49 protein-coding genes (1 of these 49 cut by a window edge) are annotated in these 57,671 nt (G+C 36.4%); 13 read left to right on the top strand and 36 right to left on the bottom strand.

Features of this window, described 5'->3' with window-relative positions; all coding sequences use genetic code 11:
* From ACYT6F_RS16215 to ACYT6F_RS16235, 5 genes are all read right to left on the bottom strand, one after another.
* Positions 1-1,943, bottom strand: partial view of a RagB/SusD family nutrient uptake outer membrane protein gene (locus ACYT6F_RS16215; protein WP_472598665.1) — the 5' portion only. It extends 16 nt beyond the left edge of the window; the window shows 1,943 of its 1,959 coding nt (coding positions 1-1,943); its start codon is at positions 1,941-1,943; its stop codon lies beyond the left edge, outside the window.
* 11 nt (positions 1,944-1,954) lie between these two features.
* Entirely contained in the window at positions 1,955-4,822 is a 2,868-nt protein-coding gene (locus ACYT6F_RS16220) for a SusC/RagA family TonB-linked outer membrane protein (protein WP_472598666.1), read from the bottom strand.
* Between the two features lie 100 nt (positions 4,823-4,922).
* Positions 4,923-6,251: a xylose isomerase gene (gene xylA / locus ACYT6F_RS16225; protein WP_472598667.1), complete on the bottom strand. Its 1,329-nt coding sequence runs from the start codon at positions 6,249-6,251 to the stop codon at positions 4,923-4,925.
* A 96-nt stretch (positions 6,252-6,347) separates the two neighbouring features.
* Entirely contained in the window at positions 6,348-7,832 is a 1,485-nt protein-coding gene (locus ACYT6F_RS16230; protein ID WP_472598668.1) for a xylulokinase, read from the bottom strand.
* 17 nt (positions 7,833-7,849) lie between these two features.
* Positions 7,850-8,575 (bottom strand): NUDIX hydrolase, encoded by a 726-nt coding sequence (locus ACYT6F_RS16235; RefSeq protein WP_472598669.1) that lies wholly within the window; start codon positions 8,573-8,575, stop codon positions 7,850-7,852.
* Positions 8,576-9,201: 626 nt separating this feature from the next.
* Here ACYT6F_RS16235 and ACYT6F_RS16240 point away from each other — a divergent pair.
* Positions 9,202-9,630, top strand: coding sequence for a hypothetical protein (locus ACYT6F_RS16240; protein ID WP_472598670.1), 429 nt, complete (start codon positions 9,202-9,204; stop codon positions 9,628-9,630).
* Positions 9,631-9,787: 157 nt separating this feature from the next.
* On the opposite strand, the gene ACYT6F_RS16245 is transcribed toward ACYT6F_RS16240, so the two are convergent.
* From ACYT6F_RS16245 to ACYT6F_RS16320, 16 genes are all read right to left on the bottom strand, one after another.
* Positions 9,788-10,951 (bottom strand): DegT/DnrJ/EryC1/StrS family aminotransferase, encoded by a 1,164-nt coding sequence (locus ACYT6F_RS16245; protein ID WP_472598671.1) that lies wholly within the window; start codon positions 10,949-10,951, stop codon positions 9,788-9,790.
* 280 nt (positions 10,952-11,231) lie between these two features.
* Positions 11,232-11,837 (bottom strand): sugar transferase, encoded by a 606-nt coding sequence (locus tag ACYT6F_RS16250; protein ID WP_472598672.1) that lies wholly within the window; start codon positions 11,835-11,837, stop codon positions 11,232-11,234.
* On the bottom strand, positions 11,830-12,999 hold the full coding sequence (locus ACYT6F_RS16255; protein WP_472598673.1) for a glycosyltransferase family 4 protein: 1,170 nt from the start codon (positions 12,997-12,999) through the stop codon (positions 11,830-11,832). The genes ACYT6F_RS16250 and ACYT6F_RS16255 overlap by 8 nt, the downstream gene beginning before the upstream one ends.
* Before the next feature lies 1 nt (position 13,000).
* Complete coding sequence (locus ACYT6F_RS16260) at positions 13,001-14,323, bottom strand: polysaccharide pyruvyl transferase family protein (RefSeq protein ID WP_472598674.1); 1,323 nt, start codon at positions 14,321-14,323, stop codon at positions 13,001-13,003.
* On the bottom strand, positions 14,323-15,486 hold the full coding sequence (locus tag ACYT6F_RS16265; protein WP_472598675.1) for a glycosyltransferase: 1,164 nt from the start codon (positions 15,484-15,486) through the stop codon (positions 14,323-14,325). Before ACYT6F_RS16265 ends, ACYT6F_RS16260 begins: the two co-directional genes overlap by 1 nt.
* Before the next feature lie 15 nt (positions 15,487-15,501).
* A complete protein-coding gene (locus ACYT6F_RS16270; RefSeq protein ID WP_472598676.1) occupies positions 15,502-16,596 on the bottom strand; it encodes a glycosyltransferase in 1,095 nt (364 codons plus the stop codon).
* 1 nt (position 16,597) lies between these two features.
* A complete protein-coding gene (locus ACYT6F_RS16275) occupies positions 16,598-17,743 on the bottom strand; it encodes a hypothetical protein (protein ID WP_472598677.1) in 1,146 nt (381 codons plus the stop codon).
* Positions 17,727-18,956 (bottom strand): EpsG family protein, encoded by a 1,230-nt coding sequence (locus ACYT6F_RS16280; protein ID WP_472598678.1) that lies wholly within the window; start codon positions 18,954-18,956, stop codon positions 17,727-17,729. The genes ACYT6F_RS16275 and ACYT6F_RS16280 overlap by 17 nt, the downstream gene beginning before the upstream one ends.
* A gap of 148 nt (positions 18,957-19,104) precedes the next feature.
* Positions 19,105-19,620, bottom strand: a complete 516-nt coding sequence (locus ACYT6F_RS16285) for an acyltransferase (RefSeq protein WP_472598679.1) — start codon at positions 19,618-19,620, stop codon at positions 19,105-19,107.
* A complete protein-coding gene (locus ACYT6F_RS16290; RefSeq protein WP_472598680.1) occupies positions 19,617-20,507 on the bottom strand; it encodes a glycosyltransferase family 2 protein in 891 nt (296 codons plus the stop codon). The genes ACYT6F_RS16285 and ACYT6F_RS16290 overlap by 4 nt, the downstream gene beginning before the upstream one ends.
* Before the next feature lie 2 nt (positions 20,508-20,509).
* Positions 20,510-21,628 (bottom strand): polysaccharide pyruvyl transferase family protein, encoded by a 1,119-nt coding sequence (locus ACYT6F_RS16295; RefSeq protein WP_472598681.1) that lies wholly within the window; start codon positions 21,626-21,628, stop codon positions 20,510-20,512.
* Positions 21,625-23,058 carry a lipopolysaccharide biosynthesis protein gene (locus tag ACYT6F_RS16300; protein ID WP_472598682.1) on the bottom strand — a complete coding sequence of 478 codons (1,434 nt, stop codon included), beginning with the start codon at positions 23,056-23,058 and terminating at the stop codon, positions 21,625-21,627. The genes ACYT6F_RS16295 and ACYT6F_RS16300 overlap by 4 nt, the downstream gene beginning before the upstream one ends.
* 49 nt (positions 23,059-23,107) lie before the next feature.
* Entirely contained in the window at positions 23,108-24,400 is a 1,293-nt protein-coding gene (locus ACYT6F_RS16305; RefSeq protein ID WP_472598683.1) for a nucleotide sugar dehydrogenase, read from the bottom strand.
* Positions 24,401-24,419: 19 nt separating this feature from the next.
* Positions 24,420-25,388: an SDR family oxidoreductase gene (locus tag ACYT6F_RS16310; RefSeq protein ID WP_472598684.1), complete on the bottom strand. Its 969-nt coding sequence runs from the start codon at positions 25,386-25,388 to the stop codon at positions 24,420-24,422.
* Positions 25,389-25,390: 2 nt separating this feature from the next.
* Positions 25,391-27,730 (bottom strand): GumC family protein, encoded by a 2,340-nt coding sequence (locus tag ACYT6F_RS16315; RefSeq protein ID WP_472598685.1) that lies wholly within the window; start codon positions 27,728-27,730, stop codon positions 25,391-25,393.
* A 9-nt stretch (positions 27,731-27,739) separates the two neighbouring features.
* Entirely contained in the window at positions 27,740-28,447 is a 708-nt protein-coding gene (locus ACYT6F_RS16320; RefSeq protein WP_472598686.1) for a polysaccharide biosynthesis/export family protein, read from the bottom strand.
* Positions 28,448-29,659: 1,212 nt separating this feature from the next.
* Here ACYT6F_RS16320 and ACYT6F_RS16325 point away from each other — a divergent pair.
* From ACYT6F_RS16325 to ACYT6F_RS16365, 9 genes are all read left to right on the top strand, one after another.
* The gene (locus tag ACYT6F_RS16325) at positions 29,660-30,490 is read left to right on the top strand and encodes a helix-turn-helix domain-containing protein (RefSeq protein WP_472598687.1); all 831 of its coding nucleotides are present in this window, start codon (positions 29,660-29,662) and stop codon (positions 30,488-30,490) included.
* A 53-nt stretch (positions 30,491-30,543) separates the two neighbouring features.
* Positions 30,544-30,963, top strand: a complete 420-nt coding sequence (locus ACYT6F_RS16330; protein WP_472598688.1) for a hypothetical protein — start codon at positions 30,544-30,546, stop codon at positions 30,961-30,963.
* Between the two features lie 292 nt (positions 30,964-31,255).
* A complete protein-coding gene (locus ACYT6F_RS16335) occupies positions 31,256-31,777 on the top strand; it encodes a hypothetical protein (protein WP_472598689.1) in 522 nt (173 codons plus the stop codon).
* 83 nt (positions 31,778-31,860) lie between these two features.
* A complete protein-coding gene (locus tag ACYT6F_RS16340) occupies positions 31,861-32,673 on the top strand; it encodes a fimbrial biogenesis chaperone (RefSeq protein ID WP_472598690.1) in 813 nt (270 codons plus the stop codon).
* Positions 32,666-33,691 (top strand): hypothetical protein, encoded by a 1,026-nt coding sequence (locus ACYT6F_RS16345; RefSeq protein ID WP_472598691.1) that lies wholly within the window; start codon positions 32,666-32,668, stop codon positions 33,689-33,691. The genes ACYT6F_RS16340 and ACYT6F_RS16345 overlap by 8 nt, the downstream gene beginning before the upstream one ends.
* Before the next feature lie 6 nt (positions 33,692-33,697).
* Positions 33,698-36,496 (top strand): COG1470 family protein, encoded by a 2,799-nt coding sequence (locus ACYT6F_RS16350; protein ID WP_472598692.1) that lies wholly within the window; start codon positions 33,698-33,700, stop codon positions 36,494-36,496.
* Positions 36,497-36,615: 119 nt separating this feature from the next.
* The gene (locus ACYT6F_RS16355; RefSeq protein ID WP_169230273.1) at positions 36,616-36,975 is read left to right on the top strand and encodes a prevent-host-death protein; all 360 of its coding nucleotides are present in this window, start codon (positions 36,616-36,618) and stop codon (positions 36,973-36,975) included.
* Positions 36,976-37,486: 511 nt separating this feature from the next.
* Positions 37,487-38,638, top strand: a complete 1,152-nt coding sequence (locus tag ACYT6F_RS16360; RefSeq protein WP_472598693.1) for a porin — start codon at positions 37,487-37,489, stop codon at positions 38,636-38,638.
* A gap of 19 nt (positions 38,639-38,657) precedes the next feature.
* Positions 38,658-40,088: an anion permease gene (locus ACYT6F_RS16365; protein WP_169230271.1), complete on the top strand. Its 1,431-nt coding sequence runs from the start codon at positions 38,658-38,660 to the stop codon at positions 40,086-40,088.
* 190 nt (positions 40,089-40,278) lie between these two features.
* Here ACYT6F_RS16365 and ACYT6F_RS16370 read toward each other — a convergent pair whose 3' ends face one another.
* The 10 genes from ACYT6F_RS16370 to gndA all read right to left on the bottom strand — a co-directional run bounded on the left by ACYT6F_RS16370 (position 40,279) and on the right by gndA (position 51,285).
* Positions 40,279-41,433 carry an ABC transporter permease gene (locus tag ACYT6F_RS16370; RefSeq protein WP_472598694.1) on the bottom strand — a complete coding sequence of 385 codons (1,155 nt, stop codon included), beginning with the start codon at positions 41,431-41,433 and terminating at the stop codon, positions 40,279-40,281.
* Entirely contained in the window at positions 41,430-42,596 is a 1,167-nt protein-coding gene (locus ACYT6F_RS16375) for an ABC transporter permease (protein WP_472598695.1), read from the bottom strand. Before ACYT6F_RS16375 ends, ACYT6F_RS16370 begins: the two co-directional genes overlap by 4 nt.
* A gap of 16 nt (positions 42,597-42,612) precedes the next feature.
* On the bottom strand, positions 42,613-43,608 hold the full coding sequence (locus ACYT6F_RS16380) for an HlyD family secretion protein (protein WP_472598696.1): 996 nt from the start codon (positions 43,606-43,608) through the stop codon (positions 42,613-42,615).
* A gap of 74 nt (positions 43,609-43,682) precedes the next feature.
* Positions 43,683-45,113 carry a TolC family protein gene (locus ACYT6F_RS16385; RefSeq protein WP_472598697.1) on the bottom strand — a complete coding sequence of 477 codons (1,431 nt, stop codon included), beginning with the start codon at positions 45,111-45,113 and terminating at the stop codon, positions 43,683-43,685.
* A gap of 873 nt (positions 45,114-45,986) precedes the next feature.
* On the bottom strand, positions 45,987-46,505 hold the full coding sequence (locus ACYT6F_RS16390) for an ankyrin repeat domain-containing protein (protein WP_472598698.1): 519 nt from the start codon (positions 46,503-46,505) through the stop codon (positions 45,987-45,989).
* Positions 46,506-46,515: 10 nt separating this feature from the next.
* Positions 46,516-46,968 (bottom strand): DUF2947 family protein, encoded by a 453-nt coding sequence (locus ACYT6F_RS16395; RefSeq protein WP_472598699.1) that lies wholly within the window; start codon positions 46,966-46,968, stop codon positions 46,516-46,518.
* Between the two features lie 49 nt (positions 46,969-47,017).
* Positions 47,018-47,230 (bottom strand): hypothetical protein, encoded by a 213-nt coding sequence (locus ACYT6F_RS16400; RefSeq protein ID WP_472598700.1) that lies wholly within the window; start codon positions 47,228-47,230, stop codon positions 47,018-47,020.
* A gap of 417 nt (positions 47,231-47,647) precedes the next feature.
* Positions 47,648-48,358 carry a 6-phosphogluconolactonase gene (gene pgl / locus ACYT6F_RS16405; protein ID WP_472598701.1) on the bottom strand — a complete coding sequence of 237 codons (711 nt, stop codon included), beginning with the start codon at positions 48,356-48,358 and terminating at the stop codon, positions 47,648-47,650.
* A gap of 15 nt (positions 48,359-48,373) precedes the next feature.
* A complete protein-coding gene (gene zwf, locus ACYT6F_RS16410) occupies positions 48,374-49,855 on the bottom strand; it encodes a glucose-6-phosphate dehydrogenase (RefSeq protein ID WP_472598702.1) in 1,482 nt (493 codons plus the stop codon).
* 11 nt (positions 49,856-49,866) lie between these two features.
* Positions 49,867-51,285: an NADP-dependent phosphogluconate dehydrogenase gene (gene gndA, locus ACYT6F_RS16415; protein ID WP_472598703.1), complete on the bottom strand. Its 1,419-nt coding sequence runs from the start codon at positions 51,283-51,285 to the stop codon at positions 49,867-49,869.
* 421 nt (positions 51,286-51,706) lie between these two features.
* Here gndA and ACYT6F_RS16420 point away from each other — a divergent pair, with 421 nt between their 5' ends.
* Both ACYT6F_RS16420 and ACYT6F_RS16425 read left to right on the top strand, forming a co-directional pair.
* Positions 51,707-54,046, top strand: a complete 2,340-nt coding sequence (locus ACYT6F_RS16420; protein ID WP_472598704.1) for a TonB-dependent receptor — start codon at positions 51,707-51,709, stop codon at positions 54,044-54,046.
* Between the two features lie 2 nt (positions 54,047-54,048).
* A complete protein-coding gene (locus ACYT6F_RS16425; RefSeq protein ID WP_472598705.1) occupies positions 54,049-54,855 on the top strand; it encodes a DUF4249 domain-containing protein in 807 nt (268 codons plus the stop codon).
* Between the two features lie 56 nt (positions 54,856-54,911).
* Here the strand turns inward: ACYT6F_RS16425 and ACYT6F_RS16430 are convergent, their stop codons facing one another.
* Positions 54,912-55,286: a DUF6876 family protein gene (locus tag ACYT6F_RS16430; RefSeq protein WP_472598706.1), complete on the bottom strand. Its 375-nt coding sequence runs from the start codon at positions 55,284-55,286 to the stop codon at positions 54,912-54,914.
* Between the two features lie 31 nt (positions 55,287-55,317).
* Positions 55,318-55,752 (bottom strand): DUF6876 family protein, encoded by a 435-nt coding sequence (locus tag ACYT6F_RS16435; RefSeq protein ID WP_472598707.1) that lies wholly within the window; start codon positions 55,750-55,752, stop codon positions 55,318-55,320.
* Between the two features lie 72 nt (positions 55,753-55,824).
* On the opposite strand from ACYT6F_RS16435, the gene ACYT6F_RS16440 reads away from it, so the two are divergent.
* Positions 55,825-56,289 (top strand): hypothetical protein, encoded by a 465-nt coding sequence (locus ACYT6F_RS16440; RefSeq protein ID WP_472598708.1) that lies wholly within the window; start codon positions 55,825-55,827, stop codon positions 56,287-56,289.
* Between the two features lie 2 nt (positions 56,290-56,291).
* On the opposite strand, the gene ACYT6F_RS16445 is transcribed toward ACYT6F_RS16440, so the two are convergent.
* Genes ACYT6F_RS16445 through ACYT6F_RS16455 form a run of 3 tightly spaced genes read right to left on the bottom strand, consistent with a single transcriptional unit; the run spans position 56,292 to position 57,292 of the window.
* Positions 56,292-56,549: a hypothetical protein gene (locus ACYT6F_RS16445; RefSeq protein ID WP_472598709.1), complete on the bottom strand. Its 258-nt coding sequence runs from the start codon at positions 56,547-56,549 to the stop codon at positions 56,292-56,294.
* The gene (locus ACYT6F_RS16450) at positions 56,542-56,949 is read right to left on the bottom strand and encodes a hypothetical protein (RefSeq protein WP_472598710.1); all 408 of its coding nucleotides are present in this window, start codon (positions 56,947-56,949) and stop codon (positions 56,542-56,544) included. Before ACYT6F_RS16450 ends, ACYT6F_RS16445 begins: the two co-directional genes overlap by 8 nt.
* Positions 56,950-57,007: 58 nt before the next feature.
* A complete protein-coding gene (locus tag ACYT6F_RS16455; RefSeq protein WP_472598711.1) occupies positions 57,008-57,292 on the bottom strand; it encodes a hypothetical protein in 285 nt (94 codons plus the stop codon).
* Positions 57,293-57,671: the final 379 nt, after the last annotated feature.

A 57,671-nucleotide genomic window follows, 5' to 3' on the forward strand; every position in this document is an offset into this window, starting at 1 on the left:
TGGTATTTTGCTTTTACATCTGCAGGAACTTCCATTGCATCCAGCTGTCCCTGTGGGATGGGTCTAAGATAATGGAAAGGCTGAATATTTCTTGTAACGGTCTGCGGGGTATGGTTTCCGTAGTTAGCGCCGCCTATTGAGTAGGTAGCTGATTTTTGTGCCCAAGTCTGGGTTCTTACTAAATCAAACCATCTGTAGCCTTCACCAAAATATTCTCTTGATCTTTCTGCCAGAATATAGTCAATGGTTATTGCAGCCGGTGTTGCTGCAGTCATCGCCGCGCTGTTATCCTGTACCTTCGGAGCATTACCGCTTACACTCCAAACCCATTTTCCGGCTCTTGCACGCAGAACATTTACAAGATCCCGTGCGGACATTGCTCCGGAAGCTCCTTTAACAGCTGCTTCCGCTGCAAGTAAATAAAATTCTGAAAATTTTGCTGCTACGAAAGGACGTGTTAAACTTGGATTCGGAAATCCCAGACCGTTTCCGTTATCAGTACGGTATGTGCCTATTTTCCAGATTCCCGGATAAACGATCCTGCTAATTCCGTTTGGCGCAACTACCCAGTCTGCTCTACCCGGTAATGTCCCGGCTCCTATACCATTTTGTCCGGCATTTGTAGGATAAGCAGGCACCTGCGAATCATCATTTAAAAATGAAAATACAGCATCTCCTGGTTGTATCGGAAGATTGTTTGCGTTATAAAGGGTCTGAACATTGGTAAGCCCTGTTCCTTCCTTGTTCCAGTTTCCTCGATAAGTAGTTACGAAAGTTCCGTCATAGCGGGAATCATTAGCTTTATCGGCGAATGTATTTTTGATTACTTCAATAGTTGGAGCCATACGTGTCCATGGTCTACCTAAAGATTGGGTGGCAGCTCTCTGAACTGAACTCGCATTAGTCCATGATGCACTTGTGGTGCTGCTCTTAAGATTGGTATAGTTGAAGGTCAGCATCCAAGCAGCAAAATTATTTGGAGACCATCCGTCTCCGTAACTGGCCTGAATTACCCCTTCGTTGAAATATGCACTCGTTTCCGTATGATCTGCATAAAGCATGCATTCTTTATTTCGGTCGTTGTCTCCCCTGTTCACGTCATAATATGTAGGCATTAATGCATATGGACCAGGATTATTTATTCCTTCCAGTGCTATATCATAAGCTTTTTGGAAATACCATTGCGGATTGTGTCCATCAGGATCTGTTCTGGAAGTTTCAGGATAGGTAGGAATATTATTGGGATTTTGTAACAACCATCCATACGTTAAATAAGCTTTGGAAAGATAAAGTCTGGCAACATTTTTTGTAACTCCTCCTGTAACACGGGGGTTAGCAGGAAGACTTTCGATGGCTTTAACCAAACCTGGAAATATTGCTTTTGTATAAACTTCTGATACCGTATTTCTTGTGGAAGTTGTTTTAGGATTAATATTGAAAGCGAGCTCACCTGATCCTAAATCCAATGGTACTCCACCATAAGTCTGTACCAGCAGGAAGTAATAGAATGACCTGAAAAATCTTGCTTCTGAAATTAATGATTCTGCTATGCCTGCCTTAGATCCGTTTTCAATGATTCCGTTTGCGGTATTAATTGATGGAAAAACAGATCCCCAAACCATACTTGTAGGAAAAGTATTAGAATTAATACTCCCTGCACCGCCGGACATATCAAGATCCTTAAAGTTTCCGTCTGCACTTTGTGCCCACGTAGCCTCGTCAGTACCCGTCATATTTGCATTAAGCCAATATCCGTTTCCATAAAGCATACGCAACTGTCTGTACAAAGAAGTTACCCCTTGTGAAATACCTCTTTCTGTAGTGAAATCTTCCGGGGTATAAATACCTCTCGGCTGTTCATCCAATATCTCATTACAGCCTGTGCTGAACGTTAGTGATGCTAGAAATAGAGCAGCAATGAATTTTTTATTAAAGTTGATCATGATTTCTGATTTTAAAAGGTTAGATTTAGTCCCATCATATAATTTCTGGTTGACGGATTATTGGTACCAATGATAAGCTGATTTGCTTTATATGAGTTTACGGCCTGATTCTCGTTTCCTCTTGAGTTCGGTTCCGGGTCCATTCCAGATTCTCTGTGGTATGGCGAACCAAAAACAAATGGATTTTGTACGGTAATATATAATCTCAAATTGCTTACCCCTAAATTATCAAGAAGGCTTTTATCAAAGTTATATCCTAATGTTATGGTTCTTATTTTAACAAATGAACCGTCAAATAAAGCCAGTGTAGAGGCATATTTAGGATTATCACCACTAAGTAGTCCACCTGGTTTCGGATATCTGGCATCTGTATTTTCCGGTGTCCAGTAATCTACATCTACGTTGTTTCCTCTACCCGTAAGTCTGTTGAGATATCCTGCGGAACCATAAATAGAACTGATGAGCACGCCTCCTTTCTGGAAAGCTCCTACAACGCTTAAGTCTAAATTTTTATAAGCCAGTCTTGTATTAAAACCTCCGATAAAATCCGGATTTGTATTGATAATCTGTCTGTCTGCTTCATTAATAGCCCTTTTCGGGGTTCCGTCATCATTATAACCGCCTGTATATAATACTTTTATCATTCCGGGTGCAGCGCCTACCTGAGGTTCAAGAATATTGAGATAAGGATCTCCCTGCTGCCATAAACCGACATACTGATAATCGTATATTGCGTTAATATTATAGCCAACAAACCATAAGTTATTTACATTTCTGTCTGTTCCTGAGGCCAGTGAGGTAATTTTATTTCTGTTTGCCGATAAATTACCACCGACTTCCCAGCTGAATCCGTCAGGATTATTGAAGATGATTGCGTTTAAAGATACTTCCACACCTTTATTCTGGGATGAGCCTACGTTTTCAGTTACAGAGCTCAAACCACTGGATTGTGGTAAGGATTTAGCTAACAGCAATTTTTCTGTATTGGTCACATAATATTCTACAGTACCGCTGATTCTTCTGTTAAGAATCGTAAAGTCTAAACCATAATTCCATGTTTTTGAAAATTCCCATCCCAAAGACGCATTGGGAGCAGTGTTAACATAATTTCCTACGGCATTACTGCTTCCGAAATTATAAGGAGTTGTACTCAGGCTCCCAAAAGTTGTGTAAGGAGCTACGGCCTGGTTTGATGTCTGCCCGAAACCAGCTCTTAATTTAAGAGCATTAATGTTTTTTGAATCTCTGAGAAAACTTTCATTTGCTACATTCCATCCAACAGAAACAGCCGGATAAGTATGCCACTGGTGGCCTTTAGCCAAAACCGAAGCACCATCGGAACGAACTGTAGCAGTTAACATATAACGGTTATCGTATTGATACATTGCTCTTCCCATAAAAGACATTAATCCTCTCCTCCAATATCCCTGGTTATTCGGGTCAATAGTAATTTCGCCCTGAGCCTGTCCTAAATTGAAATATTGAAACGCATTAATAGGTACATCTCTCGCAGCTATAGAAGAGCTGTTAAATCTGGTTTGTTCAGCAGAATATAAAGCTGTTGCATTAATTTTATGCTTGCCGAATGTTCGGTCATAAGTAACAAGATTTTCTAAAACCCACTGGGTGGTCAAAGAGTTACCGATATTTGCTGATGATGCATTGGTGGTCTGATAATTTAAGGCTCCGGCTCCTAAATAATAACCGCTGTTGGAATTTCTGTAGGTAAGCCCTACATTTAATCTGTACTTAAGACCTTCAACACCCGGTATCTTAACTTCGCCATATAGATTATTATAAGAACTGAAGGCATTGGTGCGATCTGCATAAGCATCGCCTAAATTTTCCAGAATGGACCTTGTCTGTAAAGCAGTCTGATCCTGATTGGCAAATGTTGTTCTCAATCTTGGAGATCCATCTGCAAGATAAGGGCTGGCTAATGGTGAATATCCTAAAGTAGGTGCGCCGCTAACACTATTAAAATCATTTATAGAAAAGTTGGAATTTGTTGAAAACCCGACCTTCAGCCATGAATTTATTTCCTGGTCCAAAGCTCCTCTTATGGACAACCTTTTATAACTTTGCAATGGAACTATTCCATTTTGCTGGAAATAGGCAACTCCAAAGTTATATCCTCCTTTTTCTGTTCCGCCTGTTACACTTACATCGTGGTTCATCATAAGACCGACACCGTAATATTGATCCTGCCAGTCGGTATTTATATTATTGAATTCATCCGGACCGTTTGTAAAAAGATTGGCATCCGCCCTAAGTTTAGCAAATTTCGGCCCGTCCATCATCGGATATTTGGAAAACAGGGTTTGGAATCCGGTATATCCGTTGTATGCAAATCTTGCTCTTTGCCCTTTTCCGCCTCTGTTTGTAGTAATAAGTATTACACCGTTCGCACCCCGGGAACCGTAGATGGCAGTAGCCGAAGCATCCTTAAGAACATCTAAAGTTTTAATATCCGAGGGACTAATATCACCCAGGGATCCGACAAACGGTATCCCGTCCAATACGATCAGAGGGTCGTTTGATCCCGTTAAAGACCGCTCACCTCTGATACGGATCTGCTGAACAGCTCCGGGCTTTGTTGACGTTCTTCCGATATCAACTCCGGGAAGCCGTCCCTGGATAGCATCTGTAATATTTGCTGAAGGCACTTCTTTGATAGCGTTACCACTCAATGATGCTACAGATCCTGTTACAGCTTCTTTTTTCTGTGTACCGTACCCGATCATGACTACCTCCTCAATTTTCTTCTCTTTAGGTACCGTGTCTTTCTTAACCTGGGAATACACCAAGCCGGAAGGTAATAAGGCCATGGCAAAAAACAGGGCCGCCTTATTGGTTTTAGCTAAATAAAATCGGTTCATAATTATTATTTTTAAATATTAGGGTTGAATAAAAAGGCCATTAATAATTATCGTTCTGAGAAATCCTTAGTGTTAGCAGCCTTTTCACTTTTTTAAAGGGTTAGATGTACATGTTTACGATAGCTTCAAACAATTCCTGTTTTCCGCTTTTTGGCTGAGGTTCCCCGATTTCATGTGCTATTCTCTGAAGGTCTTCCAGTTTAAGGTTTCCTTCTTCAAAAGCCTTTCCGTTTCCGTTGTCAAAAGAAGCGTAGCGATCTGTTCTTAATTTTTTATAGTCTGAATTTTCAAGAATATCTGCTGCTGCCAGAAGGCCTTTTGCAAATACGTCCATTCCTGAAATATGAGAGATAAATAAGTCTTCCGGATCAATGGAGTTTCTTCTGATCTTTGCGTCGAAATTAACCCCGCCTGTTCCCAGACCTCCTGCAGGAAGAAGCACCAGCCATGCCTGCACCATTTCCAGATAATCTACCGGGAACTGGTCTGTATCCCACCCATTCTGATAATCTCCTCTGTTGGCATCTATACTTCCTAATAGTCCGGCATCTACAGCCACCTGAAGTTCGTGTTCAAAGGTGTGTCCTGCAAGGGTTGCGTGGTTTACTTCAATATTTAATTTAAAATCTTTATCGAGTCCGTAATGTCTCAGGAATCCGATTACGGTTTCAGAATCATAATCGTACTGGTGTTTTGTAGGTTCCATAGGTTTTGGCTCGATCAGGAAAGTTCCTTTAAAGCCCTGCTGGCGCGCATAATCTCTGGACATTGAAAGGAAACGTGCCAGGTGATCTTTTTCACGCTTCATGTCTGTATTTAAAAGACTCATATATCCTTCCCGTCCGCCCCAGAATACATAGTTTTCTCCACCTAACGCAATCGTTGCATCGATAGAATTTTTCACCTGTGTTCCTGCACATGCTACGACATCGAAATTCGGGTTGGTAGAAGCTCCGTTCATGTATCTTTCGTGGGTGAAAACGTTGGCCGTTCCCCATAAAAGCTTAATTCCCGTTTCTGCCTGCTTTTGCTTGGCATATTCAACCACAGCCTGAAGGTTTTTCTCATAATCTTTCCAGTTATCTGCCGGATCTACCAGATCAATGTCATGGAAACAGTAGTATCCGAAGCCCATTTTAGACATGAATTCAAAGCCGGCATCCATTTTATGCATTGCTCTTGTAACGGCATCATTTCCGATATCCCATGGATGGTGGATGGTTGCTCCTCCGAACGGATCGCTTCCGTTTGCACATAAGGTATGCCACCACGCCATTGCAAAACGGGTCCAGTCTTTCATCGGTTTTCCCATCACTATTTTTTCTGCATCATAGTAGCGGAATGCCATTGGATTTCTGCTTTCTTTCCCTTCAAATTTAATCTTGTCGATCCCCGAAAAAAACTCTTTCGTACCTGTTAAAGTGTTCATATTTTTTTATTTATTTTAATTTTTTTGCGTAGAAATTCCCTGCTCACCGGCTTTAAAAGGTCAGTAAGAGCAATGGAAAATCTTCCGTGGTTTGTTTTAGATTATTTCTTTAAGATGATGCTTCCATCGTGTATAGGCTTCTTGATATTGTTCCTGTTTCTCGTGTTCAGGCTCTATCACTGCTATTTTTTCGAGTGATGAAAATGCTTCTTTGGAATCTGCATAAAACCCTATTCCCATTCCAGCAGCCCTTGCAGCTCCTACAGCTCCGTCGGTATCATAAAGTTCAATCACCGCATTGCTGACACTGGAAAGTGACTGACGAAATATTGAACTTAAAAACATATTGGCGTTTCCTGCACGGATCACCTGAATATCCATCCCTATATTTCTCATGATATTCATTCCGTATTCGTAGGAAAATACAATTCCTTCCTGCGCCGCACGCAGGATGTCTCCTTTTGTATGGATGTTAAAATTAATTCCGTGAATGGAACAGTTGGTTTCTTTATTTTCCAATACTCTTTCGGCACCATTTCCGAAAGGCACAATGCTTAGGCCTTTGGAACCTACCGGTGAAAGTGAGGCCAGCTCATTCATATCTCCGTATGAGGATAATGAAGTTGCAAAATTATGCTTCAGCCATGAATTGAGGATCCCGGTTCCGTTGATGCATAGCAATACACCTAATCTTATCTGCTCCGGCGTGTAATTAACGTGAGCAAAGGTATTGACTCTTGATAATTTATCATATTCCAATTGATCGAGTACTCCATACACAACTCCTGAAGTTCCGGCAGTGGAAGCAATTTCTCCCGGATTAAAGACGTTCAGCGAAAGTGCGTTGTTCGGCTGATCTCCGGCTCTATAGGAAATCGGGGTTCCTTCTTTAAGGCCTAATTCCTGGGCGGCAGATGCGGAAACGGCAGCCTGAATCCCGAAAGTAGGGACAATTTCCGGAAAGAAGCTCTTCGGAATTCCGTAATGGCCAATTACGTCTTCTGAAATACAGTTGTTTTTAAAGTCCCAGAAAATACCTTCCGAAAGTCCTTCAATAGTCATTCCTATTTGTCCGGAAAGTCTCATGGCAATATAATCTCCGGGAAGCATTATTTTATCAATTTTTTCAAAAATTTCCGGTTCGTTTTCTTTTACCCAAGCCAATTTAGATGCGGTAAAATTTCCCGGTGAGTTCAGCAGATGTGAAAGGCATTTTTCTTCGCCAATTTCTTTAAACGCTTTTTCGCCATAGGGTACTGCGCGGCTGTCGCACCAGATAATCGACGGTCTCAATATATTCTGATCTTTGTCTACGAGAATAAGACCATGCATCTGCCAGGTGATCCCTATTCCTTTGATATCTTCAGCATGGACTCCGGATTCATGCATTACTGCTTCATGCGCAAGTTTCAGATTCGTCCACCAGTCAACAGGGTTCTGTTCTGCCCATCCGGGATTCACAGCAGTGATTTTCATTTCCTTTTTCGGGGAAAATTCTGAAGCAATCACTTTTCCGCTGGATGCCTCGATGAGACAAACTTTTACAGAAGAACTGCCGATGTCATAGCCTACTAAGTACATAATTTATTGAGAAGCTTTTATTTAATGAGTTTAGTATTGTTTTTCTTATAGATCTTCGCATCGAACTTATAATATCTTGCAGCGCGGTGTGAAACATTTTTTTCAATTTCATCCAACGGTACGATATAGTTGAATGATGAGATCTTTTTATGAAAATTTTTAATATCTATATATTTTTCACTTAATGCGCTGTAAAGCTGATACAGCTGTCTGATCGTAAATCTCTTCGGCAGCAGCTCGAAAATGATAGAAAAGTCAGATTCTATCCATTTTCTGATTTCGACGAGCGATTCGCTGATGATCTTATTGTGATCAAAGGGCAGCTCGGGCACTTCATCGATCGGGAACCAGTCTACATTGTCATATTTCGTACTGTTGATCTTATGATCGATCTTACAGAGGGAAAGATAAGCTACAGTAATAATCCGGTCGATATGGTGTTTGTATTCTTTTCCCATCCATTTGATGTCGTGCTCATTATTGGCCCGTCCCGGATCTGCAAAGCATTTAAACTGCTTAAGCACCATTTTCTTTATTCCCGTAAGTTCGTGGAGCACTCTTTCGGCAGCGTCGTCTACATCTTCATTGCTAAAAATCAGGCTTCCGGGTAGTTTTCTTCTCCTTTCCTGAGGGATCTCATCTACATGCCGCTGAACCAATAAAATGTTCAGGCGGTTTTCGTGATCAAATCCGAATACTACACAATCTACAGATACGTATGTATGAATAAAGTCAGGGCTCATTTAATCGTTAACATTTATGTAACATCACAAATATAAAAATTCAATTGAATAAAAAAAATAAATTTAATGCTATAGCCTACATATCAGTAATTTACATATCGATTTTTTATGATAACAATTGTATATATTTTATGATAAGGTTATCATTAAAAGTACACTTATTACAATCTTAAAACATGAATTTACAATACCTTGTAAAAAAATAACCACAAAATGTAAGTGAAATTTTTTATATAAAATACTATGATAAGAAACGGTAAAAAAAAGATTATTTTTTTTATTAAAAAGTGTAAAAAAAACACTTTTCAACTTAAAAATTCCTTAAAATTTTAATTTTTTCTTTACCATTTTTATATGCAAGACTAATAATTTATACCAATAAAGAAATATTGGGGAAATTTTTAAGATTAATTCTATAATAACCAAAATTTAAATAAAACAGCAATTGTTATTGATATTGTATCCGGAAATTCCGGAAGGGCATTCAGCAGGATATTATTATGAACAAATTAATATTGCTAACCAGCAAGTGTTATTTGTACTGTATATTAATTTTTGTATAAGATTTACGGATATGGCACAACTTCTGATATAGCAAAGACATCAATCACTTAAATCTTAATAATATGTCGATAAAAATACAAGTTGCCACGTGTACTGACTGCAATGGTTACTACTCTTCCGCTCCTTTAGAAAAGAAAGATATTTTCAACCCTGAAATTACAGATCATTATTTTTATCACGGTGAGCCCTGGTTTACTCTTGATCTGAATGATTTTGAAAAATTCAGAAAGTATGACCGTACTGAAATTAAGATTATGGAGCTTGATGAACACAGGAAACAGGATCATATACATTGCCACTGCCTGAAAAAGAAAACCGCTTCCAAAAAGAAATATAGTTACGGGGCATCCAAAAAGCAGAAAAACGCCACTGTGATTGAAAAGAATGACGCCGATATGGACATTTACTTTAAGGACCTTTATTATACCTACAATAACTTCCACGGAATAAGCGCCAATACATATGGAAGCGCCAGCAGAAAGTTCAGGTAAACATCCCGGATGTTACGTTATAAATAAAGCAGAGATAAGTTATTATCTCTGCTTTTTATATTGTGTTGTTAGTATTCTGTTTTAAATCATTTATCTAAATGATAAACAGTATTTAGGTGTGTATGATTTTGAATAATCTGATAACTATTCCGGTATTTTAAAGTAATGTAGCGTCTGACAGTTTTTTATTTGAAAAAACGCTTACCATCACTTTTTCTATTCTGTTTCTGTCGGCATCCGTAAGATTGGATCCGGACGGTAAACATAAGCTGTTTTCGAAAAGTTTCTCGGCAAAGTTTCCTCCGTAATACGGAGCATCCTTAAATACAGGCTGCATATGCATAGGTTTCCATATCGGACGGGACTCAATTTTATCTTCCAGAAACGCCAGTCGAAGATCTTCGCGGTTTCTTGATGCTGTATTTTCATCTATCGTAATCACCGACAGCCAGTGGTTGCTGAAGAAATCGCTGCTAGCTTCGCAGAATAATTCTACTCCATCTATATCTTTCGTAATTTCAGCATAGAAATCATGCATTTTTCTGCGGCCTTCCACTCTGCTGTTCAGAACTTCCATCTGACCTCTTCCGATCCCGGCAGAAACGTTACTCATCCTATAGTTATATCCTATTTCCGAATGCTGGTAATGAGGCGCATTATCTCTTGCCTGAGTAGATAAGAAGACCGCTCTGTCTTTATCTTCTTTAGAATGGCACACCAGTGCGCCCCCACCCGAAGTCGTAATGATTTTGTTTCCATTAAAAGATAAAATCCCAAACCTTCCAAAAGTACCACAAGATCTTCCTTTGTAAGTAGATCCTAGTGATTCGGCGGCATCTTCAATTAAAGGAATATCAAATTCTGTGGCTACGGCTAAAATCTCATCCATTTTTGCAGGCATTCCGTAAAGATTAACAGCAATAATGGCTTTTGGCTTTTTATTCTTAGAAATTCGGTCTACTACCGCTTCTCTTAATGCTACTGGACACATATTCCATGTATCTTTTTCTGAGTCTATGAAAACCGGTGTCGCTCCCTGGTAAACGATAGGATTCGCAGAGGCTGAAAAAGTAAGAGACTGGCAAATCACTTCATCACCATAGCCTACGTTGCATTCGATCAATGCAAGGTGCAGGGCTGCTGTTCCTGATGAAAGCGCAGCAACTTTTACTTCCTGATTCAGAAATTTTTCCAGATCAGTTTCAAAGCCATTTACGTTAGGTCCTAAAGGAGCAATCCAATTGGTATCAAATGCTTCGTTGACATATTTTCTCTCTGTACCGCCCATGTGAGGAGAAGAGAGCCATATTTCAATGCTCATAATTATTTTTTTATTAATTTATTACTATTTAAATCTTAACATTCTGTATTCGGATTAATTAAGATCAATAATTGAACATACCTGTCAATTGTTTCTTATTGATGCTTCTCCATTTAAATGACAATATTCACATTTATGATGGTGAGAGAGGAACAAAACAGTCCTTGTTTCTTTAACATCTATGCTTATATAAGGTTGAATTTAAGACCCGAATTCTTCTGCATTTTCTGCAACTACCTTGCCATGGAGACGTACCACATATTAATTCATTCTTCTTTTTTTAATTATTTCCGTTAAATGCTTCTGTTGTTGCCTGTCCCTCTTTATTGATTCCTTCTTTTTTAAAAACTTTCTTGATAGTAAGAAGTACAATTTTACAATCCAGCGCAAATGAAACATGATCAATATACCACACATCCAGTTCGAATTTCTTTGCCCACGAGATAGCATTTCTCCCATTTACCTGAGCCCAACCGGTGATTCCGGGACGAACTTCATGCCTACGCTTCTGAGATTCATTGTAAAGAGGAAGATACTGTGGCAATAAAGGCCGCGGCCCGATAATCGCCATATCTCCTTTCAGTACATTAATGAGCTGTGGGATTTCATCCAGGGAGGTTTGACGTATAAAACTTCCCATTGGGGTAAGTCTCTCGGCATCCGGCAGGTAATTTCCATGGCTGTCTTTTTTATCCGTCATTGTTTTAAACTTAACGATTTTAAACATTTTTTCATTAAGCCCTGGTCTGGTCTGAAAGAAAAACGGCTTCCCGTCATTCTGAAAATACAGCACCACAAGTACGATAAGAAAAACAGGTGACAATAAAATTAAACATGAAAAAGCAATCAGAAAATCGATCACTCTTTTCAATAAATTCTTATACATCTATATTATTTTCTTTAAGCAGGGTTTTATATTCATTTAATAATTCATTCCAGATCACAGATTGTTCGTACCGAGACTGGATCATAGGCCTGGAATTTATTTTCAGCTTTTGATACAAATCTGTATCCGAAAGTATTTTTTCCATGGCTGTTTTCAGCTTTTCACTGTTTTTAACCGGAATAATCATTCCGTTTTCGCCTTCAACGATAATCTCGTTACAGCCATTAATGTCAGAAACGATACTTGGAAGTTCCATTGCTCCCGCCTGCATAACAACATTAGGAAAACCTTCGCGATAACTTGGGAAAACCAATGCGTCCGAAATCGCAAAATAAGGCCGTACGTCTTTCTGAAATCCTAAATCTAAAATGTCAGGATTGTTTTTTATCTCTTTTATGGTTTCCGGCTGCAAAGGATCAAGATGTTCTTCCAAAGGCCCGATTAACATTAGCTTCACCGGTTTTGAAGAATCTGTATTTTTACTGATCTGCGAAAAAGCATGTACCAGTTCATTAATTCCCTTGTCACCCACCAGACGTCCTATAAATACAAAAACAAAATCTGAGGCAGCGATATCGAGTTCTTTTTTTAAAGTATCTTTTTGCGTTTCGGAAATTTTATCGGATGAGAAATAATCCAGATCAATGCCGTTAACATTTCCGTTGGCGATAACTTTTAAAGGCTTTGATGTGATTTTATAATTCACCAAATCTTTTTTAACACCCTGCCCTTCCGGGTATATATTGGTAGCCGCGCTGCATAAAAGGCGGTCCATATTAATAAGAACTTTTTGTATAAATCCTTTTTTTGTAGGAAAAATAAGGCCTGTAAAAGTATGAATCCGGATGGGTACTCCTGCCATTTTACCGGCAAGCATTGTCAGAAGGCCTGCTTTAGGTGTAATAGAGTGTACAATCGCCGGCTTCTCTGACTTTAAAATTTGATATAACCTGAAAAGAGAAATAAGATCTTTTAGCGGACTGATTCCTCTTTCCATATTTACTGCTATGGTTTTTATGCCTTCGCGCTGACTTACCTCATCAAGCAGATCATCTTCAGAAGATATGCCTACAACCTCAAAAAAACTGTTGAGAAACTTCAACTGACCTTTGAGCAAAACATGTAAAGATATTGATATGGTTGATGTACGGACTATTTTCATTTTAATATAATGATTTAACATCATGTATTAATCTGTTTCTGCTCGCGCTAACCAATTCCATAGATTGATTCAGCTGATTTTTTATATTGTCGTAATCCGCAATGGCTTTATCAAACATATTGATAAGCAAATCAGATTCTACATCCTGTATCTGTACTACATAATCATCAAGCCTGAAATCTCCCATAATTCCTTTTGCCTTGTTCCCTCCATATCCGATGGCTATTGATGGCACAAGTGAAGTCAGTGAAAAAATAATTGAATGAAAACGGGTCCCGATAAAGAAATAAAAATTAGAATAAACTGCTTTTAATATATCGCATGAAAGATTTTCATTAATCCAAATAATATTAGGATCCTGTACTTGAGCCAGGAGGTCTTTAATAGCATTACGGTCATCTTCATGGGAATTAGGTCCCAAAGACTGGTTGCATAAAGCTACTTTATATCCATTAGCTAATAAATGTCTGGTAAGATCTGCTACTGAATCTATATATTTTTTGTAAAGTACTTCAGGATTTGACAGTCCCGGAAAACGCCAGGGACGAATCGTTACCCCTACAATTTTATCTTCTTTCGACAGATTGTATTTTTCAAGGATTTTTACGGCTTCTTCCTGGCTACCCTTTTCAAGAAAAAATCCAAGATCCATTTCTACGGGTATTTTTTTTCCCAAAAGCTGTCCTAAACTTTGTGCGGAAACATTTTCCCTGGCATATACAAGATCTAGTTTCCCAAACACAGAGGTTACCTGTTTTTTAACGGTAAGTCCTATGAAAGGTCCGTAAGAGTTTGGGAGGAAAACAACTTTTTTCCCTAATGCTTTTGCAAGTCTTACATAGAATAAGAAGTACCACATAAGATATGGTGCTGTCTTCTCGCCGTACGCATGAATAAAGCCTCCTCCTTTTACAAAAATTGTTTTCGCATCATGAAACTGCTTTACAGTGCGGTAGGTTTTGTCATCAAAATTTTTTCTTACTTTTTCAAGATCATTGCAGATTTTTATCAGATATCGGGTATCTTTAAAATCCATGGCAGCATTTTTTATCTGCTTTAAGAGCTCGGCTTTAGATTCTTTAATATGTTCTCCGGATTTATGCTGTCCTCTTCTAGGATGTTTTAAAATATTTTCGAGCAATTTGAATCCGTGTTCTTCAGATTGCCTGCAGAGCAATTCTCTTTCTTCTTCATTATCTCCGGCATCGAGTATATATACTTCATCATATAAACCGGTATCCTTGGCCAGCCTCCAGCTTTCCCAAACCAAAGCCTGGTCACCTTTATTTAAATCTGTTACTCCAGGTACTATTATTGCGTTCATTAATTTTTTATGTCTTTTTTTATTTTTTGCAAAAATTGGTATCTTCTATTATTTATCTTGTCAAAGCTGTATTCTTTTGAGCGTATAAAGTTTTCACCGCTCATCTTCTTCAATATATTGGTATTACTTAATGTAGAATTAATCAATCTGCTAAGATGCTTATGGTCTTTTACCTGATAAATAAAATCTGCAGATATCAGTTCCGGAATTCCTCCTGCATTCGATGCTACAATCGGACAGGCTCTTGCCATAGCTTCTATAACACTTCTTGGCAAACCTTCCGTCAGTGAAGGTTGTACGTATAAGTCAAGGTTATCCAAAAATTCATAAATTTCTTCACGGCCATTTATTCTTCCTTTGAGAATAATTGTTTTTTCCAATCCGAATTTTTCAATGAGTTTCTTTATCCATGTTGGATCGCCTCCTCCTACTATCTGCAATTCATATTTTATCTTTACATCCTTTAAAGCTTGGAATAAAACTTCGTAGCCTTTATAGGGTAATGAAATATTCCCGATCATCCCAATTTTTTTAATTTCAGAATTTGTTTGTAAATACTCTAAATGTCTATTTAGCACATTTTCGTCAAACATTTCAATTACTACATTGGAAGCGTTAATCTGCTTATTGGGATTTGGGTATCTATTCTGTAAATATTTTTCGGTTACATAAACTGCTGCATCAGCATTGCGAATAGCTTTTCTATTGTTTGCAGCCGTTATTGAAGCAAGTGCTTTCCCTTGAAGATTGCCAAAGAACCACATACTGTCATACGCACATCCTACGACTTCAACAAAATATTTTTTATTATACTTCCGGCATATACCGGCTGCAATTACGCCAATATTGGAAGGAAGTCGCAGAACAATATATTCGGATTGCTTAATATATGGGGTAAGCTTTTTTATAATTTCTTTTCTGTATTTAAAATAATCTTTTCCTCCTTTTATTTCAAAGAATAAATCAAACAGAACATTTTCTGCATCAGCTTTTTTATGGTTATGAGATTCATCATCTAGTTTTACCCCGCGTCCGATAACAGTAAGTTCTCCAAAATTATCTGTAAACCTACTCCAGACATCTGAAGTCAGTGTTCCTGAAGTAAAAACATTTTGACCTTTATCAACATAAAACGGGTGATCATTAATAAATACTATAGACATTAGATTGGAAATGGATTAGAAATGATTATAAAATTGTTGGAATAATTTTTTTGAATCATATTTTTTAATAGTCCATTCCTGTAAATTTTGTTTGGTTTCAGAATGGTAAATTTCAATGATTTTATTTTTTGCTGCTTCAACATCCAGTGGATTTACTAAAAATGAATGAGCCGCTTCAGGAACCGTTTCTTTGATGGATTCTATATCAGATGCAACAATCGGGATATCCATAAGCATTGCTTCTATTAAAGCATTGGGCTGTCCTTCGGTAACTGATGGAAAATAGTAGCAATCCATTGTATTTAAAAACTTAGGAATATCACTTCTGTTTTCAAAAAGCAGTATTCTGTCTGAAAGCGCTTTTTCCTTAACCAAAGGTTCCATTTTGTTCTTAACCTGATTACCACATAAGATAAAATAAACATCTTTATGTTTTTTTATAAGCTCTGTAGCTACTTTTAAAATTGTGGAATGGTTCTTTGCTGAATTGAATCTCCCTGTATGCCCTACTACAAAAGCATCATCAGGGATTTTAAATTCTTTTCTCAGGTTTCCGTTTTCAATATTAAACTTCGAGGCATCAATACCGTTATAAATTACTTCAAAGCGTGTATCATTATGCCAAACACCTGGATAAAAAAAATTAAATGCAGCTTTTGAGTTTGATAAAATATCTGTGGCATATTTTAAGACAAAGTTTCTGGCCAGATTATTATACATTTTTTTTACAAAGGTTGCTTCAAAATGATCTGAAGATCCTCTGTAAAAAACAATTCTTTTTTTTATTCCGGCAAGTTTCGAAACAAAAAGTATAAATCCCGCAAAATTACCTGTAAAGTCACATATCGCATCAAATTTATTTTTTTCAAAAAATTTTTTGAGTGCACTATAATCTAAGGGATTATAAAAACTTATACTATTCTTGATAATTTTGACATTTGGTATTGATTGGTACCTTTGTTCTAACTGTCCTCCCAAACCGCCTTTACAATACACTGTAATTTGGCAAAATTGTTGATGTTTTTCTTCCAAGAATCGCAGAAGGTAATTTTCAATTCCACCGCTCTGCAAACTTGTCACAAAAAAAATAACATTTTTTAAATTATTCATATCAATTTTTAAACTTAATAGAATAGTTGTTTTTTAAATCAAATACCCTCTTAATTTCTTTATGATTTATATTTTTATTTTGGGGATTAATAACACTGACATTCTGAATATCCACAAAAACGTTTTTATTATAGATAGTTCTTCCTGTTATTGGAGAAACATTATTATCAAGCGAAATATTATTTAATTTGATATTCCCTTTTAATCCTGTTGCTTCCTTAGGTATACCAGCAAGCATTAACCCATTCGGTGAACCTACATCTTTGAAATTATTAAGATTAAAGTCAATCGTTTTGGATTTGCTCGTTTTCATCTTACTAAATGTTAACATCAATCCTCCATTTGCATTATTATAAGTATAGATATTATTAAGAGTGATATTGTTTAAATTATCTGAGGCATTATTAGGTTCAAAATCAATTCCAAACATTGGCTTTGTTCCATTTGTATTAGAAACAAGTAATTTTTCTACCCATAAACCATCAATGTTCATTACACTTAAACCATTTCTTCTGTTATTATCTAAATACCCATTTTTTATGACAATATTTTTGTTAGTCTTAGTATTTCCATACCCTATTGCGATACCATCTCCCCAGAAATTATCTATAAAGAAATTGTCGATTATTACATCTGATGAATTTCTTATGGATATTCCATATCCCCATTCTCCTTTAGAAGAGCTGTGTCCGTTTCTGTCACCAGATAGTCTCGCATTTAGAATTTTTACATGATGTACATTATGAATCTTAAGTAGTTGATAATATTCTAAATTATTATTTTCAATAGTTAACTTACTGTTGGGTTGAAAAATTAAAACATTATTTGAGTTTAATTTCAGTCCATCTTTTGTTATCATTATAGGATAGTTGGGAAGGACAACTACCACATTTTGGTTCAAACAGTCTTGTAATGTACTTGTATTATTAATTGCCCGATCATTTTGCTTTATATCCTTTTCTGCTTTATATGCGTTATTAGGAAGTATAATATTTTTGCTCGAATTATAATATTGACCAATTAAGGAATTAGATACTTCTTTATACAAAAACTTAATGTCCTTTTGTGCTTTTATTTCTGAAAATAAAGTTAATAATAAAAGAAAAAGGATCATAATTATTTTCTTTTGCTTATTTAATAAATTCATTATAATTAATTTTTTTATTAATAATCTGTATAATTAGCAGATTGTCACTATTAAATAAAGATTTTACAAAATTAATTCTTAGTATATAAACATCTATTAAAAATGTCAGAAAATAAAAGAAAAATATTAAATAAAATATTTTTCTTGAAAATAATTTATTTACGTTTAAATAAAAATAAATAATATACAGTAAAAATAATAATTTTACAACTATAGAAAAACGTGAAAATACTGTTGTAAATGAGTACGTAAAATTCACAAAAAAAATAGTAATATATAGTAAATAAACCATTTTTTTGCTCCACTCATCAAAGATTAATTTTTTATGATAAAAAATTAAAATAATTAACATTACGTAATACCAGGCTGTTCTTAAAACATATAATATTATTGAACTTTGATTACTATCGAAATTTTGACTTACAAAGTCTTTTCCTCCCACATAAACTGATGTTTTAGCATCCAAGGATTCTGATATACTCATAAATGAGAAAATAGAACTCGTAATAGAAGTAGGTATTAATAAGAAAAGTAATGATATTAAAAATAACAAACGGTAGTTAATTTTTTTTAATCCATCCAAGCTAAAAACTACTAGTGCAGGAACAAAATATAATAAACTGAAATGTATCTGAGTGGCTATGACAACAAATATAATTCCTGCTGTTTTGTTTTTTAAAAACAAAAATTGATAAATTCCAAAAGCCAATATACATGCTCCTAATGTAAAACGTAATCCCGAATACAGACTTGGTAAAGAAAAACTAAAGATTGTAAATGCACATATCAGTAAATAGTTATAAATACGAGATTGCGATTTTAATACAAGAGAATTAACGATACTGAAAAGAAGATAAACGCATAAAAATGTTAATATAAAAAAAACAAACTCCAATCGTATATCGCATTTTTTTGCAATAAATAAAATCAAGTCGAATATAAAGTCAGGCTTTTTAAGTTTAACCAAAAATTCAAAGAAATCTGATAGGGATAAATTTTTATAAGTCTTATATCGGATATAATATTTTGCTTTGTCATTAGAAACTGCCGGAATATACAGGTATGCTACTATGCCCAATAGTAAAGAGAACATTACACTAGCCCATCTATCTTTTCTTTTAAATTGCAATAATAAAAAAGGTATTGATAAAAACGGAGAAATTAAAAAAATGAGAAAGGTTTCAAATGTTCCTTTGCTGCTTTTTATATTCATTTTATTCTCTTATAAAAATATTTTACTTTCTATTTATATAGCAATTGTAATTGCTATATAATTTATTAATGATAATCTGAAGGAACAATTGAATCTTTAAAAAAATTAAGTATTATTGACAAACTAATCCTAAAAATTAATCGTATCATCATTTTTTAATAAACATATCTTCAGACAACTTTATAAGTACTTCTTTTTTTGCCTGACTGTTTAGTTTTTTTGTTTTTACATTATATTTAATATAAGTATTCTCAAAATTTTCAATAGTTGTAATTATTTTAGCAGGATTGCCTCCTACAATAGAACCTGAAGGAATACTCTTAGTAACAACAGAACCAGCACCAACAATTACATCGTTCCCTATCGTTACACCAGCTAATATTATACTCGAATTCCCTATATACACATTATTACCTACCTTGATTTTTCCAAAGAAATCAAAATCCGGATATTTTTCCCGTAATACCCAGCCCCCTCCATGGTTTGAAAATCTCACATCTTGTGTTATCTGAACATGATTTCCAATTTCTATAAGGTAAGGTTCTGAGCCAAAAAACCTTGTAGCTATCTTACAGTTTTTGCCAATTTTAACTCCAATAAATCTGGCATATCTCTCATCAGACCAAAAATACTTCCTATATAAATTTTTAATTTTTTGTATCATAATCTAACAATTATTTTCTTTATTACTTCAGGCAAAAAAGATGTTGAATTCATCAAAAACCATTCTTTATTTGAAACATAACTTTTATAAGACTGCTTCATTGCTTTGTTCTTCAAATAATATCCTTTAATTGCTGTATTGTTAAATTTCGCAATGTGTTTTTTCAGTTTTATTTTGTTCTCAGAGGCAGTATTTTTAAAAATATCAGATTGTTCTATCCTGTCATAAAGAGATAAGTAATCATCTTTATGTATCGTTGAACCCTTTGTTAAAGAATTTGGGTCATCCAGACAATAGATGGATAATGTCTGTTTTATATAAAAAGGAGATTGATCAATACAACACATTTTATACCATACTTCCCTGTCTTCTGAATTGTTAATACCTTCTCTAAAATAGAGATCCGGATGATTGTCAAAATTATTTTTTTTAATGCAGACTGTACTTGTGTGAATCTTCAGGCCTTTTAATAAATCATCAAATACATTCTCCAACCTTCCTTCTTTATTATATAATTTAATATATTCTTTTAGTTGATTTTTAGATTTATACCCGGAAATAATCCAAGTAACGTCATCACTTATGTGCTTGTGATACTCCTCCAAATGGTTATGTTCCCACAAATCATCACCATCCAAGAATGCAATCCATTCTTTTTGCGCATTTTTTATCCCACAATTCCGTGCACTGGAGACCCCCCCGTTGCTTTTATCAATAATGCGAAGTCTGGGATCATTTATTTGCTGTACTACCTCCAGACTGTTATCTGTAGAACCGTCGTTTACGATAACGATTTCAAAGTCGGAAAACGATTGATTAAGCACAGACTGAATTGTATTCTTAATGCTATTTTCTTTATTATATAACGGAATGACTACTGAAAACATGACTATATATTAATTGCTGTGAAATTTAATTTTGCCTGATCAATTTTTTCTTTTAAAAACAATGGCTTAGAATATAGATTTCTGTCTGAAAGCCAATTTAAAATTACATCTGCTTTCTCTTTCACTTCAAATTCTGCATCAAAGATGCGGCCTTGTTCGTTCTGGCCTATATCCATTAGAAAATCTGTGCATTTTTCATGATACTCGACCAGCATAAACGGAGTATTACCAAAACAGGCAAAAATACCTGCATGTAATCTGGTAGCAATTACGGCATCGCATGCATTGATGTCTTTCCATATAGCCTGGGTATCTCTATTATAATCCACAATTTCAAAATTTTCAGGCTGCGCTTTATTAATGACGTCTTGAGTTAGTTTCTTATCTCCGTTATTTATATTTCCATTGATAACGTAGAACTTAAACAATATATCCTCTTTTTTATCTAAAAATTTAATGAGATTAATAATCTGCTCATTTCGTCTTATCTCATTTTCCACATTCCTTCCTTTATGAACGGATTCGTACGGGCAGACACTTATTCCAACGATCTTTTGAGAATTATCTGAAGATCGGTTTTCCTGATAACCATATATTTCAGGTAACAAAGCAGCCAGGTCAAAGGCATTAACAGGTTGGTATGGCAGACCTCCGATTGAATTTACGTAGTCATAGGATCTTTTATCACGTACGGCGATAAAATCAATTTCTTTAAGATATTGCTGAACAGCCTGCTCATCTTCGCTTGTTTTAAAAGGGCCCACTGATACTCCAATAGCTCCTATTTTAATCTTCCTACCTGCTTTTTTTAAATTTACAGCATACTGTTTAACATTATTTGAGGACAATTTACTATGAATAGTAGATCCTCCTGCAGAGATCAAACAACGTGTATTATTCAGCAATAATTTTTTTTGTAAATCGTACGTCTTAGGAATTTCCAGAGGATATCCCGTTGTGTTCACGATAGTTTTTGGCAGTTTAGATTTTAATCCAAGGAATCTATTTTTCTTCTTATTCCAAATGGTATCAGCACCCCAAGAGGCAACTTCGACAAAGGCATCATCCCCGGTGTTGAGCTGTCCATAATATCCTGTAAATAAAATATCTGTATATATCATTTTTTTAGAACCACTTTTAAGTCGTTAATTAATGCTTTATTGAATACCAGCAGAAATGGTAAATAAATCGCCATATAACATAATATGTCTACAATTATGATGAGAAAATTATTATATTGTTTAAACCACAATTCATTCAGCCAAAAAACTAAAGCGAACGGAACTATAGAAATAAGAATAATACCAAGACTGTGAACTATTTGCTGATTGACATTATAGCTGATAAACCGACCACTAAAATAACCATTGAGGTAAGCAAAAAAAACATTCGTAATGCACAATGACCAAACAATTGCATTGATACCAAAGGGAATGCAGATTACTAAAGAGATTACTCCTATTATTTTTTTAATGATTTCTACCCGTAAAAACATATCGCTTCTGCCTTTTACTTTTAAAATATTCAAGTTATAAGTTCCTAATGGTAAAAATATAGAGGCTATGCATAAAATCTGAAAATAGGGAACAGATGGCAGCCATTTTTCGCCAAACACAATGAGAAATAAAGGTTTAGCAATTAATATCAGAATAACCATTAAAACCGATGAAAATGACAAAACCAAGCGTGTTGACGCAATGTAAGCCCTCTTAAGTTTATCCTGATCATTTTTTATGCTTGCAAATAGCGGAAAAGTGACTTTATTTAAAACAGCGGAAAGCTGATTAACAGGAAATAATCTCAAACTGTCTGCCTGGGTAAAATATCCGACACTGGTTGTAGAGAATTTTTTACCAATAATGATCCTATACAAATTCAGATAAACTGTATTGAGCACACCTGATAACGTAAGCTTATATCCAAAATCAAAGTGATATTTAAATATGGATTTATCAAATATCATCTTAGGTTTCCATCGGTAAAAGAACCATAAAAACAAAGAAAAACAAACTGCCTGAGAAATATTTAGCCCAACAAGGCTCCATACTCCAAAGCCATAATAGGCCATAAGTATCCCTGTCAAAGCACCTATAATTACCGACGGCAGTTGATAGGTGAATTGAGACTTGAAATTTAATTCTTTTGTGAACTTAGCCAGCTGTACAACATTAAATGAAGAAATAATGAACACTAATGCATACATTCTAAGAAGGTCTGTCAATATTTCCTGTTTATAAAACTCCGCAACAAAGGGTGCTATTATATAAGCAATGCCGTATAATATTACACTTACTCCAAGATTGGTAAGAAAAACAGTACCATAATCATTTTCTGTATTTTTATCATTCCTAATCAGAGAAGAAGTCATCCCACTGTCACTTAAGCTCTGCCCAAGAGCTACAAAAACCGCAATCATGGCTATAAGTCCAAAATCGGATGGCTGTAATAACCGGGCCAAAATAATCTGAACTCCGAAGTTAATGAACTGTATACTGAACTGCTGTATAAAAGTCCAGAAAACTCCCTGCTTTGCTTGTTTTATTAAACTCATGTAAAAGATTTAAAGGGAAAATAAAAATTACAATCCCCTTTTATACTACTTATAACCTGGAATCACACTCTTCTAAAATCCCCTTTACATCATACACTACCCCATCCTCCTTCAGATAATCTTTAAGGTTAAGATTCATAAATTCCTTATGGGCAACCGTAAGAATGACCGCATCAAATTTCTTATCAGGAATTTCATTAACGACTGTAAGGCCATATTCATGAACTACTTCTTCAGGATTTGCCCACGGATCAAAGGTAGTAACCTGTAACTGATAATCTTCGAGTCCGCAGATTACATCTACTGCTTTGGTGTTTCTTACATCCGGACAGTTTTCTTTAAAGGTGATTCCCAGGTTCAGAACTTCTGCTCCGTTGATGTTGATGTTCTTTTTAATCATACATTTCACCAACTCAGAAGCCACATATTGTCCCATAGAATCATTCAAACGACGTCCGGCCAGTATGATTTCAGGGTGATATCCGTTCTCCTGGGCTTTCTGAGCTAGATAATAAGGGTCTACACCAATGCAGTGACCTCCCACAAGCCCCGGTTTGAAAGGTAAAAAGTTCCATTTTGTGCCTGCTGCTTTTAATACTTCATGGGTATCGATTTCAAGAAGATTAAAGATCTTTGCCAGTTCGTTAACGAAAGCAATATTGATATCTCTTTGTGAATTTTCAATAACTTTAGCAGCTTCAGCAATCTTGATGGTAGGAGCCAAATGGGTACCCGCTACAATGACAGATTGGTATAAATTATTTACAATTTCTCCGATTTCCGGTGTAGAACCGGAGGTTACTTTTAGAATTTTTTCTACCGTATGCTCTTTATCTCCAGGGTTGATACGTTCCGGAGAATATCCTGCGAAGAAATCTTCATTGAACTTCATACCCGAAACTCTTTCCAGCACAGGAATACATTCTTCTTCAGTAGCACCAGGATAAACGGTAGACTCATAGATTACAATATCCCCTTTAGACAATACCTTCCCTACTGTTTCCGAAGATTTATAAAGTGGGGTAAGATCCGGACGGTTGTGCTTATCTACAGGTGTTGGTACAGTTACCACGTATATATTTGCATCTTTAATATCCTGAATATCGGCGGAAGCAAAAAATCCTTTTCCATTTTCTTTGGCAAAAGGGCTTTCATTCACCAAAACAGATTGTAACACTTCAGCCTCAACTTCCAGTGTACTGTCGTTGCCTGCTCTCAATTCTTCAATTCTATTCTGATTAATATCAAATCCTACAACAGGGTATTTAGTTGCAAATAAACGGGCCAATGGTAATCCTACGTACCCGAGACCAATAACAGCAATTTTATATTGTTTTTCCATAAAAATTCTTTTCAATAGTTTATTTTAAATTTCCCCAATACCATTTGATGGCTTCTTTCAGACCATTTTCAATAGTATGGCTAGGATTATATCCTAAAAGGTTCTTAGCTTTATCAATGGATGCAAGTGAATGCGGAATGTCTCCTACCCGGTTCGGCCCGTGTACGATTTCAACATCAGCAATTTTTTCGTCGTATTCACTTAAATATTTTTTAATATAATTTACGAGATCATTTAATGTTGTACGGTCTCCTACTGCAGTATTATAAACGGTATTGATGGCTTCAGGACTGTCGGTAAGCATGGCCAGTTCGTTCATCTGGATCACATTATCGATGTACGTAAAGTCTCTGGAATAATCTCCGGTTCCATTAATTTTCGGTGACTGGTGATTCATCAGCTGCTTTACAAATAACGGAATTACCGCTGCGTAAGTGCCGTTTGGATCCTGTCTGCGCCCGAATACGTTAAAATATCTGAGGCCTATGCATTCAATACCGTATGTTTTGGAAAAAACATCAGCATACAGCTCATTAACATATTTGGTGATGGCGTACGGAGATAGAGGCTTTCCAATTACTTCTTCCACTTTTGGAAGTGATGCAGAGTCGCCGTACGTAGAAGATGAAGCAGCATAAACGAAACGTTTAACTTTTGCATCCCTCGCTGCAACGAGCATGTTCAGAAAACCCGAAACATTGACTTCATTGCTGGTAATGGGATCATTGATTGATCTCGGAACAGATCCTAATGCTGCCTGATGCAGTACATAGTCTACATTTTCCAATGCAGTTCTGCAGACTTCAAGATCGCAGATGCTTCCTTCAATCAGTTTATAATCCGTATTATTTAAAAAAGGCTCAATATTATGGCGATGCCCGGTTGAAAAATTATCCAGACAGACTACCTGATAGCCTTTATTTAAAAAATATTCTGTAAGGTTGGAGCCTATGAACCCTGCTCCCCCCGTAATTAAAATTTTACCCATTTTTATGATTTAAAAATTTTATTCCACCAACTTTTCTTATTCTCTTTATTGTTATAGCCGTATCCATAGCCATAATTGTAACCGTATCCATACCCTCTTGCTTTCTTAGACACATCGTTTACCACAAAAGAAACATTCTTTAACTTGGATTCTTTAACCAAATCCTGAGCGAAATCAATAAGTACATTTCGCGAAACGCCTGATCTCACAACATACAATGTTGCATCTGCAACATCTGCAATACTCAACGTATCTGAAACCAACAGAAGCGGCGCCGAGTCAATGATTATATACGCATATTGCGAGGCCATCTGAGCAATCAGCTTCTGATACCTTCCATTGGAAAGAAGTTCCTGAGGATTCGGAGGAATCGTCCCGGCATATATTACATCACAGTAAGGATTGGTATATGATGTATGGATAAGATCTTCCACATGTACCGCTTCATCGTATAAAAATTCCGTAAGACCTTTTCTTTTGACAGGTTCGCTGTCATATCTCTGGATCTGGGGATTCCGTATATCAGAACCTATAAGAAGCGATTTTCCGTTTTTATTGGCAATTGTCAAAGCAAGATTTACAGACACCAGGGTTTTCCCTTCTCCTTTTATGGAAGAAGTTACCATAATTATTTTAGCCGAATCTTTTTTAGGTAAGACAAATTTAAGGTTAGAAACAAGGACTCTGAATGATTCTGCGAGTTCGGAAAAATCATTTTTCTGCACAAGATGATTTTCATCTTCATTTAGCGAAGGTATATCCACCAAAACGCCAAGCCCTGAACGCTCTTTTATATCATCCCTGTTATAAATTTTATCATCAATTATAAATAATATATAGAAAACAGCCAATGGAAGAAGTAATCCAACAAGCAATGCTCCCATAAGGATAATATTTCTTTTTGGAGAAACCGGAATATCATCCGTAAACGCAGGATTAACAATCTTAGCTTTAGGAACATCTACAGATAAATTGATGGCATTTTCTTCCCTCTTTTGCAAAAGGAATAAGAAAAGCTGTTCTTTAAGATTCTGCTGACGCTCAATACCTCTATAAACTTTTGACTGTCCCGGAACTTTTTCTATAACATTATTGCTTGTTGTAATCTGGTTTTGAAGCTGTGAAATGGTCGCCCTTACAGCATCCTTCTGCTCGCGGATATTATCACGGATAATGTCTTTTAAAGAGGCAATTTCCCTGTTCATTTCGATAACCGCAGGGTTTTCGCTGGTAGCCTGCTTCAGCGTTTTATTTCTGCTGATAAGCATTTGGTTGTATTGACCAATGGATTGCTCCAATGAAGGACTGAGTCCAAGATTTGAAGGCATCAGTTGATTATTGCCTTTTGCAGCTTCAGAGGTAAGCGAATTTAAAAGATCAAGCTGAGCCTGCTGCTGAAGAAGTGCTTTTGTATTTTCACTGGTGTTTTGTAAAGCAAGTTCTGCCTGTGCCTGAAGATCTACAATACGGTTGCGGTTCTGAAAATCTTCTTTTTGATTTTCAACACCCGAAAGATCTCGGGTAATAACCTCAAGTCTTTTATCAATGAATTTTTGGGTATTTTCAGCCTGAAGGTTTTTATCTCTTTGCCCATCTAGGTTATACTGACGGCTCACTTCGTCAAGGATACTTTCTGATTTTTCAGGAATCGTTCCTACCAGACTGATGTCCATCAAAAGAGCTTTTTCATCCGGTAAGTCTATCTGAATAGTTTTTTCAAGCTTTTTTACCTTTTCTATAGGATTCCAGAAAATTATCTTGTATTCGGGTTTAACGGCAAACTGTCGGTTTCTGTGCAATACAACGGTTCCGAAGTTAAGGTTTAACGGTACTTCAAATTTTCCTGTAAATTTACCATATTTCTCACTTACAAGAGTAAATTCATCTCCTTTAATCCTTGTTATTTTATATTCTGAAGATACAAATTCATCATTGAATCTGATAATTTCTCCTGTGATTGGCACTTTATTATAAAGTTGTGAATCTTTGATTTCTCCTGTATTGAAATACTCTACATTAAGGTTAAGGTTTTTTACAACCTGCATCAATATCGGTCGTGAAGTCACAACTGCCGCTTCACTTTTAAGCTCGTCCGAATTCCCCAAGCCTATTCCCAGATTATCAAGATCGGATAATGCTGAAGTAAGGTTATTTTCTTTTTTATCAAATTTGAGGGTGGTCCTAGTCTGATATTTTGGGACACTGTATCGAAGATAAATATAAGCACTTATGAGACAAATTAAAACAGACGCCACAAACCATGGCCATTTTTGTAGGTACTTGGAGATAATTTTTCGTAGATCGATTTTTTCCTCTTTTTCTTGAAATTCTAACTGCTGCATATTTTACATTTATCTTGTTAAAGCGATAACCAGAGTAGCCGCTGCTATTACTGAACCAATTACCTGGAAAGTAAGAGCTCTGTTAGGATTAGAATTGGCCTGAATCTGCTTATTTTTATCAGGCTGTACATACAATATGTCGTTCTGTTTCATATAATAATAGGGTGAACTTACGATATCTGATCGTGTAAGGTCAAGATTAACAACTTCATCATTACCATCATCTTTTGTACGGATTAGTTTTACGTTGGTGCGGTCTCCGAAATCAGTCATATCACTTGCTAAACCAAGCGCCTGGAAAACGTTGATTTTTTGGGAAACGCTCGTTTTCTGCCCCGGTTCTTTAACCTCCCCCAAAACACTTACATTAAAGTTTTTGAGAGTAATAGTAACCAAAGGATCGGTGAGGTATCGTTTAAGACGGGCTTCGATATCTTGCTTCAGCTGTATCTGCGTCATCCCTTTTGTAAATATCGTTCCCAATACAGGAAAATTAATGTAACCCTCTTCATTTACCAGATATTCACTTGGCTGTACATATTGGTTGATGCCTGTATTGTTTTCGCTTCCTACCTTATTTGCGGTATTAAGATTAAATGGCTTTACCGCAGCTTCGTCCAGTGCTGACACCAGAATGAGAAGGACGTCTCCTTCCTGAATGCGTAATCCCTCATATTTTGCTTTGGCAACCTCTTCGTCCATATTGTTTTTGGACATATAGACCATATTCTGTTTAGGCTTGCACGATAGTAAAGTTATTGATATCAATAATAGATAAGTAATGATATTTCTGTTCATAGTTATTCACCCTGGTAAGAACGCCTCTGATTGGAAAAAGGCCACTCACTTTTTTTTAATGTTATATTATAAATCCTTTATCATACTATGTATGATTTTTTTTAATGCTTTCCTATAGCAAATTTTCTGCCGAAATGGTATGATCTGAAAAATAATACACCGTTAAAACAGGAATATTCAGATTATCAGCATAATTAAATATTGTTATATTTTTATAAATAATAATAAAACCATTATTAATATTTTATTTACAAATTTTTTGCATCAATTATATGCTTTGTTGTTATTCGTGACTGGCAAAAAATCAACAATCCACACAGGTGCTTCCGGAAAGTATTATACGAATATGACAAGCAACAAAAACGAAGATCCAGCAAAGAAAGAGGCTTATATAACCTCTGTCATAAAAACATATATCAACGGCTACTGTTCTTCCATTTTTAGAATACAAAGATGAAAACAGTACTGAAGAAATAACAGCCATTGCGATACTTCGCCGTTCAGGCCAATGCCCTAACCCCCTGAGATTAAAGACATTCTTGCTTTGAGAAAGAGCTATTACAGTGTCATACACTATTTTCATTTTAATATAATACGATTTCAGCACGCCAAAGATAATAAATTATGTATACATTATTGTGATTTAATTATCCATCCGCCGGAGATTATTGCTCCGGAGATCTATAATTAACTTTAGTGTAATGAAAACTGTCATCAACGAAACATTCCTGTAATGTACGGTATTATGCGACTTTAAGATAAAAACGTCAATCATAATTAACTATGATATGGTTTTACTTAATTACAAAATTAAAAATATGCGTAGAATCATATTTCAATAATTTTTAAATATTGATATTAGTACTGTTGATTATCAGCTATTTTGATATTGTGAAAGAATTTTGCACGATTAACCTTAAATGATGGTAAGGTATTTGTAATTATATGTACATTTTAAAAGTTCTATTTCAATTTCTTAATAATAGTAATTTTCTTATTACAGATTATTTTTAATGTAAAAATTACGATAAAATTTTATAATAATTATAGAATTATGTCTAATATAATATTATCAATATAATCTTAGTAAAAAATTATCTTAGCCCATTATTAAGTCTATTAGAATATAATATGTATATTATTACAGATCAGCTAAAAGAAAACGGTTTTAGTGTTAATCGTTTGGATCAGATTATAAAGAGAAATAACAATAAGAGACAGTTTAATACCCTGGAATATTTTTGCATCTATATTATTATGGAAAATATAAATCTCATAGTAGAAAATACTTCATATAATATAACCTCCGGAAACATTGTTTTTCTCGGACCGCAAAAAAGCATGGAATTCGGAAAAGCGAAGGGCCAAGATATTTTCATTGTTTCATTTTCTTCGAGTTTTTACGAAAGATCTATTAAGGACAGCCTGTTTTTAAACTCCCAGCTTTTTTTTAATTATAACTCTGATATTTTCATTGCTCCTTTTACTAATGTAGAAGAAATGCGCGTGGTTTTTATGGATAGAATGGAAAGTTTCCGCAATAAGGATAAAAGCCTTTATCTTTCTGCTGCTCACAACGCAATAGAAAGATTAATTCTTGACGCCTTTCTTCATATTCCCACGGAAGAGGTAAAAAAGGACATAAAATTTGATTATCTTTATTGTGTAAACAAATTTAAAGTCGTTTTACAGCGGGATTATAAGATGGCGAAAAAGGTATCCCATTATGCAAGCGAGCTTAATGTCACCCCAAGAAAACTTACTGAAATGACCGAGTACGTCCTGGGAAAAAGTGCCAAACACGTTATCATTGAGAAACTTGTAACCGAATCCAAAAAAATGCTCAGCTATACCAATTACACGATTTCTCAGATCGCATATGAGCTCGGATTCAGTGATGAAGGCAACTTCACAAACTTTTTTAAAAAACACACACAAAAAAATCCTTCAGAAATGAGATAATTAAAAAATATTTGTATATTTGATTAAGTAACCACAGGGTGATAAATCAGGAAATGTATACCAAATATTTTTTTATTGTAGTTTTTCTTCTTGCTTTCACTTTGTTCCGGGCACAAAATGACGGAACTACAATAAATGTGCGTCTATACCCGGTTCAGATGCTGGCGATTGCTCCTGCAGGTACAGAATCTGTCAAGACAAAAAGTAATCAGGAATCAAGCTTTGTTGTGATTTCAAGTCCATCAGGATTCGAAATAAAAATGCAGCAGAATGTATACAATAAGTCTGCCGATATCAAAAATGGGGATCACGGGCAGCTTTCCGGGGAAAAAGATAAAGCATACAACCTTATTAATTATGAAAAAGGTGTTGTTGAAAAAATATTTGAAATTAATCATCACGTTAAAGACGATAAAAAATATGCTTCATCCGCGGACAATAATTATTATATATTAACCTTGATGTCCAATTAGAAGAAAATAATTAACAAAGAAAATTTTTTTATATAATTAAACATTTATTAATTTTCCACATATAATTAATTAATAATTATTTAACGATAATTAATTAGCATTTGTGGAGTTATTTCCCTTTTCATAAATAATTTTTATTGACAATTCAATAAAAGCATTCTTCCGTATTGCTTATTCTCAGCTACAAAATTTACAAAAAATTCGTAATTTTTCACAATAACTCTAATTTTTTAAGTCTATACTTTTGCACCATAAATTTTTGAATTAATATTAAAAAACAATAATCGTATTTATGAAAAAGTGTATTCTTGCTTCTGTTGCTTTATTAGGGTTCATAACAATCGGAGCACAAAACGTTACGTTAAACGTAAGACTAAAACCAATCCAGACTTTGGTAGTTAACAATTCTCAGAAAATCGTAAACTTAGACTACGTTACGAAAGATGATTATGCAAACGGAGTTTCTTCCCTTAATGCAGATCATTTAACCATCTTCAGTACAGGAGGATTCCAGGTAAAAGTGAAAAGCGCTAACGCTGCTTTACAAAATGGTGGTAAAAACATCCAGGCAAATACCATCCAGCTTAAAGCAAGCGCAGGTACAGATGCTGTAAACGGAGCACAATATGCACAAGGTACTACCCTTTCTGCAAACGAAACAACTTTGGTAACGTCTACAGTAGGAGGTGTAAACAAGAAAATCAGCATCGAATATAAAGGTGCAGGAGCAAATGCTTACATCGATAACTATATTGCAGGACAGGATCCTACAGTATATACAACTGAACTTACCTACACTATTATTGCACAATAATAAGTATTGTAGATCTATTTGTAAAAAATAAAAGTGCTACAAGAAATTGTGGCATTTTTTATGCTGTTTTAGTCTTAAATTTAATGATGAACAAGACCAACAAAATACATCGTATTTTTATTTTCATTCTAATTTTGCTTTTTTCTCTGGATTACGCGCAAACAGGGGTTTCTGTATCTCCTCCAAGATTATATTTCGAGTCTACTGCAGGAAACAGCAATACGCAGAAAATCACCATAACCAATGTGAGTACCAAAAACACACTGGATCTTGCTGTGAGCCTGGGAGATTGGGAATACAATGAAAAAGGCGAAAATATAATGTATGCTGCCAATACGCTTAAAAACTCCTGTGCAGGATGGATCAGTGTGAAAAAAGAAGACAACTATTTTTCGCTGGCTCCTGGAGAAAGAAAGGATATAGACGTTACCATTACAGTTCCCAACAAGGCTTCAGATACTTTAGCAGCACATACTGCTGTTCTGTATGTAAGCCAGATGAATCCGGTCGATGATGTTGATAGTAAGGGAGCAAAAATTAAGGTAAGCATTCGCTCAGGAATTAAGGTCTTTCATAAAATCCCTTCTGCGAAGACCAAAAAAATGGAAATCCAGAATCTTACTTTTGAGAAACCCAAAAAGCAGCTTAATCTGTTTTTTGAAAACCAGGGAAATATATGGACAGACGGCAAAGTTTACACAGATTTTGTAAATATAGAAGACGGCAAGAAGGTTTCTATGGATCCCATTATATTTTATACCATGCCCGGTAATAAAAGAGAAATGGACATCTCACTTCCTGCAGATCTTCCGAAAGGAAAATATACAGCCTCTGTAATGATTGATTACGGAGATAATAATCTTGAACTCGGAGAGTTAAATTTTGTGTATGATTAAAATAATCTCAGTCGTACTGCTGTTATTAGGTCAGTACTGCTATTCACAAATCTCATATTATTCATGGGTAAACAGTTACCTTCAGATAAACTCGTACGAAGGAAACACGAATCCCGACGCCTATACCGCGATGATGAGCGGAAACGGCAACTTTAATGTTCCTTTATGGCGTCTTTCTGCAAGACTGAAGCAGCCGATAAAATCTACCGACGGTAATTATACCATCCCCGGCAACAAAATATCACTGCATCCTGTGGCTTCTTCAGGACAGGCAGAACCAGGTCCTGTACCCGGTATTCCGCAAATCGGGATGCCGCTTAATGTAATTCTGCAGGAAGGCCAGGAAGTTTTTTTGGTCCCAAGCTCTAATGCCCCACTGTACAATTCGCCATCACAGCCAAACGGATATTACAATTTACAGATAAAATTCAGCCTTACCGTAATGGGTGGCGCTTATCTGGGAAGCTATCCTGCATGGATGAAATTTTATGCACCGGTAGAATTTACCATGTATGATCAGTACAATAATGTAATCGGTAAAATGAGTCATAATTTTGAGATTCAGATCGGTACTCTTTCCGGTATCCCTCCTGTTGATATTCCGGAGATGTCGCTTACTTTTGCGCCAAATGCCCAGAATGCATTACTGGAATTCAAAAGTATGGACGATTATACCAACGGAGTAAGTGTAACGTACAACAATGCATTAATGGTAAAAAGCAATACCAATTATCAGATTAAACTCAAATCGCTGCAGTCTCAGTTTACTTCGTCTTATGGAAATACCATCCCGATTGATGCCGTAAAGATGGCGCTTTCTTCCGCAACGGCGAATACCAATGTATATCCCATATCACTCAGCGCATTACCGCAGCTTATTGCAAAGGGAAATGCCACCCAGGGAAATACGGTTTATTATGATGTGAAATATTCCACCACCCATAATGATGAAATCTTCATCAGTGCAAAATCAGATGATTATACCGCGACTCTTCAGTACGAGATAACACCTCAATAAAACCAAATGTTTTTAAATCATTTCCGGAGAATCTTTTTTTTATTTTTAATTTTTTTCATTCCTTCACTGGTTGCTGCACAGACCGGCAACGGGATCAGCATGCAGATAAAGGACGACTCCAATATGGGGAAAGACCGTATCATCAGTACTATTGCTGAAATTAAAAATGATTCTCAATATCCTTTTAAAGGCAAACTGAATATCGCTGTTCCTAAAGGGTTCAGGAATATTTCAGGAAATACTTCTGAGATTGAGATCGCCGCAGGAGGAAATCTATATCTGCCTATAAAAATACTGGTTAACAGCAATGCTGGTTTCGGAGAAAGCAAAATAGAATTCACCCTTACCGATCTCCAGAATAATATTGTAAAAAGTCAGACTCTCGTCCATACGATCGCTGAAAACAATTCCCTGGCAATCAGTACAGATATTCCTCTTATCTATATGAGCAATGTAAATGATTCTATAGAAGTAAGAGCAAGAGTTTCAAATCTGGGGAATAAAAGACAGGACGTTACGATTGTCTTTAAAATTCCCGAAGCAGACCAGGGAAACTTCTTTATCGAAAAAAAAGGAAGTATTGAAGTACAGAAAGATTCTGTTTTTATATACAGATTCAGGCCTTCCAGCAATCTCGCAAAGACCCCGCAGTTCAGTGTAAATATTGTAGGCTTCAGGGAACCTAATAAAGAAATATTCGGGAACAGCACAGTGTCTATTCAGAATAATGCTTCAACACAACGTTACCAGTCTTTAGACAATAATAATCTCGGCTATACCAAAAACAGCATTACGACAAGTTTACGGTATCTCGGCAGAGAAACGTATCTGTACCAGATGATTGGTTCCGGTGGTTTCAACCTGCCCTCGGGATATGTTTTTATCAGGGGAAATATCTATAAAACCAACGGCCCCGAAGATCCTGTAGTAAATAATACCTTCGTTACCTATAAGAGAGAAAAAAGCGAGTATACTCTTGGAAATATAAGCAAGATCATAGAACTTTCGCTATATGGAAGAGGTGTAGAGTATGCTTTTACTTCTTCAGATAAAGACAAAAGGCTTGAATTCGGTTTTATAGACCAAAGTTTCAGTCTTATAGACAGAACCCCATTCCTGAAGTTGGGATATGGCTTCTATGTAAGAGGTACACTGGGTGCAAGCAATGCAAGCCGGAATATTTCAGCTGCTTATATTTTTAAAACTGATCCTTACGAAAAAGTGAAGCATAACCTTCTGGGAACCAATTTTCAATATGCGTTTAATAAAGAATGGAAAATCAGCGGTAAATTATTCAGCGGAATGAGTATCTATGAAAGCATTAATACGACAAAACCTTCCGGAGCATTGGAAACGCAGTACTCGGGAATTATCAATAAAGTCAATCTGAGCGGTAATTATTCTTTCAGTACCAATTATTATCCCGGCAACCAGAGAGGGATATTCCAGCTGCAGCAGAATATTTCGAGCAGCATTTTCAAGGATAACTCTATTTATGGTAACATCATGATTTCCAACTTCTCGCCTAAATTTTATTTCTTTGATAATAATTTGGAGACCAACAGCAGCAGACTGGAAGCAGGATTCAACTTTCCTAAACGAAAAAATTTCGGATTGGGCATCAGTCTTCAGTATCAGAATGAAAACTCCAATACCTACAATACATTTTTCGGGCTTGCACAAAACAGGGATCTGAAAGAGATGAGTGCGAAAAGACTTGTGGAGCGCATAAGCTGGTCGAGCACCAACAGACAGCATTCTTCCATCCTGGGAATTGAAACGGGGCTTGTAAATTATCCTGACAGCGATGCCAATCAGTACCAGATGAAATTTACGGGAACCTACGCCTACAAATGGCTAAACTTCCAGTATATTTACCAGTACGGAAGCTACTACCTTTCAGAATTTGCATTTTCAAAATTACTGGGCATTAACAGTACTTATGAAAAATCTTCGGCTTCCGCGTTTATCAGCCAGACCATGCTTAAAGGAAAGCTGAATATCAATTCAGGGTTGTCTTATACCGACGATACTCTGTATGGGAAATCGCCATCCGGATTTATCAATGTGAAATTCTCCAAAGAAAATTACGGATTTTACCTGAATTCGTCGTGGTTTAATTATTCACTCAATAACTTCAACAACAATCTTTTTACGGTAGAAGCCGGCGTTACAATTAATCTGCGCAGCAATTACATGGATCCGGGTAAGAAAAGCAGCATCAGAGCTTTCGTATATTACGACAGGAACAACAATCATGTCTATGACGAAGGAGACGATAAAGCCACAGGCTATACCATCATGATCAACAATATATCATTCAAAACCGATGAAGACGGGAATATTGAATACCGTGCGATTCCTTACAACAAATACACTCTAAGACAGGTTATCCAGCAGGGATGGTATTATGATGAAACTGAGTTTGATGTGAATTCCCACAATTATTCGTTAGAAATTCCACTACATCAGAATGGTACCGTTCACGGTAAAGTAACTTATGATTATGACACCAAAACCGCTCTCGAATTTGATCCTAAATCTGCAGGTATTGCATTTGACATCTATAAGGATGAAAATCTTATAAGGCATATAGTTTCCGATGACAACGGTGAGATCATATCTTTCATAGAATCCGGTAATTATAAGATAAAGCTGAATGAAAATTCACTACCTTCGAATACTTATTGTGAGAATACGCTGCAGGAGTTTAATGTTGAGCCGGGGAAAATAAGCGAGCTTGCTCCATTTGTCATTAAAGTAAAAGAAAAGAAAATCCGGGTGAAAAAATTTGACAGCAAATAACGCGCTATGACCGGCTTTAAAAGAATTAAAAAATAAAATCGCTATAAATGGTACATTAGTTGATCGAATTATTTTGAATTTTTTCAGCTTCTGATTACATTTGTACTAAATTTAAACTTATGAACTACACGCTTGAGCTCAACACACAGGAGTCTGGCTCTAATCTTGTTTTTAACACCATAAAATTCGATGCATTCAAGGTAAATATTATTGAAAGATATACCGGGAAAATGAATTTCAATCCTAAATTATGTGAGGTTATCTTCAAGTTAAGAACACTGGATGATGAAATTATCAAAAGAAGAGACGGAAATCTCAGAGTAAAAATTAAAGATGACAAATTTGAGACTTATCAACAATTATCAAGAGTCTTAAATTCTTACGACTATAAAAATAAACTGATCAACAGGAAAGAAGCCGACCAGAATTATATCCACTTCATGTTGAGTCTGATTATTTTTAATTATGAACTTAATTAATTACACGCCTTACGTATAGAGTTTGGTCAGGCACAGAAGATCCATCTCATGGGTCCGTATGTTTTGATCTCTGAATATCACATCAATGGCTGAACTCCTATACAACAATTTATCAATCCGGAATAATTGGTCCGGTTTTTTTTCTGAAAAATTTCAATCCCTGAAATTTATAATTCCTGTTCTTCCTTCCAAAATACACTTCTGTTATTCCTGCATTTTGATACGGTAAATTATATGAAATATAGTAATGTGGTATGAAAATATTTCACTACATTTATTTCACCAATCCGATACTATTTTATAATTATTAAATAGAATCACCACAAAATACTATATCATGAACAAATTTTACCTGAGTCTGCTATTCAGCTACTCTTCCCGTAAGGCTATGGATTACGAAGCCTGCCCAAGACAACTTTACAATGTACAGCGACAATGCCGCTTTAAGGGATCAAAAACCTTTTGAATTTTAGGATTACATTCATAAACACCTTCACCAAATACTATAACTATGGCTTTTCTAATAAAAAAGGCTGTGTTCATTTTCTTCATAATGCTCTTCTGCATAACTGCCGGCCAAAAACCGGATTCCTTATACAGCCCCCCGGAACAGGAAAATATTAAGTATCCCCAACTTCAGGTTAAAGGCCTCTTTCAGGCACGCTATCTGGTTGGGATGACCAAAGATGTAGATGTCAATGGTCGGCATCATTCTGATCACAGTGGCACTGATAATAATTTTATGATCAAATACATGAGAGTCCAGATGCGTGCCCAGATCAGTAAACGAACAGAAGTTGTAGCTCTCGCAAATCTTGCAGATTTTAAAAACGACCCTAAATCAAGAGTCCTCGAAAATGCGTATTTAAAATATACGTTCAATCCCAAACTTGCCTTTACGGCTGGGCAGTTTCGTCCCTGGTTCGGGCTTGAGGAGACCTACCCTATCGATATCATTAAATCACTTGACTGGTCCAATCAGTATACCGAATTTGGAAAACTGGGCTGGACGAGCTTTCAGATCGGGCTTTCTGCAACAGGACAGCTCAATCTGGGTACAATCCCTTTTCAGTATGGCATTTCTGTGGTAAACGGCAATGGCAAAAACCAGATTAATGATAATGATAACGGCAAACAATATTCAACCCGTCTTGTATTCGGATTCTCAAAAAAATATAACCTGAATCTCGGGTTAAATGGTGGAATTGGTGAAGTCTTTGGTAAAAAGATATATGCGGTAGGAGTCGATGTCAGCTCACTGATCAAGTTTGATCCCAGATGGAGCCTGGATATGCAGCTTGAAGCAAAACAGGCCACCAATCATCCGCTCTATTTTGCAGCAGATCCGGAAACGAGGCCTCAGAATCCTGACGAATATTTAATAAGAGGGGCTTATTTTCTGCCCAATATACGGTATGAAATTAACCACAGAAACCTGAGCGCTTTCGAACTTTCCTGCCGGTACGAATATTTAGATACCAACTTCAGGCTAAATTCAAATCCGAGGCAGACCATTACTCCCATGTTCGGCCTCGAATTCCTGAAAAATTACGGTGCCAGAATTCAGCTGGGAATGCAGTTCGACCGTTACAAACACCCGACAGAAAATACAACACAGTACAACAATAACCTCTTTATCATTCAGGTTCAGAGCAGATTCTAAAGTATAAAACTCAACCATCATGAAAGAAATAAATAGTAAAAATGTTGCGATAACCTTTGCAGTAGCACTCGTTATCTGGTTTATTCCCGTTCCGGAAGGCGTAAGCGACAATGCATGGCATCTTTTTGCAATTTTTGCTGCGACTATTTTAGGTATAATCCTTAAAGCGGCACCAATGGGTACCATGTGTATGATGGCCATTGGCTTTACGGCTTTTACACAGGTCTTAGCTCCGGGAGAGGCAGGAAAATCAATTACCAAGGCACTTTCAGGGTTTGGTGATAAAGTAATATGGTTAATCGGAATATCATTCTTTATAGCAAGAGGATTTATCAAAACAGGCCTGGGAAACAGGATTGCATTTTTATTCATAAGAATTTTCGGTAAAAGTTCTTTGGGACTGGCGTACGGATTAGGTTTGGCAGATGTCTGTCTTGCTCCCGCAATTCCGAGCAATACGGCAAGAGGCGGAGGAATTATTTACCCCATTATGAAATCGATGGCCACAAGCTTCGATTCGGTACCGGAAAAACCGGAAACCCACAGGAAATTAGGTTCATACCTTACACTCAACAGTTATTATATGAATCTGATTTCATCATCCATGTTCTTAACGGGAACAGCCAGTAACCCGATGTGTCAGAAATTTGCAGCCAATCTCGGCATCAATATCACCTGGATGTCCTGGGCTGCTGCCGGTTTTATTCCGGGATTGGCCGCATTTTTTATTGTTCCGCTTGTTTTATATAAACTCTATCCGCCTGAATTGAAAAAAACAGGTGATGCCCCAAGAATGGCCGCCGAAAAGCTGAAGGAAATGGGACCCATCAGCAAAAACGAATGGCTTATGCTGTTGGCATTTTTTATTCTACTTGTTCTCTGGATCTTCGGGGGCAGCCTGTCCATTGATGCGACTACCACTGCTTTTATCGGTCTTACGTTACTTTTACTGACATCAGTACTTACGTGGGAAGATGTAAAATCTGAGAAAGGCGCATGGGATACGATTGTATGGTTCGCTGTTTTGGTGATGATGGCAAGCTCATTAAATGAACTCGGGTTCATTGGCTGGTTCAGCGATCTCATCAAACAGAAAATCGGCGGAATGACCTGGACTGTCGCTTTTCCTGTAATTGTTCTGGTATATTTCTTCAGTCATTATATCTTTGCCAGTGCTACCGCTCATGTAGCAGCCATGTATGCTGCTTTATTGGGAGTGGGAGTTGCCGTGGGAATTCCGCCTATGCTTTTAGCTATGATGCTGGGGTTTTTAGGATCCATTTACGGAGTGCTGACACATTACGGACATGGTCCTGCACCGGTGTTTTTCGGAAGCGGCTATGTTGATCTGAAATCCTGGTGGCTGCGCGGCCTTGAAATCGGAATCGTTCTTTTGGTTATCTACATGGGACTTGGTGGTCTTTGGATGAAAGTTTTAGGGTATTATTAATAATTTAAATTTAACCGCAAACCGGAGTTAAACGAAGCCACAAGAGAAAAAAGTTATCTTGTCGCTGGCCGTTAATAATAAAAGGCTTTAAAGAGAAATCAAAGATTTTTAAGACTTTAAGGCTCTTTTTTATTGTACTTAAAATATCGAACTCAAATCTTTGTGTCTTTTTCGGTTTAATGAATACATGCTATTTCTGATAGTGCTTAAGAATATATTTTACCCTCAAAAATAAAAGAATTGTCAGCATCAGAAGCAGGATCAGAAGATGTATTACAGCATCAATATTATCTGCAACTGATCCTCCTGTCTGAACAATTGAGATATAAACTTTAAGGAATGGCGAAGTGGGAATAAGATTTGACATTATCTGAATTACTGACGGCAATGACTGATACGGCATGGAGTATCCTGTCATCAAAAATATAGGATAAGATGAAAACACCAATACCTGAAACGCAAAAAGCTTGCTTCTGAAAAAGCTCCCGATCAGCATTCCCAGTACAATTACAGAAGAAATGAATATTGTGGTAATGAAAGCCAGATCAAAAAAGCTTCCTCTGACTGAAACTCCGAAAACCGAAAAATTAACTATAGCAAAAAACATCCCGAAGATCATAAAGATACACAGATACAGAATTCCTTTTCCCAATATTAACTTTGAAATACTGAATCCCGAAATCCGGTAAAGTTCGCCTAATTTTTTCTGTTCCCTTTCTGAGGTAAACCCTGCGGCAACACCTATCAGCAAAGTCTGCTGCAGGATGATGGCGAGCAGCCCCGGCAAGAGAAAAGAGCCATATGTCATACTCGAATTATACAGAGGCCGATAATCCATATTAATGGGATTGGTCATTTTCATCGATTCATCTTCACTCATCCCCTGCTTGTTGAAATAAGTCTTCCGTACACCGGCTCCAACAGTAAGGCAGACTTTGGTTACGGTGCTGAGTAAGTCACTGGAAGGCAGAAAGCGTGAGGCGTTCAGAACCAGGTTTACATTTGCCTGCTTTTGGGAAAAGATAAATTTTTCGAGATCTTTCTGAATATAAAAATAACCTTCCACCTCACCCTGATACATCTTCTCCCGGGCTTCAGAAATATTTGAAGCCGGAACAATTTCAATCATCGGGGTAACATTGAGCTGTTCGGCAAGCATCCGGGAAACAACAGTACCGTCATCATCAATCAGGGCAAGCTTTACTTTCTCTTCGCCTTTATTCAGGTAAATGCTGCCGTACATAAAAGCATATAAAACAGGAGCAATCAGCAAAATGAGAAATAAGCTTGAATCTTTTGAAATATTCCGCATTTCTCTTTTCAAAATAGTAAAAATGTCTTTCATGGCTGCGTTTTTTTTAGATATTGATTGACTTTTCTCTGAAAAAACACAATGGCAACGGGAAATGTGATTCCTATAAAAAGCAACAGTTTAACCATTTCCGGAGTGGCATACCGTAACGGAAGTTCCATAAAATAAAGTTTGATAAATCCGTCCAGAAAATGAGTATAGGGCATGACGTCTGCATACAGCTGATCATACCACGGCATCGCCCAGCGCGGAAATGTAAAACCGCTGAATACAAATGCGGGAGATGTGAAAAAGAGAGCCACATCCACTACAAAAAGCAGGTTATCTGAAATGGCAGAAAGCATCATCCCGATTCCGATACATGCCAGAGCGAGTAATGTATATAATATGAAGAAACTGAAATCCGTTTCCGGCTTCCCAAGATCAAAAACAGGAAATACAACGAAACTGATCAGAATAAATAAAATCCATGCAATGCAGAGATGAGCAAGCATTTTCCCTATAATTATCTGGGAAGAGGAAGTGGAAATGTCCAGCAGACTGTCGATTGTGTTTTTTTTAAATTCCAGATTAAGGATTAGGACAGATGCTACAATCAATGCCATCTGTAAACCTACGGTTACCAGTCCGGGAGTAAGGTACAGCTGGTAATTAAAATCCGGATTATAGAGAACCGTCGTGTTGAGTTTGATCGGCTGTACAAGCGTATTGGCTTTATCGGCAGCCATTCCCTGCTTTTCCGCCTTTTGCAGCACCACTGCAAGACCTCCTTTAATAATGATTTCGGCAGCGCCTTTGTAGATCATTTTCGCCGGAACAAGGTAAGCACCGTTGGTGTATAATGTGATGTTCGACTGATGATTTTTCTTGGCGTCAGCTTCCATATTTTTCGGAAAATGTACAGCACCGAAAATTTTTCCTTCCTTCATCAGCTTTTCAATTTCCGCATTACTAAAAACAACATGCGTGAAATGAATGTTTTCATTCTGCTCCATCATATCAGTGAGCGTTCTTGAAACGGAAGAACCATCTTCATCCCAGACTGCCATCGGAAGTTCTCTGGCAAACTGTTTCTGATATATTAAACCATAAAACAGGAAAATAATCGGTGGAATAACCAGCAATATCACATAGAAATTAGGAATCGAAAAAATCCGTTTCCATTCGCGTACCATGATGATGCTGATTTTTTTCAAATCGTATTAATTTAAATTATGGTAATATAAGTTGCGCCGTCATTCCGGAACGGAGGCCTTTTACCCCGTTCGGATTTTCCGGCTTCACTTTGATCTGAAAGGTTCTCAGTTCGAACTCCCCATTCTGTTTTTCCGGAACCCAGTCTGCATAACCCAGCGCCGGAGCAAGCTCTGAAACTCTTCCTTTCACTATCTCAGGTATACAGCCCGGTATTTTCATCATCACAAGGCTTCCTTTATCAATCCTTGAGATCTGATTCTGACGGAGATTGAACTTTACGAAAAATGAATCATCCTTCTGAATCGTCATCATTGGATATCCCGCATTCACCATTTCACCTTTATTGGAAACGATGGTTGATATCTTCCCCGACACCGGAGCTTTAAGAGAAGCATTATCTTTAATTTCCTGAGTCAGCTTTTCCGCCTGTTTTGCCTGATTGAGAATTGCCTGTGCAGAGTTTTTCATTTCATTGTTGCTGCCTCTTTCCAGAAGCTGTACATTCAGTTTTGCAGTTTCCAGTTCTTTCTGGGCGGCTTTATATTTAAAGTAGATAACATCTCTTTCCTGGCCGGAAACAACTCCTTCGGAATATAAATTCTGAAAACGGCTGTAGGTTTTAGACATCAGATCCATCTGCTGCTGAGCGATCTGCTGAAGATTTCTGGCAGACGCCAATACTTCAGGCTCCACCCCACGGTTTACTTTATCCATCTGGTTGCGTGCAATTTCAACGGCATCCGCAACCTGAGACTGGATAGTTTCGATTTCAGAAGTTTTCATCTGGGCTACGGTTTGTCCTTCTTTTACTACATCTCCTTCCTTTACAGGAATTTCCAGAACACGGCCGGGAAGAGAAGCCGAGACGTCAACAAATTCGGCGTCTACCATACCAATGATGACATCTTTAGGTGTATCCTCGGATTTTTCTTTAAGGAGATAAACAAGCGCTGCCGCAAGTACGGCAACCGGAATAAAAACAGCCCAGTAGTTTTTTACAAAATTTCTCATCTGTTGGTTATGCTTCGGATCTTATCCGGTTAAATTGTTTATAATAGTTAAAGTCAGTCGGCATAAAATTATGATCAGGGGATATAAGTGGTAATATTCTCCGGATTCCCTATGATATAAAAATAAGTTGCCAAAGCAGTCTGGTAAGCCACAAGTGACGTATAATAAAGTTTTTCGGTCTCATACTGCAGCTGCAAGGCATCATTAACATCTTTTACGGAAGAGAGGCTGTTTTCCATTCTCTTTCTTATCATAGCTGTTGTTTCATATGCCTGCTTCCGGGATGCATCCAGCGTTTCGCTTTGCTGTTTATGGCTTATTAGTTTATTTTCCGCTATTTTCGTGGCCAGATTTACCGATTTCTGCTTCTGTTCTATAAGCAGATCAGCTTCTTTGACCAGAGACTGTGAGGCAAGGTTCTTGGAACGTCTTTCAGGATCAAAAAGAGTCCATTGCAGTTCAACTCCTATCAGCCAGGGCGGGGTAATAACGGGAAGATCTTTTCTGAAAAACTGAACATTGCCGATAGCGAATAAATTAGGTCTTGAAAGTGATTTTGTAATATCAACACCAGTTTCTGCTTCTGTTTTTTTACTCTGAAGAAGCTTAAGGTCAGCATTATCAGTTTGTGATGAAAAAGCAGGAGCTTCAGCAGATTCATTCAATTTTTGATCAATTTCTATTGGCTCATCGAGAGGTACCCCTATCATATCTTTTAAAATAAACAGAGCATTTTCCTTTTCCGTGGTTAAACTTTTCAGATTGGTTTCGCCCTGCATTCTGGCAATATCTGCCCAATTCTTCTGATATGGGGGGATAATTTCTGCTTTGAGAAGGTTTTCTGCGTATGCTTCATTTTTCTGCAAAGATTCCAGGCTGCTTTTTTGCTTATCAATCATTGAATTCAGATACATTATCTGGATGTACTGCAGTGCAATATTGTAAATGGTAAGGTCTTTTGAAGACTGAAGGTTGGCTTCACCGCTTTTCACCTGCTCTTCAGAAAGTCGCCGGGAAGATTTCAGCTTTCCTCCGAGATAAATCGGCTGTCTTACTACCAACCCGGCCAGAAAATAACTTTGTTTGGTAATTTCGGGATTATAATTAGGATATACTGCACTGATAATATCTTTTGAGGTCTGATAAATAACATTCTGTACCTGCTGTGAAAGCGGATTTCCTGTGATCTGCTGATAAACTGTATTAGCTGAATATACCGCCTGACCGGCAGAGCCTTCAACAACGCCGTCCTTTACCTGCTGGAGATTTACCCTGAGCGGTTCTCCTATATAATTATAGCCCGCCAGAAGATCAAGCTTCGGGAGTCCGTTGTTTTTACTTGAGGCAAGCAGTTTCTGTCTGGTTTCAAGCGACTGTTCGGCAAGTTTAATTACAGTATTGTTTTGCTGTGCTTTTTCAATGCAATATTGTAAAGAAAACTGCTGACAGAAAATTTTTGCTGAAAGCATCAGAAAAAGCGACACAGAGGTTTTCTTTATGCTCATAACGTTTGTGGATGGTGTTTGGTATTTTTCAGTGTACTAACAAATTTAATGAAAAAGTACCACATTTAGGATATGTTAAAGTGTTAAAAAACCCATGAAATGAATAATTTTAACCATTTTTACTGATTGATATATTGTGAATGTATTACTATTCTATTAAATTCACTCATATTATTATTTTTAGCAGTAAAATACAAATCGAATGAAGAAATTATTATCAGTTCTCGTAATTATTTCAGCCGTTTTTACATCGCAGGTTCATTATCTATTGAATACATCATATACAATTATTAGACAAAAGTAAAATACAAAACCCACCGCAATTGCGGTGGGTTTTGTATTATTGCTCACGGATTACAAATCTGCGAGATTGGGATTAATTAATTTATTTACATATTTTAGAAATGAAAGTATCTTCTCCATCAACTTTCGTTTCAACAATAGCACAATTCCCTTCAATGCTTTTTATCAGACAATGATACCCTCCTTTAGAATTAATATAAAGATCGATTGTATCATATTGACTCCTAGTCGTATCAAGAATCAGATTATATTCACAATCACTTTTCCATGATATTTTATAATATCTATCGTTACTACTACACTTTGTATTGGTAGAAAGGTTTAAAGTCTTTTCAACTTGAAAATCTTAGTTCTTTCTAATAGGTATTTTTTATTTGAATTTTTATTGTAGAGTTCAAATTTACCAATTTTGAAATCTTTACATAGAATTTTCTTGTGATCGATGACCTTTTCACAACTAATGAATAAAAAGAATATCGGAAAAAACATTTTAATATTTATCATAATATTATCATTTAAAAAATTAGCGTACCATTTAATACGCTAATTCTATATTTAAGCGAATATATATTATTCGAGTAGAATTTTCACCAGTTCTTCATCTTCAATTTGCCTTGCGAAATCTAAAGCTGACCTGTTTGCATTATTCTTACAATTCGAATCGAGGTTATGATTTTTAAATAATTTAACAATATCATAATAGCCGTCAGCGTAGAAAACAGCAACCCACATTGCATTATTACCATATCTATCTTTTTTATCTTTTTGAATACTCTGATGCTCTAGCAATAGTTTTGAAAATTCAAAATTATTATGTGCTACACTATAATGCAAAGGAGTTTTACCTTCTTTATCTTCCTTGTTTACATCTATATTACAATATAAAAGATAGTGCACGACTTCACGTGAATTCTGTGCTATTGCCTCATGCAAAAGATTTTGTCCAAATTCATTTACAAAAAGATTTACATTACTTTCATTAACAATTTTCTTAAGGTTTTCTAGCTGATTAAATTCAACCATTTCAAAAACCTCATCAATATTATCGTTGCTCATATTTTCCACTTCTATTTGCTGATTTTGATTCATAATAGATTGTCTATAAATTTCTAGTTAATGAATAAAATATATTACCTAATGGAGCAAAGTACATGCATTCTCCGTTTCCATTTAATAAAATAGGGCAGTCATCATGCAATTCCAAAAAATTAAATATATTATTTAGGAATACATTATAGTTTGTTTTAATAATTGTTTCTCTATTAATACAAAAAAATACTAAATCATCACTTTTCCATGCTAAATAAGAATTTAAATAAGATTGTAACCCTAAAATATCATCTTGATCATAATAATTTCTCCAATCTCTAATATTCTTAGAATTATAAATAATAGGATTGCTATCATCTAATTTAAAAAAATTATTTGCACTAGGATCTATTCTAAAATTCCATAATTCAGTAGCCGAATTATTTTCTAACAAATAAATATCTTTAATATCTTCATCAAAATATTCACTATAAAATGTATTTGTAATTATTTTTTCTCCCATTTTTAGTTAGGTTTTTTATAAAATATATGACCAGAAGACTTACCATCTTTCAATTTATGTGTTGCTTATCGTTTCCGACACTTAGCTCTCTTGAATTTTTAAGATTATGAACTTCAAATCCTTTTTTATATTGTTTTGTAGTATAATTCTTATACCTATTCATATTTCCTTTTGCATCTTTCAATAAAGCTTTTGCATCAGAGGCATTATGTGTCAAAATGTCGGATTTCTTATTATAATAGTGCGTCAGCAATAGGTACATACTCTTCTTTTAAAATTCCCATAGTATTTTGTTTTAAAATTAATGGGATAAATATATTATTTTGCTATGATTTATAATGCGCTTAAAACCAAATATTTATATGGTGTAATTTTTTCATAGTAATGTCTGTTTTTATTAAAATGCATCATATAAATTCTTCAGAGTATTAATTTTTTTCTATTCTGTAAGAGTTATTTTGGGAAGTGTAATAGTTGTTTATTATGCTTTACTGTTTTTTTACTTCACTGTAGTACATTTTTATTCTACTGTAGTAGATTTTTAGCTTAGTATATTATATTTTTTTTGATTATACGTTATTAATCATGAAAGATTAATAGGAATTCATTATATTATTATTAGACTAAAACAAAAAATCCTGCAGAGCTTTCTGCAGGATGAATTATATATTTTCTTGATCTATTTTCCCATTGCTTTATGATCCGTAAAAAACAGGAAATTTTCCTTTTTCTCGATGAGCTGCATCGGGTATAATTCCGGTTGGTATTTTCCGTTCAGGATTTCATTCAATGCATGTTTTTTAGACTCACCGAAGGCAACAGCCAGGATATTTTCAGCTTTGTTGATTATCGGCTCTGTAAGGGTAATTCTGTACATTTCCTGGGATTTCAGGTAATAGGCAGACACCCATTTGTCTTTTTCATGAAGGATTTCCTCTCCGGGGAAAAGTGATGCTGTATGACCGTCATCTCCCATTCCTAAGAGAATAAAATCGAAAACGCCTTCATCACCTAAAATAGTACGGATGTGAGCTTCATATTCTCTCGCATAATCTTCAGGAAGAACATCATCTTTATACATTGGGAAAATATGGTCTTTATTCACAGGAACCTTATCCAAAAGCGTGTCAAAAGTCATTTTTGCATTGCTTTTTTCATCGTTTAAAGGCACCCATCTTTCATCAACCCAGAAAAAATAGATTTTATTCCATTCAATTCCTGCATATTCATCGGTTGCCAGTAATTTGAAGATCGCTTTAGGGGAAGATCCCCCGCTTAATGCAACGGTAAAACATCCTTTTTCCTGTATTGATTTTACAGAGAGGGCAGCAAACATTCCGGCTGCTTCCTTATATAGTGTTTCTAAATCGTCAAATATTCTGATATTCATTTTGCTTTATTTAATTTACCACCATTTATCGCCCTGTCTTTCCACCAGCGTAAAGCTTTCATCGGGACCCCAGCTTCCTGCTTTATAATTCGGGAAAGAAGCGTCTTTATTGTTTTCCCAGGCTTCCTGTATTGTTTTTACCACATCCCAGGCTTCTTCTACCTGGTCAGAACGCATGAACAGGGTAAGATCACCCAAAAGGGCGTCCAGCAATAAAGTTTCATATGCTTCTGGAGTGTCTTCCTGACACACGAAATAGTCGAAGATCATTTCTACCGGCTCAAGTGACAGGGTAAGCCCCGGCTTTTTGGCCATGAACTGCAGCCTTATATCCATTAATGGCTGAATATTGATGATAAGACGGTTGGCAGCGAGATGATGCTGCGTATCTGAAAAAGTGGAATTCGGAAGCGGTTTGAACTGAATGGTAATGTAAGAATGCTTTTCCTTCATTTTTTTTCCGGTACGTACATAAAAAGGGACACCTTCCCAACGTTCATTGTCAAGATAAAACTTTACCGCCGCAAAAGTTTCCGTGTTGGAATCCGGTGCAATCCCGTTTTCCTGGCGATAGCCCTTTGCTTCAAAACCATTGATGGTATTCTTTCCGTACTGCCCTCTCACTGCATAATGGTCTACCTTATCTGCGGGAATTCTGCGGATTGATTTCAGAACATCCACTTTACGGTCTCTGATCTCACCGGATTCTAAAGTTGCGGGAGGTTCCATCGCTACCATGCAGAGAATCTGGAGCAAATGATTCTGGATCATGTCACGTAATGCTCCTGTCTGTTCGTAAAAACTCCCTCTTGTCTCTACACCCACTTCTTCTGCTACGGTAATCTGCACAGATTCAATATGCTTGTGATCCCAAAGCGGCTCAAAAATAGAATTTCCAAATCTGAAAGCCAGAATATTCTGTACGGTTTCTTTTCCTAAATAATGGTCGATTCTGTAAATCTGTTCTTCTTCAAATGTCTCGGAGAGAAGTTTATTCAGTTCGATAGCCGACTGTTTATCGTGCCCGAATGGTTTCTCGATAATAATCCTGTCTTTTTTAGGATCGGAAGCAAGAGCACTGTTTTTAATATGATTAGAAATCGTAGAGATAAAATTAGGCCCGATGGAAAGATAGAATAAACGGTTGGCCCTGGTCCCGTAAACGGTGTCGAAATCATTAAGCTTCTGCTGCAGATCTGTATAAGAACTTTCCTGGTCCAGCTGGTGCCTGAAATATGTAATATGCGCCTGAAAACCCGCCCAGTCTTCCGGAGTCAGTTTTTTCCTTGAGAAGCTTTCAAGATTTTCTTTAACGTAATTTTTAAAATATTCATCTGTATTGTCTGCCCTTCCCAATGCAAGGATATTAAACCCTTTAGGCATTCTTCCGTCTATATATAAATTATAAAACGCCGGAAAAAGTTTTCTTTTGGCAAGATCGCCTGTGGCACCAAAAATAATAATCGTAGTGGGCCTCAGGATTTTATTTTCATTCATTTTCCCGAAATTTATTGATTTGTACTGTTCCAAGCGGTATGGAAAACTCCTTCTCTGTCAATTCTCTGATAGGTATGTGCGCCGAAATAATCTCTTTGTGCCTGAATAAGATTTACAGGAAGTGATTTCGTAGTATACGCATCGAAATATCCTAAAGCCGACTGAAGGCCAAGACTTGGAATTCCGTTTGAAACGGCAAATGCAGCAGTCTTGCGCAGAGATTTTATTTTAGATTTTACCAATTCTGAAATTTCAGTATCCAGTAAAATATTGGTTAATTCAGGGTTTTGTGTGTAGGCCGCATAGAATTTTTCGAGAAGCAATGACCGGATGATGCATCCGCCTCTCCAGATTTTTACGACGTCTTTCAATGGAATACCGAAATCATATTCCTCAGAAGCTTTGATGAGCAAAGCCAGTCCCTGCGCATAGCTGATAAGTGTAGAAAGGTAAAGCGCCTCTCCTACTTCGCGGATGAACAGCTCCTTGTCTTCAGGAGTAATTGTTTCTTTTTCCGCATAAAGTTCTGAAGCCTGGATTCTTTCATCTTTATAGGCAGACAAAATTCTTGACGTCACCGCGATATCAATGGTCGGGATAGAAACGCCTATTTCCATAGCCTGTTCTGAAGTCCACTTTCCGGTTCCTTTTGCACCGGCTTTATCCAGAATCTGATCTAAAAGACCACTGTTACCAAGGGGATCTTTCTGTTTAAAAATATCTCCTGTAATCTCGATGAGGAATGAATTCATTTCGCCATTATTCCATTCTCTGAATACTTCATAAAGTTCATCGTTAGAAAGATTTGCTCCTTTTTTCAGGAGATCATACGCTTCGCTGATCAGCTGCATGATCGCATATTCGATACCGTTGTGAACCATTTTCACATAGTTCCCGGCCGAACTTTTTCCCATGTAAGCGGTACAGGCCTCACCATCTACTTTAGCAGCAATAGATTCAAGCATAGGTTTCAGAAGGCTGAACGCTTCAGAGTCTCCGCCAGGCATGATACTTGGTCCTGTTCTGGCTCCTTTTTCACCTCCGGAAACGCCGATTCCCATAAAATGAAGACCTTTAGAGGCCATCTCAGAAATACGTCTTTCCGTATCTTTGAAATAAGAATTTCCAGCATCGATCACGATGTCTCCTTTGCTTAATAATGGTGAAATATTTTCCAGAACGGCGTCCACCGGTTTTCCTGCGGGAACCATAAGAATGATTTTCCTTGGAGCTTCCAACGCTGCCACGAATTCTGCCAGAGAGCCTGTTCCTTTGATTTTCATTTCTGAAGTTGCGTCGCTGTGCAGCTGTTTTACCTTCTCTTCGTCAAGATCAAAACCTGCCACTGAGAACCCGTTGTCGGCAATATTGTAAAGAAGATTTCTTCCCATTACTCCGAGACCGATCATCCCATAATTATATCCTTCCATTGTATTGTATTATATAAATTCTGTTATACAGAGAATAAAATTACGCAAATGGTAATGATGAAAAAAATAATGATAAGAAAATTGTAATCCGCAACAAAATAAGCAACATTTAAATTTGCAAAACAATCATTATTACACTACAATTTATTCATCAAAAACAATAATTTATAAAGACATTCATACATATATGTGAAATTTATTAATCATAAATAAATTCTATTTTCAAAAAAAGTATTTTCTAAAATTGATTATATAAATCATGTCGGATATGAAAACATAAAAATTTCCAGGCTCCGTAATATTTGCAAATTCTATTTTTATTTTAAATATATTGTCAACGCGAATAATGTTAAATGATTTGTATCTATAAAAATTGTATTTTTAGTCAGTTTAATATGGTATTTAAAACCTCAATAAAAAAATGCAAATAATATCCTTTAAAACAGCCGCTACCGCAGCAGCAATTTGCTTTAGTACGGCTGTTTTTGCACAGCAGAAATATTCAGTAAGCGGAACAATAAAAGATATCAGGAACGGAGAATTAATGATTGGGGTTACGGTAAGAGTAGCAGAAGATCCCGCTATTTCTGTGGTATCCAATGATTACGGATTTTATTCTCTTTCACTTCCAAAAGGCACGTATCATTTAGTCATTTCGAATCCCGGTTTTAAAGATTTCCGGCAGAGCATCACGGTTGAAGATAATGTAAAACAGGATCTGCAGCTCGCCCAGGAAGGACAAGAGGAAGAAAGAACAGCTAAAATTGATGAGGTAGTGATCTCGGGAGTGAGAAAGGACAAAAACCTTACTTCTGCCCAGATGGGAACAGAAACACTAAGCATTAAAAACATTGAAAAACTGCCTGTCCTTTTTGGTGAAAAAGATATTATGAAAACCATCCAGCTTTTACCGGGAATAAAAAGCAACGGGGAAGGCAGCAGCGGATTCAGCGTTAGGGGTGGAGCCACAGACCAGAACCTTATCCTGTTAGACGAAGCTGCAGTTTATAATGCCTCTCACCTTCTTGGCTTTTTCAGCACCTTCAACAGTGATGCACTGAAAGATGCAAGTATTATTAAAGGGAACAGCCCTGCTCAATACGGCGGCCGTCTTTCTTCAGTACTTGATGTGAAAATGAAGGATGGAAACAACAAAGAATATAATGTAAACGGCGGACTCGGGCTTATCAGCAGCAGACTGAGTGTCGAAGGACCTATTCAAAAGGAAAAATCTTCATTTATTGTTTCGGGAAGAAGAACCTATGCGGATGTTTTTCTAAAAGCAACTGATGACTTCAAAGACAGTAAGCTTTATTTTTATGATTTAAATTTAAAAGCCAATTATCAAATCAATGAGAACAACAGGCTTTATTTATCCGGATATTTTGGAAGAGATGTTTTGGGATTAGGCGATACGTTTTCAACAGACTGGGGAAATACAACCGCTACTTTGCGATGGAACAGTATTATCAGCAGTAAATTGTTTTCCAATACCTCTTTTATATTCAGCAATTACAATTATAACGTAAGCTTAAGCAGCAATAACAATACATTTGGTTTATCTTCCAAGATTGAAGACTGGAACCTGAAACAGGATTTCACATGGTTTGCAGGAAATAACCATTCGGTAAAGTTTGGCCTTCAGTCTATTTATCACACAATTACTCCAAGCAGCGCTTCAGGAACGAGCGTAAGCAGCTTTCCGAGAAATCCTAGATATTCATGGGAAAATGCTTTTTACATTAATGACGACTATAAAGTAAGTGAAAATTTTACCGTAAATTATGGTATGAGGCTTTCTTTATTCAGTGTTTTAGGAGGCGATACATTTAATACCTATGAAAATGGAATTCTTACCGATTCCGAATTTCTCGAAAAAGGAAAATTCGGAAAAACGTATGTAAATCCCGAACCGAGAATTACGGCCAATTACCGCATCAATGAAGCGAGCAGTATAAAAGGAGGCTATTCCAGAAATACCCAGAACCTGCATTTGCTGAGCAATAGCGGCAGTGGAAATCCTACGGACCAATGGCTCGGGAGCAGCTATACCGTGAAACCGGAAATCGCAGACCAGGTAAGCATTGGCTACAGCAGAAATTTCAGCAATAATAATTATGAAATTAATACTGAAGTATATTACAAATCGATGCAGAACCAGATCGATTATAAGAATGGGGCACAGATTACTTTTGATACGGCAGCAGATGTGGAAAGCGAGCTTCTGTTCGGTAAAGGAAGAGCTTACGGACTTGAAATTATTGCCAAAAAGAAAAGCGGAAAGCTTACCGGATGGATTTCTTATACCCTCTCGAAAACCGAAAGAAAAATTGACGGAATCAATGACAATGAATGGTACAACGCAAGAATGGATAAAACACATGATCTTTCGGTGGTAGCAACTTACCAGCTCAATCCGAAATGGTCTTTTTCCGGATTGTTTCTTTACAGCACAGGTAACGCAGTGACTTTCCCTACAGGAAAATATGAATTAAACGGTCAGACTGTGTTTCAATACAGCAGCAGAAATGCAGACCGGATGCCTGCCTATCACCGGATGGATCTGAACGCTACCTACGAGCCCACCGGAAACGGGCGTTTTAAAGGATCTTGGTCTTTTGGTGTTTATAATGTATACGGACGCGAAAATGCCTACACCATTAATTTTGAAGACAATCCTGATAACCCGGGAACAACAAGAGCCGTACAGACTTCCCTGTTCCGATGGGTTCCTAATATCACTTACAATTTTAAGTTTTAATCATGAAAAAAATATTTTTAATTATAGCAGCTCTTACAATAACAACTTCATGTGAAAAAGAAATTGATCTTGACCTTGAAAATGAAAGCGGAAAAATTGTAATCGAAGGTAATATCACCGACAAGGCAGGACCTTATATTGTAAAAATCACAAAATCGGTTTCTTTTACATCTGCCAACGAGTATCCTGCCGTAGAAGGCGCACAGGTAACATTGAATGATAACACGGGACATTCTGAAGTGTTGCAGTACATAGGCAACGGAAATTATAAAACATCAACAATTACCGGAGAGCCGGGAAGAACGTACACCTTAAAAGTAAAGGCGGAAGGAAAGGAATATATTGCGCAAAGTACCATGCCTCAACCGGTTGCTTTCGAGGGACTGCAGCAGGATTCTTTTGTAGTTGCCGGTGAAACAAGCTATACGCTCCTTCCTGTTTTTACAGATCCTCCGGCGTTGGGAAACCGCTATCTTTTTAGTTTTACCGTAAACAATAATCCCAAGAAATTCTTCTCAGAGTTTTCCGATAACGTAAATAATGGACTGCTCAATCAGAGACCGTTACTGCTTCCTAATGACGACAGCGATCCGGGCGATATAAAAGTGGTGAAGGGGGATATTATCTATGTGGAAATGCAGTGCATCGATCAAAATGTGTATACCTTCTATTCAGCCTTGCTTCAGCTTTCCGGCAGCGGCCCCGGAGGCGGAATTACACCGGCCAACCCGCCCAGCAATATCAGCAATGGTGCATTAGGATATTTTTCCGCTCACACCTCAGAAAAGTTAAGTGCCGTTATTCAATAACGGCACTTTATTTTTTTAGTAATCTTAGGTTTAAACGTACGATGTACTGCTGAATCTTATGCATACATTTTCGATTCTATCGGCAGACAAAGCAGGTTGTTCTTTACCAGTAAGAAAAGATCATCAAAATAAAAACGGATTGAAAGATCATTTACTTCAGTAAGTACTACACCGTTCTGATCGGTACAGTAAAGCATAAAAAGGTTTCCTTCAATTCTTTTAAGATGCCAGTTCTGAACATCACAATTCAGCTTCGACTGTTCTTCCAGGATAAGCTCCAGAAGCCAGTCGCAATCTTCTTCAGTAGATACATCTACAATTCCTTTGGTTAGTTTGTAGCCTTTCTTGAACTCAAACAGTTCTTCTGTTGAGGTGTAAGAATCGTAAAGAGTGTTTACGGAGTTTCTTTTTTTGTTTCGTTTAATACTCATGAAATTAGTTTATAAAATTATTCTTAGTTCTTTAATTCAATTCTATTTTAAAATCATCCGCTTTTCTGGAATGATAATCCGCTGCATCATTTCTGATCAGCTTTACAAATTCATTATATTCAGCCGGCAAGATCAGGTAACTTCCAATCTTCCAGATTGTAAATTCATCAAATAAAAAATCCGGCGAGATAAACGTGTTTTCAAAAAGAATATTTCCCGAACTGTCTTTACACTGAAGCAGGTATTCCAGTCCTTCTGTTCTTTTCAGGTTCCAAAACTCCATCAGTTGTTCATCCGATGCTTTTTTCTGAAAACAAATAATCTGTAATAGCCAGTAGCATTGCGTTTCACCAGATATTCTAAAAAGTCCTTCGGAAAGGAAATACCCGGATCTGAATTCAACAAAATCTCTTGGCTGTATAAAATGACGGTAATAGTCATTCGCCGATTGCATATAATTTTTCATTTGTATTAATATTCTATAATTTTGTTTTATCTTTGCAAAGATAGACTAAATTCCGACTATAAAAAAACAATTATGGACAAAATTCAGACTACAAAAGAAAGAATTTTAATTTTTTTGGAAACAAACAACATTAAAAAGGAATCTTTTTACAGAGAAACCGGGATTTCGGCGTCGAATTTTAAAGGTGCCGGACTCAAAAGTGACCTTGGTGTAGACAAACTTGCCAGGATCCTTAGGGTTTATCCTGATTTGAATGATAATCTTATATGGCTGATTACAGGTGAAGGTGAATTGCTGACGGAAACGGCAGAAAACAAAAAAGACCATCAGAATGATGATCTTTATACGAATGATTTTAATGATAAAATTGGGGATCTGCTTGCAAATCTTTTTGCCCAGTATAATGCTCAGGACAAAACATTAATGTTTTTACAAAGCCAGATCAGTAAAATTGAAAAGAAATACAGCAAAGCGATTTCAGAACAGAATAAGATGTTACATGAAATTCTTTCAGCAATGAAAACATCTGCCAAATAAATTTAGTTCTTGTTGATAATAATCTTCTCTGAGCCGTAGATGAAACTCTTCGTAGGCACAGACATAACGAGATACCCGAGCTCACTGGTAAACACTTCCAGTTCCTCAAGGGTTTTGATAAATCCGTTATTGATTTCTTTCTTTACCAAATTCATTTTTCTTATATATTCCTCCTCAGATATTACCGTATTGTCATAATCTTCCCATAATTTATCCGAGAGAGCAACAAGAATCTTTAATCTTTCTCTGTGACTACTCATTTTTTCCTAAACGTTTAAATAATATGGAAGAAAATCTTTCAAGCGTACTGTTATTAAATTTATCAAGGAGATAAATTTTCCTGTAATACCTGTCAAGCAGAAATACAAGGACGATAATCACTAAAAGCAGACAGATAATTGCAGCATCTGCAATTGCTGAAATTTTGTTCTGGTTAAAGAACACGAATTTCACATAAGTACTCAAGTGAAAATATCCTGATATCAGGGCTGCATAAAAAGTAAACCTGTTTGCTCTGAACAGACCGCCCAGCGCCAACAGTATCATACAAACCGGTATCGATAAAAAATAAATAGCAGAATCGAGGTCGAGACTTCTTACACCGGCATTATTGTCCAGCTGTACATTTACATCAATGAAGTAACCTACTATATTGTTCAAAAAAGGCAATATAGCTGAAATAATGACAAAAACAGAAGCCGTGATCTCAATAATGAGTTTACTTAGGCCTGTCCGGTTTTGTCGGATCAATTGTTTCTCCTGTATCCGCTGTTCCCTGCTCTGCGGAGAATTCTGTCGGGATTGCTTGTGGTGCATTGATAATTTCCTTGGTTTTCGTTGAATCTGTTGTTTTAGCCGTTTCACTGCCTCGCTTAGCTTCTTGTTTAAAAGCCTGAGAGCTTTCAATTGGTTCCTGGTATGGGTTTTCTTCTTCATACCTATCCGAACAAGCTGCTAAAAGTGACAATAATAAGACTCCGGATAATAATAGTTTTATGTTCATAGTAAAAATAATTTTTAGCATCTAAAGATAAGTTTTACAACTGAAATTTAGACATAGTAAAAATATAATAATTACTTGTTATTTCCTATAGTAAAATGCACATAAAATTTTTCCCCGGAATTTTTTATATCACCGCATATTGAATTCAAATTTACTAAAATATATTTAGATTTAAGAATAGAAATGAAAAATAAAACTTAAAAATTCATTAAAATGTAAAATTGTTTCCTAATCTCAGAATTTTAATATCTGGACAGATAAGAGAATTAATTTTATAACAAAAAAGATTAACAGAAATTAATTAATTGATTATTAACAGTTTATAAAAGTAATAACCATTTAAGGGAAAGTTTTATCAAACAGAATAAAGAAATAACTC

This window comes from Chryseobacterium sp. NG-CE01, assembly GCF_055695505.1.

Coding starts and splice junctions, on each gene's coding strand:
- ACYT6F_RS16220 (WP_472598666.1), bottom strand. CDS start 4,822: ATGAACCGATTTTATTTAGCTAAAACCAATAAGGCGGCCCTGTTTTTT.
- xylA (WP_472598667.1), bottom strand. CDS start 6,251: ATGAACACTTTAACAGGTACGAAAGAGTTTTTTTCGGGGATCGACAAG.
- ACYT6F_RS16230 (WP_472598668.1), bottom strand. CDS start 7,832: ATGTACTTAGTAGGCTATGACATCGGCAGTTCTTCTGTAAAAGTTTGT.
- ACYT6F_RS16235 (WP_472598669.1), bottom strand. CDS start 8,575: ATGAGCCCTGACTTTATTCATACATACGTATCTGTAGATTGTGTAGTA.
- ACYT6F_RS16240 (WP_472598670.1), top strand. CDS start 9,202: ATGTCGATAAAAATACAAGTTGCCACGTGTACTGACTGCAATGGTTAC.
- ACYT6F_RS16245 (WP_472598671.1), bottom strand. CDS start 10,951: ATGAGCATTGAAATATGGCTCTCTTCTCCTCACATGGGCGGTACAGAG.
- ACYT6F_RS16250 (WP_472598672.1), bottom strand. CDS start 11,837: ATGTATAAGAATTTATTGAAAAGAGTGATCGATTTTCTGATTGCTTTT.
- ACYT6F_RS16255 (WP_472598673.1), bottom strand. CDS start 12,999: ATGAAAATAGTCCGTACATCAACCATATCAATATCTTTACATGTTTTG.
- ACYT6F_RS16260 (WP_472598674.1), bottom strand. CDS start 14,323: ATGAACGCAATAATAGTACCTGGAGTAACAGATTTAAATAAAGGTGAC.
- ACYT6F_RS16265 (WP_472598675.1), bottom strand. CDS start 15,486: ATGTCTATAGTATTTATTAATGATCACCCGTTTTATGTTGATAAAGGT.
- ACYT6F_RS16270 (WP_472598676.1), bottom strand. CDS start 16,596: ATGAATAATTTAAAAAATGTTATTTTTTTTGTGACAAGTTTGCAGAGC.
- ACYT6F_RS16275 (WP_472598677.1), bottom strand. CDS start 17,743: ATGAATTTATTAAATAAGCAAAAGAAAATAATTATGATCCTTTTTCTT.
- ACYT6F_RS16280 (WP_472598678.1), bottom strand. CDS start 18,956: ATGAATATAAAAAGCAGCAAAGGAACATTTGAAACCTTTCTCATTTTT.
- ACYT6F_RS16285 (WP_472598679.1), bottom strand. CDS start 19,620: ATGATACAAAAAATTAAAAATTTATATAGGAAGTATTTTTGGTCTGAT.
- ACYT6F_RS16290 (WP_472598680.1), bottom strand. CDS start 20,507: ATGTTTTCAGTAGTCATTCCGTTATATAATAAAGAAAATAGCATTAAG.
- ACYT6F_RS16295 (WP_472598681.1), bottom strand. CDS start 21,628: ATGATATATACAGATATTTTATTTACAGGATATTATGGACAGCTCAAC.
- ACYT6F_RS16300 (WP_472598682.1), bottom strand. CDS start 23,058: ATGAGTTTAATAAAACAAGCAAAGCAGGGAGTTTTCTGGACTTTTATA.
- ACYT6F_RS16305 (WP_472598683.1), bottom strand. CDS start 24,400: ATGGAAAAACAATATAAAATTGCTGTTATTGGTCTCGGGTACGTAGGA.
- ACYT6F_RS16310 (WP_472598684.1), bottom strand. CDS start 25,388: ATGGGTAAAATTTTAATTACGGGGGGAGCAGGGTTCATAGGCTCCAAC.
- ACYT6F_RS16315 (WP_472598685.1), bottom strand. CDS start 27,730: ATGCAGCAGTTAGAATTTCAAGAAAAAGAGGAAAAAATCGATCTACGA.
- ACYT6F_RS16320 (WP_472598686.1), bottom strand. CDS start 28,447: ATGTCCAAAAACAATATGGACGAAGAGGTTGCCAAAGCAAAATATGAG.
- ACYT6F_RS16325 (WP_472598687.1), top strand. CDS start 29,660: ATGTATATTATTACAGATCAGCTAAAAGAAAACGGTTTTAGTGTTAAT.
- ACYT6F_RS16330 (WP_472598688.1), top strand. CDS start 30,544: ATGTATACCAAATATTTTTTTATTGTAGTTTTTCTTCTTGCTTTCACT.
- ACYT6F_RS16335 (WP_472598689.1), top strand. CDS start 31,256: ATGAAAAAGTGTATTCTTGCTTCTGTTGCTTTATTAGGGTTCATAACA.
- ACYT6F_RS16340 (WP_472598690.1), top strand. CDS start 31,861: ATGATGAACAAGACCAACAAAATACATCGTATTTTTATTTTCATTCTA.
- ACYT6F_RS16345 (WP_472598691.1), top strand. CDS start 32,666: ATGATTAAAATAATCTCAGTCGTACTGCTGTTATTAGGTCAGTACTGC.
- ACYT6F_RS16350 (WP_472598692.1), top strand. CDS start 33,698: ATGTTTTTAAATCATTTCCGGAGAATCTTTTTTTTATTTTTAATTTTT.
- ACYT6F_RS16355 (WP_169230273.1), top strand. CDS start 36,616: ATGAACTACACGCTTGAGCTCAACACACAGGAGTCTGGCTCTAATCTT.
- ACYT6F_RS16360 (WP_472598693.1), top strand. CDS start 37,487: ATGGCTTTTCTAATAAAAAAGGCTGTGTTCATTTTCTTCATAATGCTC.
- ACYT6F_RS16365 (WP_169230271.1), top strand. CDS start 38,658: ATGAAAGAAATAAATAGTAAAAATGTTGCGATAACCTTTGCAGTAGCA.
- ACYT6F_RS16370 (WP_472598694.1), bottom strand. CDS start 41,433: ATGAAAGACATTTTTACTATTTTGAAAAGAGAAATGCGGAATATTTCA.
- ACYT6F_RS16380 (WP_472598696.1), bottom strand. CDS start 43,608: ATGAGAAATTTTGTAAAAAACTACTGGGCTGTTTTTATTCCGGTTGCC.
- ACYT6F_RS16385 (WP_472598697.1), bottom strand. CDS start 45,113: ATGAGCATAAAGAAAACCTCTGTGTCGCTTTTTCTGATGCTTTCAGCA.
- ACYT6F_RS16390 (WP_472598698.1), bottom strand. CDS start 46,505: ATGAATCAAAATCAGCAAATAGAAGTGGAAAATATGAGCAACGATAAT.
- ACYT6F_RS16395 (WP_472598699.1), bottom strand. CDS start 46,968: ATGGGAGAAAAAATAATTACAAATACATTTTATAGTGAATATTTTGAT.
- ACYT6F_RS16400 (WP_472598700.1), bottom strand. CDS start 47,230: ATGTACCTATTGCTGACGCACTATTATAATAAGAAATCCGACATTTTG.
- pgl (WP_472598701.1), bottom strand. CDS start 48,358: ATGAATATCAGAATATTTGACGATTTAGAAACACTATATAAGGAAGCA.
- zwf (WP_472598702.1), bottom strand. CDS start 49,855: ATGAATGAAAATAAAATCCTGAGGCCCACTACGATTATTATTTTTGGT.
- gndA (WP_472598703.1), bottom strand. CDS start 51,285: ATGGAAGGATATAATTATGGGATGATCGGTCTCGGAGTAATGGGAAGA.
- ACYT6F_RS16420 (WP_472598704.1), top strand. CDS start 51,707: ATGCAAATAATATCCTTTAAAACAGCCGCTACCGCAGCAGCAATTTGC.
- ACYT6F_RS16425 (WP_472598705.1), top strand. CDS start 54,049: ATGAAAAAAATATTTTTAATTATAGCAGCTCTTACAATAACAACTTCA.
- ACYT6F_RS16430 (WP_472598706.1), bottom strand. CDS start 55,286: ATGAGTATTAAACGAAACAAAAAAAGAAACTCCGTAAACACTCTTTAC.
- ACYT6F_RS16435 (WP_472598707.1), bottom strand. CDS start 55,752: ATGAAAAATTATATGCAATCGGCGAATGACTATTACCGTCATTTTATA.
- ACYT6F_RS16440 (WP_472598708.1), top strand. CDS start 55,825: ATGGACAAAATTCAGACTACAAAAGAAAGAATTTTAATTTTTTTGGAA.
- ACYT6F_RS16445 (WP_472598709.1), bottom strand. CDS start 56,549: ATGAGTAGTCACAGAGAAAGATTAAAGATTCTTGTTGCTCTCTCGGAT.
- ACYT6F_RS16455 (WP_472598711.1), bottom strand. CDS start 57,292: ATGAACATAAAACTATTATTATCCGGAGTCTTATTATTGTCACTTTTA.